Raw genomic sequence first — 47,569 nt, forward strand, 5'->3', positions numbered from 1 at the left:
CACAGATCTTCGTCCTCGTAGTAGGTCCGGAACCAGGTCGTCATGCCGCAATCCTGACCCACGACCTTGACCAAAGAGATAGGGGCACCCCCCCCCGCCGACCGGCCGGGACCACCCCGCCGACCGGCGGGCCGGCGCGGACGGGCTCAGAGGTGGCGGTCGATGGCGGGCAGGAGGTCTTGGAAGGTGGCCCCCAGAGGCGGGTTCGCCGATGGCGGTCAGCTGCCACGCCCCGTTGATGCGGGAGAGATCGAATCGCTGTACCGGGCGAACGCCAAGTACCGACCGGTTCTACTTGATGAGGGCGTTGGCCACCACGACCACAAGCCCGAGCAGCGCGTCCACCATGCCGATCCGCAGAGCAGAGGCCCAGGTGCGGCCGGCGGCGCGGGCCGCGAGCAGGCCCCAGGCGAACAGCAGGACCACGTTCACGGCGAGGACCACGTACTCGACGCCCTCCGAGGGCCACCATCCCCAGGCCGCGCCGAGCAGCAGGAGCAGCGTCGGTACCGTCGCCGCCACCAGCGGCCACTCGGACAGCAGCATCCGCACCCCGGCGCGTACGCCGTGGTGGGTCCGGTCGCCGCGCAGGGCGATCAGATGGGACGCGCGGCAAGGCGGCGCAGGGCACGGACGGACGGACGCAGGTATGAGCCGGGCATGGCGGGACGGTCCTCGAACGATACGGACATGGGCTGCGGCCCTCGGACTCGGCGCGGGGCCACGGACCGATCCCACGGTACGAGCACGACGGGCGCCATCCGCCGAGCCTCGCCCGCCGGCCTGCCGACCGGCCGGAGCGCACCCCCCGGCCGGCTGGAGCCGACCCGCCGGGTGTCCACAGTCCGTGGGTGATCACGTCACCGCGTACCCTGCCCGGCGTACGGTCGACGTCAGGCGAACCCGTACGAGCGCGCGGAGCACCGGGGTGGATGGGTCGCCGAGTAGCGGGACGCAGCAGAGCAGACGAGCGTGAGGCGGGACGCCGGTGATCCGGGTAGTAGTGGTGGACGACGAGGCCCTGGTGCGGTCCGGCTTCCAGATGATCCTGAACGCGTCCGACGGCATCGAGGTCGTAGCGACCGCCGAAGGCGCCCAGGCGGCCGACGTGATCCGGCGCGAGCTGCCGGACGTCGTACTCCTCGACATCCGCATGCCGGACGTGGACGGCCTGACCGTCCTGCGCCAGATCCAGGAACTGCGAGAACCGCCGCACGTGGCCATGCTGACCACCTTCGACACCGACGAGTACATCCTGACCGCACTGCGCTCAGGAGCCTCCGGCTTCCTCCTCAAGGACACCGAGCCCGAGCAGCTCGCGCAGCTGGTCCGCACCCTGGCCGCGGGAGGCGTCGTGATGTCCCCGAAGGCATCACGCGCGCTGCTCCGCAGCCACCCGGGGGCCGGCGCACCCCAGGACGCGGACGTCGCGCGCGTCGGCCTGCTCAGCGACCGGGAACGCGACGTCCTCGTCCTGGTCGCCGAAGGACTCTCCAACGCCGACATCGGCACCCGGATCCATCTGAGCGCGGGTACCGTCAAGGACCACGTCAGCTCGATCCTGACCAAACTGCGTGTCACCAGCCGCGTCCAGGCCGCACTCCTCGCCGAGCGGGCCGGACTGCTACTCGCTCACGAGGACGCCGACACGGCACGGGACAACGGGCGATGAGCTCGGGCCGGGCACCGTGGCGGCGGCTGCCGCCCTGGGCCGTCGACGCCGGCCTCGTGGTACTGGCCGCGCTCGACGCCTGGATCAACCTCCTGGGCGAGGGCACCCCTGTGATGTGGGCCTGCGCCGCCGCGGGCTCCGCCGGCCTGTTCCTCCGCCGGCGCTTCCCGCTGGCCGTCTACCTGCTGACCCTGCCCATGACCCTGTTCATGGATGTCGCGGTCGCGCCGATCGCCGCCCTGTACACACTCGCCGCGTCCACCCGCAACCGCCCTCTGCTCGCCGGCTGCGCCCTGCTGAACGCCACTGCGGCCACCCTCCTGTGGCCGCTGTCCGAGGCGTTCGACGGCGACCGGACGTGGACGCTCGTCCAGTTCGTCTACACACTGGCCACGGCTGTCGCCCCCGTCCTGTTCGGCCAACTCGTGCAGGCCAGGCACGACGTGGCCCGCCAGCTCGTCGAGGTCAAGGAGGCACGGGAACACGAACGCGCCCTCTACGCCCAGACCGTCCTCGCCCGGGAACGCGCCCAGCTGGCACGCGAGATGCACGACGTCGTCTCCCACCAGGTCAGCCTCATCGCCGTCCAGGCCGGAGCCCTGCAGGTCGCCGCGAAGGACCCCGACGCCCGCGAGGCCGCCCGCACCATCCGCACCCTGAGCGCCAACACCCTCGACGAACTCCGCCACATGGTCACCCTGCTCCGTGCCTCCGGCGGCAAGGCAACCGAACTCACCCCCCAACCCACCCTCGCCGACCTCCGGCAGCTCATCGCCAACAGCGGCATCGAGACCACCCTGACCGGAGAGCTTCCTCCCGGCATCAGCACCACCGCCCAGCGCACCATCTACCGCACGGTCCAGGAAGCCCTCACCAACGTGCGCAAACACGCACCCGGAGCCCGCGCCGACGTACGCCTGTGGCACGACGCGCACCACTTCGGCGTCACCGTCACCAACACCGCCCCCACCCGCCCGACCGTCGCCCTGCCCAGCGCCCGCCACGGCCTCATCGGCCTGAAAGAACGCGCCGAACTCCTCCACGGCACCCTCACCGCCGAGCCCACCCCTCAGGGCGGCTACACGATCGAACTGCGCGCCCCTGCCCGGACCGACTGACCGCGGCGTCTCGGCAAGCTCGCCGCCACTGCCACAAGCGCTCCTCGCCCGGGTGCTCTCGGGCGTGCCGCTGATCGCCCCGGCGGACCGTACCGACGGCAGCGTCCCGGCGAAGTTCACCGGTGGGCCGCGAATCCGGCCGCCTGCGACGATGCCGAAGGACCGGACATATCCGTCCGACTCCATCCGGCTGCGTCCCCCCTCGATCCCTCACGATCGAGGACCGTGCAGCGTTCGCTGCACCGCTGTCGCCGCGCTCCCCGCGCCCGCGGATCTCAGGTCGACTCCGCCCGCCCGCGGCCCGCCATCACTCTGTGGGCCTGCTGTAGGCCGTCCACACACCCGCCAGGCGTACTCGGCGGACGGTCACGCTACGTTCCCGGCCGCCAGCGGCGTGCTCGTCAGCGCGCGCCGGTCTCCGGTTCGGGTCGGGGCAGCTCGTCCAGGTCGAGCGTAAAGGTGCGGCCGAACGATTTGCAGTCCCCGAAGGTTCTCCGATACGGCACTGGCTTGGTCAGGCGGTGGTGAACGGGCCGTCGGCGGCGAAGGCCAGAGCGGCGAAGCGTGCGCCGATGCGGTGGTGGGCGGCGGCGTCCGGGTGGAGCTGGTCGGGCAACGGCAGCTCGGCGAAGTCGCCCTCGCCGTAGAGGCCGAGGCCGTCGAGGTGATGCAGGTGGGGGTCGGCGGCCGCCCGCTGCGCGACGATCCTGGACAGCTCGTCCCGGATGATGGTGAGTGTCAGCTTCCCGGCCGTGCGCTCGGCCGGGTCGCCGGTGGCCTGGAAGCGTAGTTCTCCGGCAACGAACGCGCTGACATCGACGGTCGTGGGGCCGGGCGTGTCCTCATGGATGGGGCAGTACAGCGGGGATACCACCAGGAGCGGCGTTGTGGGGTGGCCATCGCGGATGGTGTCGAGGAAGCCGTGGACGGCCGGAGCGAAGGCGCGCAGCCGCATCGCGTCGGTGTTCACCACATTGATGCCGACCTTGACACTGATCAGGTCAGCGGGGGTGTCGCGCATCGTGCGGGCGGTGAACGGGTCGAGCAGGGCGCTGCCGCCGAACCCGAGATTGACCAGGTCCACGCCACCGTGGGAGGCGGCCAGTGCCGGCCAGGTGGTCGTAGGGCTCGACGCGTCGGACCCGTGGCTGATCGAACTGCCGTGGTGCAGCCATGTCTTGCGGTTCCGGTCGGGCGTGGTTTCGACCGGAGCATCCGTGCGCAAGGCGACCAGTTCGGTGGTCTCGTTGTGCGGCAGCCAGATCTCGACGTCCTTGATGCCGTCGGGCAGCCCCGCGAAGGCGAGGGTGCCCACCGGGCCGGGCCGGTGCTCGGCGGTCCCGGTGGCCACGTCGATGGTCAAGGTGTTGCCGCCGGTCACGGTGGCCTGATGCGTGAGGCGGCCGTTGACGAGCAGGTCGTACACGCCGTCCGGGCGGGCCGGGGCCCCCGCGTAGACCCGCTTGGTGGGCAGCGTGTCCAGTTCGACAGCGGTCGCCCGGGTGCGGAAGACCAGCCGTACGCCGGACGGCTGGGCCTCAGCCATGGCCAGTTGGGCGTCGGAGCACTGGGCGCGCGCCCAGGCGGGCAGCCTGTGCGGCAGTACACCGTGCTGTGTCACCTCGAGATCGAGGGCACCGCGCAGGAGTTGTGCGGTGACGGGGGTGGTGATCCAGTGGTTCTGCGGGTGCATGTCGCCTACCTGGTCGTCGGAGTGTTTCGGGGCGCCCGGTGGGCGGGGCCGGCCGGAGCGGGGCGGGCAGCCCCGCAGGAGTGCGCCGAGGGCGTCCATGGCGACGGCGTCGCTGTGGGGAGGCCCGGCGGTCGGCCGTGATGGACCGGCCGCCGGGGCGCTGTTGTCAGGCCGAGGCAGTGGCTGCTTCGGCCGCCTTGAGGTACTCCTCCACCAGGGCATCCACCGCGTGCGTGTCGAAGGCCACGCCGAACGCGGCGATCTTGGCCAGCGGCATACCGCCGATGAGGGAGACGACGTCGCGGTCGGTGTCCATGGCCTTGATTCCCTCGTCGAGCAGCGGCCGGATGATCCCGGCGCCGATCGGGTGAGCGAGCCATTCGGCGAGGCTGGACATGCCGTCCAGCGGTCCGGGGATCTCGTCGCCGGGCAGGCCGACATCCTGCCGGGCCCGGATGTCGCGCGAGGAGAACCCCACGCGGATCTCCGCGTGGCCTGCCTCGATCTTCCAGCGGCGCTCGGCGGTCGACCAGAACGCGAAGGCGCGTTCGTCGAGGGTGACGGTCAGCGTGCGCGACTCGCCCGGGGCAAGGAACGCTTTGGCGAAGCCCTTGAGTTCCTGCACGGGGCGATCGACGGAGGACTCGGCGTCGTGCACGTAGACCTGCACGGTCTGGGCACCGGCGCGAACGCCGGTGTTGGTGACGGTGACCGCGACGTCGAAGGCGTTGGCGCGCACCGGCGTGACGGCCAGGCCGTCGATCTCGAAGGTGGTGTACGACAGGCCGTGGCCGAACGGGTAGGCCACCGGGGCGTCCAGGGTGTCGTAGTAGCGGTAGCCGACGTAGATGCCCTCGCTGTAGCGGACATGCTGTTCGCTGCCCGGGAATTGCAGGTACGCGGGGGTGTCCTGGAGCCGCAGCGGGATCGTCTCGGTGAGCCGTCCGGACGGCTCGGCTGCGCCGAAGAGCAGGTCGGCGGTCGCGGTGCCACCGGCCTGGCCCAGCAGCCAGCCCTCCAGCAGGGCGCGGGCCCTGTGCTGCCACGGGGCCGTCGCGACGGCGGATCCGTTGGAGAGCACGACGACGGTCTCGGGGTTCGCGGCGTGCACGGCCTCCAGCAGCGCCAGTTGATCGGCGGGCAGGTCGATGTGTGCGCGATCGTAGCCCTCGGATTCCGCGGTGGGCGGCAGGCCGAGGAAGACCACCGCAACGTCGGCGGCGCTGACGGCGCGGACGGCTTCGGCGACGAGCCCGGGGTCGGCGGCGCCGTCGAGGGTGAAGCCGGGGGCGAAGACGACGCGGTCGGCGCCGGCGAGTGCGGTGATCGCGTCCAGGGCGTTGTCGACGCGGTGTGGCACCACCTGTGAGCTGCCCGCGCCCTGGAACCGGGGGGTACGGGCGAACTCGCCTATGACGGCTATGTGTTCATTCCCATCGGGGTCGAGCGGCAGCATGGCGCCGTCGTTCTTGAGCAGTACCGCGCCGGCCAGTGCTGCGGTGCGGGCGAGTTCGTGGTGCGCGTCGGCGTCGTAGACGCCGCCATCGTTCCGAGCCTGGGCCGTCGCGTCCAGCAGCGCGAGGACCCGACGGGCCGCGGTGTCGACCTGCTCTTCCGTCAGCCGGCCGTCCGCGACGGCGTCGACGATGCGTTGGTCGCTGCGGGTGGGCGGCATTTCGATGTCAAGCCCGGCGGCCAGGGCCTCGACGCGGTCGGCGACCGCTCCCCAGTCGGATACGACGAGGCCCTCGAATCCCCATTCCCCGCGCAGGACTTCGCCAAGCAGCCACTGGTTCTCGCTGGCGTAGGTGCCGTTGACCTTGTTGTAGGAGCACATGACGGTGAGAGGCTTCGCGTGGGTGACGACGTGCTCGAAGGCGGGCAGGTAGATCTCCCGCAGGGTGCGCTCGTCGACATCGGCGCTCACCCGGAACCGGTCGGTCTCCTGGTTGTTGGCGGCGAAGTGCTTGAGCGACGCGCCGACGCCCTGCGACTGCACCCCGTGCACCCACGCGGCGCCGAACCGCCCTGACAGGAAGGGGTCTTCGGAAAAGTACTCGAAGTTGCGCCCGCACAGCGGGGTGCGCTTGATGTTGACGCCGGGGCCGAGCAGGACCGCGACGTTCCCGGCCCGGGTCTCCGCGCCGAGGGCTTCGCCGACGCGCCGGATCAGGTCGACGTCCCATGACGAGGCGAGCGCCACGGCGGGCGGGAAGCAGGTGGCGGGAAGGCTGGTGCCGAGGCCGACCGGGTCGGCGTCGGCAGGCTGCTTGCGCAGCCCGTGCGGACCGTCGGCGACCATCACCGAGGGGATGCCCGCGTCCTCGATGCCCTGAAGGTGCCAGAAATCCGCGCCCGACGTCAGAGAGGCTTTCTGCGCCAGAGTGAGATTGCGCGTACTGGCGGCAGGGGTGTCTTGCATGGCGGGGCTCCTTCGGATCACGACCGTACCCGGGCATGACGCGGCACGGCGGCAGGGCGGCAGGGCGGACAAAGGCCCGTGCCAGCCGTAATCGTTTACGATGCCATCGACCGGACGCAAGACCTCCCGACCGCGAGATTCCCCCTCAGACGAACCGGCAGGTGCTTTCCCGAACCACGAGTTCGGTGGGCAACAGCACGCGTGCGCCGCGCCTGTCGCGTCCGCCCAGGCACTCCAGCAGCAGCCGCGCGGCCGCCGCGCCGAGCCCCACGGACGGCTGCCGGACGGTGGTCAGCAGCGGCGCGACCAGCGACGCGAGTTCGTCGTCGTCGAATCCGATCACTGCCAATTGGCGCGGCACGTCCAGGCCCCGGGAGCGCGCGGCGGCGAGGACGCGGGCGGCCAGCCGGTCGTTGAGCGCGAAGATCGCGGTCGGCGGGTCAGGCGTGTCGACCAGCGACAGCGCCGCCTCGAAAGCACCAGCGGGGGCCGTGAAGGTGCAGTGGCGTACCAGCGTGGGATCCCAACCGATCCCGGTCTCGGCCAGAGCCGCGCGGACGCCTTCGAGCCGTTCGACGGTCGCCGGCAGGTCGGGCTCCCCGGCCACGATGCCGATGCGCCGGTGCCCCGATTCCAGCAGGTGTCGTGTGGCCGACGCGGCGCCGCCCACGTTGTCGCAGACGACGGTGGGCAGGTCGGACATCGCGGCGGGGTCGACCACGACGACCGGCTTGCCGGCGGTCGCGGACGCGGCGTACTCCTTGGGTGAGCCGGGCGGCAGCACCAGGATCGCGCCGTCGAACCCGTGTCGGCCGAGCTGCTCCAGGACCGGACGGACTCGCCCGCGGTGGCCGTGCGTGGTGCCGATGGCCAGGCTCTGTCCGTGCTCTTCGAGGACTTCCGCGATGCCCGAAAGGATGCGCGCGGTGTACTCGGTGGCGAGCCACGGGAGGGTGACCGCGATACGCCCGGTGCGCCCGGACTTCAGCGCCCTGGCCGTGGCGTTGCCGGTGAACCCGAGGCGGCGCGCTGCGTCCAGGACGGTCTCGCGGGTTGCCGCGGCGACGCCGGGTTTGCCGTTGAGCGCGCGTGAGACCGAGGCGATCGAGACGCCGGCGTCCTTCGCGATGTCCTGGATGGTCGGTTCGCGAACGGGCGGCACGGCCGGCGGCCCGGGTGGCAGCGGGACGTCCCGGGCGGTGGCCGTGAAGGCGGCCGCGGGTGTGGGTCCGGCCCCGCCGCCAGGCACCGCGTCCCCATCCGTGCTCGACGCGCCGCCTTCCTCCGTGTCCCTTGTGGGCGCCGGTCCGTCGGACGGCCCCCGCACGGCCTCCGTCCAGGCGTCTTCGGTCACCAGTGTCCGGAAGTACTTGGCGAGGTCGCCTGGCATGTCCACCGAGCCGGGGTCCAGCAGCCACTGGACCTGCAGGCCGTCCATCATGGCGATGGTCGAGCGCGTCGCGATGTGCGGCGTGACGCCGGGCCGCAGGCTGCCGGTCTGCGCCAGGAGTTCAAAGGCGCCGCCGAGGTACTCGCGGAACCATGCGTAGCGCTCCTGGAAATAGGCGTGCGCGGGATGTTCTGGCGAGGTCGCTTCGGCGGACAGCACGCTGAACAGTTCCACGACTCCACGCTGGGAGGCGTTGCGCTCGGCGAGCCGGACCAGCGACAGCAGCGCGCCCACGCCACGCAGTTCGTGCCCGGCCGAGAACTCCCGGTCGACCGCCTCGCGGTGCCGCAGGGCCTCGATGAGCAGCGCGCTCTTGGTGCCGAAGTGATGCAGCACGCCGGGTGCGGTGATACCCGCGAGCTTGGCGATCTCGCGCACGGAGCCGGACCGATAGCCGTCCCGTCCGAAGACCACGAGCGCGGCGTCCAGGATCTCGCGGCGCAGGATGACGCTCTTGCGGTAGGGGCCGCGCTTGTCCGAGGGGCGTTCCGGCTTGGTCATACCGTCATCCTTTCGCGTCCGGCCCGCTCATACCGTGGTGGGCCCTGCAAATGAAAGTCTATCGCTCGTTCAGATTTCGGTGTTAGCCTCACCGCCGCGCGGCCAGGCGACAGCCATACCGCGCCCAGGCGATCTCTGTGCGCCGAACCAGTGCGAGGAGCGAATCATGAAGCGATGGATCGGCCGCACCGCCGCCGCCACGGCGGTGCTGGCGCTGACGCTGTCCGGGTGTGGGGGCGGCGGAAACTCCGGCGGCGGTGCGCCCGGCGGCGGTACCGCACCGAAGCTGACAGTGGGCCTGCTGTCCGGACCGCAGAGCCTGTCGCCCACCGTGAGCATCACAGGTGGCGCGACGCTCTACTACACACCGGTCTACGACAGCCTCCTGCTACTCGGCCCGGACGGGACCCCCAAGCCGCTGCTGGCCACCGCATGGTCCTACAACCCCGAGCAGACGGTCCTCACCCTGACGCTGCGCGCGGGGGTGAAGTTCACCAACGGCGAAGCGTTCGACGCGGCCGCCGCCAAGGCGAACCTCGACCGTAACCTGAAGACGGGGGCCAACGCCCAGGTCATGACGGCCGTCCAGGACGTCGCCGCCCCCGAGCCCGGCAAGCTGGTGATCACCCTCGCTCAGAAGGACCCGGGGATCGTGGCGGCGCTGGCCTCCTCGGTGGCCTATATGCAGGCACCCGGCACGTTCGACGACCCCGGGTCCGCCACCAAGCCGGTCGGCACCGGGCCGTACACGCTGTCATCGTCCACGATCATCGGGTCGCAGTACTCCTACAAGCGCAACCGGAACTACTGGAACGCCGCCGCGGTCCGGTACGACGAACTGGACCTCAAGGTCTTCGCCGACCAGAACGCCATGCTGAACGCGGTCAAGTCCGGCCAGGTCAACGCCATCCAACTGCCCAACGGAATCAAGGACCAGGTCGCCGGCTCCGGCTGGAAGGTCAGCGCCCAGGAGCTGGACTTCGCAGGCCTGTTCCTCTTCGACCGCGACGGCCGCCTGAACCCCGCGCTCAAGGACAAGCGTGTCCGCCAAGCCATCAACCTGGCCGTCAACCGCGAGGCGCTGCTGAAGGCCGTGGTGTCCGGCATGGGCACACCGACCGCGCAGATATTCAACGACGGCAACGGCGGCTCGCTCGACCCGGCACTCGACACGCAGTGGGCCTACAACCCCGACCGGGCCAAGGCGCTCCTCGCCGAAGCCGGGCATGCCGACCTCAAGCTGGTGCTGCCGACTGTGGCGATCGCCAAGACCCTGATGGGTGCCGTGCAGCAGCAGCTCGGCGCGGTCGGCATCGAGGTCGAACTCAGGGACGCCGGGCCGAACTACATCACCGACATGCTGTCCGCCAAGTACTCCGCGTCGTACTTTCAGTTCCAGGCCGGTGACCCGTGGTTCATGATGCAGCTCCTGCTCCAGCCGCAGGGCGTCTTCAATCCCTTCCGGGTGAACGACCCGCGGTTGCTCGCGATGGTGGACCGGTACCGGACGAGCGACGCGGTGGCCCGACAGGCCGTACTCAAGGACATCAACGCGTACATGACCGACCAGGCATGGTTCGCGCCGTGGTATCGCGTGCAGACCGCCTGGGCCACCGACGCCAGGACCCGCGTCGAACTGGTCAAGGGCTGGGCCTCCCCGTACGTCCTGAACTTCGCGCCCCAATCCTGACCGCGCCGCGGGGCTGAACCATCCACCTCCCCGCCCGGGGCGCCGCGCGAAGCGCCCCGGGCGGACCGGCCGGAACGAGGAAAATCCAGTGCTCACCTACTTGTTGCGGCGACTGCTGTCCGGGCTCGTGATGCTCGGCGCGGTCACCGTGTCGACCTTCCTCCTGCTGTACGCCGGATCAGGCGACGTCGAACGGACGATCCTGGGCGAGAACGCGACTCCGGAGCAGGTCCGCCAGAAGGCCGCCGAACTCGGCGTGGACCGGCCAGTGGTCGCCCAGCTCACGGACTGGGTCTCGCACGCGGTACGGGGCGACCTCGGTCGCTCCTGGTTCAACGGCCAGGACGTCGCCGAGGGCATCACGAGCCGCTTCCCGGTCACCCTGTCGCTGATCGTCGGAACCACCGTCCTCACCGCGGTCGTCGCCGCCGTGCTCGGTGTCTGGGCCGGCACGCGGCGCGGTACCGCGGACCAGGTCGTGCAGACGCTCTCCGTCGCCGGCATCGCGCTGCCGCACTTCGTCATCGCGCTGCTGCTGGTGACCGTCTTCGCGATCCGCCTCGAGGTCTTCCCGGCCACCGGCTACACCCCGATCGCCGAATCTCCGCCCGGCTGGCTGGCGTCCATCGCTCTACCCGTCATCGCGTTGACCTTCGGCAGCGCGGTGATCGTCACCCAGCAGATCCGCGGCGCGGTGATCGATACCCTGCGCCAGGAGTGGGTACGCACGCTACGCACCCGCGGCCTCTCGTCCCGGCGCATCCTGTTCGTCCACGTCCTGCGCAACGCCGCCGGCCCCGCCCTGTCGGTGCTCGGGCTGCAATTCGTCGGCCTGATCGGCGGCGCGGTGATCATCGAGCAGGTGTTCACCCTCCCCGGCGTCAGCCAGTACACCATCACCGCCACCGTCGGCGGCGATCTGCCGGTGGTGATGGGCCTGGTCATCGTGTCCGCCGTCGTCGTCCTGATCGCCAATCTCGTCACCGACCTGGCCACCGGCTGGCTCAACCCGAAGGCACGGCGCGCATGAGCACGATCACCTCCCCGTCCGGACCGCCCGGGACTCCCGACACCGCCCCTCCCGCCCACGCGCCGCGCACCGGGCTCGCGCACCGTCTGCTGCGCAAGCCCCTTGCCGCGAGCACCATCCTGGTGCTCCTCGCCGCCGTCCTGTCCGCAGTGTTCGCGCCGTTGATCGCCCCGTACGGCAGGCGCGACGGCGACATCGCGCAGGCTCACCGGGACCCCGGCGGCGACCACCTGCTCGGCACCGACGCGCTCGGCACCGACGTCCTTTCGAACCTGCTGCACGCGGGTCGCTACAGTCTCTCCGGTGCCGCGCTCACCCTCGCGGTGGCCGCCGCGCTGGGTATCACCGCAGGTCTGGTCGCCGGCTACTTCCGAGGTTGGTTCGAGGCCGCCGCCACGTGGACGGTCAACCTGCTGCTGGCTTTGCCCGGCATGGTCATCCTGCTCGCGGCCCGCGCCGTGCTCGGCCCGGGGCTGTGGTCGTCGATGACCATCGTGGGCGTCCTGGCCTCGCCGGCGTTCTACTGGGTGGTCCACTCGTCGGTCCTGGCGGTGCGCCGAGAACCGTACGTCGACGCCGCACGAGTGTCCGGTCTCACCGACGCGCGGATCATCCGCCGCCACGTGCTGGCCGCGGTCCGGGCACCGATCATCATCCAGACCGCGGCGGTCGCCGGAGCGGCTATCGCGGTCCAGGCGGGCCTGGAGTTCATCGGCCTCGGCGACCCGAACATGGTGACGTGGGGCACGATGCTCAACGACGGCTTCAAGGGGCTGTACACGTACCCCTTGCTGCTCCTGTGGCCGAGCCTCATGGTCAGCACGGTCTGCGTCGCCCTCACCCTCCTCAGCGTGGCACTGCGCGACAGCGCCGGGGAGACCGCGTCGCCGCGCAAACGGTCCAAGAAGCCCGCGTTCCAGGGTGCTTCGTCGCCCCTGGAAGCCGCCGACGCCGACCCGGCGGGCGCCGCCGAGACTCTGCTCGCCGTACGCGGGCTCCGCATCGGGTACGCGCAGCCCGACGGCGGCGTCTCCGAAGTCGTGCGCGGCGTCGACCTGGACATGTGGCGCGGACGAATCCACGGCCTGGTCGGCGAGTCGGGTTCAGGCAAGACACAGACCGCGTTCGCGATCCTCGGCGTACTCCCGGACGGTGGCGAAGTCCTCGGCGGCTCCGTCATGTTCGCGGGCACACAGCTCGCCGGCGCCACGGAGCGCACGTACGCCCAGGTGCGCGGGCGCCGTATCGCGTACATCCCGCAGGAGCCGATGAGCAATCTCGATCCAGCGTTCACCGTCGGTTTCCAGCTCGTCGAGCCGATGCGCCGCATCCTCGGCCTCGGCCGTGCGGAGGCCCGCGACCGGGCGCTCGATCTGCTGAGCCGCGTGGGCATCACCGACCCCCGGCGTACGTACGCGTCCTACCCGCACCAGATCTCCGGCGGCATGGCGCAGCGCGTCCTGATCGCCGGTGCGGTCGCGTGCGACCCGGACCTGGTGATCGCGGACGAACCGACGACCGCGCTGGACGTCACCGTACAAGCCGAGGTCCTCGATCTGCTGCGCGACTTGCAGACGGAGCGAGGCATGGGACTGCTGCTGGTCACACACAACTTCGGCGTCGTGGCCGACCTGTGCGACCACGTGTCGGTGATGCGCCAGGGGCGGATCGTCGAGTCCGGACCGGTCGGCGACATCTTCCACCGTCCGACCCACGAGTACACGCGGTCGCTGCTCGCGGCCGGCGTTGACGGCGGGCCCGCCCGGGCCCCCCTGCGCGGGACCCGTACGGCCGCCTCCCTTCCTGCCCAAGCTCCGTCCGTGCCCACTGCACCCGTCCCGACCGAGGTGTCCGAGTGACCGCCGAACCCATCGAACCCGCCGAGCGCGGGGAACCGGCCCCCCTGACGACATCCGACGAGCCCGGCACGCCGCTCCTCGACGTCGCGTCGCTGCGCGTCGCCTATCCCGGGCGCGGGTTCAGGGCCCGACCCACCGAGGTGCTGCACGGCGTGAGCGTGTCCCTCGAAGCGGGCGAGACGCTCGGCGTCGTGGGCGAGTCGGGCTCCGGCAAGACCACGCTCGGGCGTGCGATCCTCGGGCTGGCGCCCGTCACCGGAGGGACCGTCACCTACGCGGGACGTGACATCACGCACGCGTCCCGGCGCGAGCGCCGGGACCTGGCCCGCGACCTCCAGGTCGTGTTCCAGGACCCCTACGGCTCGCTCAACCCGACCCACACCATCGGCGACATCCTCACCGAACCGCTCGTCGCGACCGGAGCCCTGACAGCTCGGGACGCCCGGGCGCGGGTCCGCGAGCTGCTGGATCGGGTGGCGCTGCCCGACGACGCCGCGCGACGCCTGCCTCCCGAGTTCTCCGGCGGACAACGCCAGCGCATCGCGATCGCCCGCGCGCTGGCGCTGCAACCACGCGTGATCGTCTGCGACGAGCCGGTCTCCGCGCTCGACCTGTCGACGCAGGCCACGATCCTCGAACTGTTCGTCCAGATCCAGGAGAGCACCGGGGTCGCCTACCTGTTCATCTCGCACGACCTGGACGTGATCCGGCACCTGTCGCACCGCGTGGCGGTGATGTACCAGGGCGAGATCGTCGAGACGGGCTCCTGCGACCGGACCACCAGCAACCCGCGGCACCCGTACACGCGGAAACTGCTGATGGCCTCGCCGATCCCCGACCCGGAACGCCAGGCCGAACGCCGCGCGGCCCGCAAGGCCCTCGCATCGCAGACGCCCTGACCTCGCCGCACGGCCGTGCGGCCGTGCGGCACCGGCAGCTTCACCTCGGCCCGCTTCAAGGCGCCCGTGAGGGTGGTCGGCGGCGGCTGGGGAAAACCCCAGGTCAAGAAGGTCAAGGCCCGGCCCCGGCGGGCCAGACCAGGGGTGCCCGATTCGCCGCACCGATGAGAGGCGAACGCTGCACGCGGAAACACTCTTCCAGGCGCGTTTCCGCAGGTCAGAACGCTTTCCTTGGTGGGGCGGGTGGGACTCGAACCCATTTCGGTGCCCCGTCTCACCTGCGACGATGCCAAACGACCGGACATATCCATCCGATTCCATCCGGCTGCGTCCCCCTCGATCCTGCTCGATCGGGAACCGTTAGGCGTTCGCCACACGGCTTTCCCTGCACCCCGTGGTCCTACCCGCAGCTGCGAAGCTTCGGAGGGCTCTGCTCCTCCAGCGCTCCCCCAATCACTGCGTAGACGGCAATGATCCCTCAGCTCTGATCCCGTGGCCGATCCCCGCGCTAGGTTACGCACCGTAGTGCACAGCCGGTGAGCTCGAACGTCTACGGTTTGACAGCGAGCGCCGTGATCCCCGCCGCTGCCGGCCGCCCAGGCCACTACGCGGAAGCCAGAGAAGCCTCGGCGACGCCCGGCTCTCGAAAGGACACAGTCGTCTTCTTCGCGACCAAGCAGTCACCGTCGTCGTCTGCCTCTGGCCGAGTGGCCGGCCGCCGAGCCGTTCGACTTCGTGGCCGGCCTGGCCGTACCGCTGCCGGTCGCCGTGATCTGCGCCGGGTCGGGTCCCGGCGTGGCTGGTGGCAGTGGATCTCGATCGAGTCCGTTGCGCTTATCTCATCCCTGCACGCTGTCCCCGCCCCGACACCCCGCTCGGTGACGACGGAGCGCATCCGCGAATAGGCCTTCGGCGTCGAGAGCCGGCGGGAGCGCCAGGACATCGGCGGCGGGCAGTCAGCCGTGGGCGGCGCGGCGGCCGCTGCCGGCAACCCCCAGCCCCGCTGCCTCTGAGCCCGAGGGCAGGAACGGCACGACGGCCGAGCCATCTGAGGGCCGCAGTGGGAACACCGAAGTATCACGGCCAGGTGTCTCAAGGAGGCCACCATGGACGTACTCGTTCTGATCGGACGCAGTCTCTTCGCGCTCCTCTTCCTCGTCTCGGCCGCCGCGCACCTGACCAAGACCAAGACCAAGGGTGGATACGCCGCTTCCCGAGGCGTACCCGCCGCCGTCCCGGCAACAGTTGCCAGCGGCCTGGTGATCCTTGCCGGAGGGCTGAGCATCGCCCTCGGCATCTGGGCAGACCTCGGCGCGCTTCTCATAGCCGCCTTCGCCTTCCCGACCGCAGTCCTGATGCACGGCTTCTGGCGGGAGAAGGAGGCCCAGGTACGCCAGATGGAGCAGACCCACTTCATGAAGGACACCGCCCTCGGCGGTGCGGCACTCATGCTGATCGCGTTCTTCTCCTACGCCGGAGACGACCTCGGCCTGACGATCACCGGCCCACTCTTCAACATCAGCTGAGCCTGCCAACGCCCGATGACGCTCCCTCTCCCCTTCGACGGAAGACGAAAGAAGAGGCCCCTGCCGGGGTTGCATACAGGCTGCACAACGTTCTCAAAGAACGCGGGGCGTGTACTTTCACGTGGCTATCGGGCGTAGAGCTGGGCGATCTGGGCACTTCGCTGCACAAGACAGAATCTCTCTATGAGACGTGCGAAAGAGAGTGATCAGCGATGCTGATGCGCACCGATCCCTTCCGTGAGCTCGACCGGATCACTCAGCAGATCCTCGGGACGGCCACGCATCCTGCGGCTATGCCGCTCGATGCTTACGAGCACGAGGGGGCCTTCCTGATCCACCTGGACCTGCCCGGCGTCGACCCCGCTTCCATCGACCTGGACATCGAACAGAACGTACTCACCATCAAGGCCGAACGTCCGGCGCCCGAGGTCAAGGACACCGACATGGTGGTCGCCGAACGGCCGCACGGGGTCTTCAGCCGACAGCTGTTCCTCGGAGAGACCCTGGACACCAGCAACATCGAGGCCAACTACGACGCCGGTGTTCTGACCATACGCATCCCTGTGGCCGAGCAGGCCAAGCCACGAAAAATCGAGATCATCCGCGGAAGCACCGGCGCCCAGGAGATCTCCGGCTGATCTCCACCGTCGCGGACCGGGCCATGCCGGCATAGCCGTTCCCGCTGCACGGGACATGGGCGGATGGCGGCGGGCCGGTGTGCGGTGGGAGTGTCGTTGTGGAGTGGTTCACCGACGCCGACTACTGGCTGGGCCGACTGGTGTTCCAGCGGGGGTTCGCGGCCCTCTACCTGGTTGCCTTCGTGAGCACCGCTCTCCAGTTCCGGGGGCTGATCGGTGAGCGCGGGCTGCTGCCGGTCCCGCGTTTCGTCAGCGCCGTTCCGTTCAGGCGGTCTCCCAGCGTCTTCCACCTCCACTACTCCGACCGCTTCTTCGCGCTCGTCGCGTGGACGGGAGCCGCACTGTCAGCCGCCGTGGCAGCGGGGATGGCCGACAGCGTGCCGCTGTGGGCCGCCATGCTGATGTGGGCGTTCCTGTGGGTGCTGTATCTGTCGATCGTCAACGTCGGGCAGGCCTGGTACGGCTTCATGTGGGAGTCGCTGCTGCTTGAGGCCGGCTTCCTGGCGATCTTCCTGGGCAACGAGCGCACCGCGCCACCGGTCCTGGTGCTGTGGATGCTGCTCTGGCTGCTGTTCCGCCTGGAGTTCGGCGCCGGGCTGATCAAACTGAAGGGCGATTCGTGCTGGCGGGATCTGACCTGCCTGTACTACCACCACGAGACCCAGCCGATGCCGGGACCCCTCAGCCGGCTCTTCCACCGCCTACCGCGCCCGGTGCACCGGGCGGAGGTCGCCGGAAATCATGTCGCCCAGCTCGTCGCGCCCATCGCGCTATTCACCCCGCAGCCGGCCGCGAGCGTGGCCGCCGGGTTCATCGTTCTCACGCAGCTCTGGCTCATCGCCTCGGGGAACTTCGCGTGGCTGAACTGGCTGACGATCACGCTCGCGCTGACCGCGATCGATGGTGTGTGGGCCTCCGAGGTCCTTGCCCTGCCCGAACCCCCGGCCTTCGCCGCCTCACCGGTCTGGTACGAGGCACTCGTGATCGCGGTGGCCGCCCTGGTGGCAGTCCTCAGCTACTGGCCGGTCCGCAATCTGCTCTCGCGGCACCAGGTGATGAACCGCTCCTTCAACCCGTTCCAGCTGGTCAACACCTACGGGGCCTTCGGCAGCGTCAGCCGGGTCCGCCACGAGGTGGTGATCGAAGGCACCGACGAACCCGAGATCACCGAGGACACCCGCTGGGAGGCGTACGAGTTCAAGGGGAAGCCGGGTGATGTCCGCCGGCTGCCCGCGCAGGTCGCCCCGTACCACCTGCGCCTCGACTGGATGATGTGGTTCGCCGCGCTCTCACCCGCCTACGCGGTGCCCTGGTTCGTGCCGTTCATCGGCAAGCTTCTGGACAACGACCCGGTCGTCCTCAGGCTCCTTCGCCGCAATCCGTTCCCGACCTCGCCACCCACGTACGTACGTGCGCGGCTCTACCGCTACCGCTTCACCGACCGGCGCGAGAAGCGGACAACGCACGCCCGCTGGCAGCGCACTCTCATCGACGACTACATCCCGCCGGTCACCAAGGCCCGCTGAGGCAGGCGGACCCTCACCTCCGCGCGAGCTGTCCTGCATCAGCGGTCACCGGGGGCGGGACCCGGCTGCGCGATGCTTCAGGTCGCAGCCCGGAACCCTGGCGGCGGGTTCGTGGAGCGGGTGGCCTCCAGCAGCACCCGGGCGACGAGCTCGGGTGCGTCGGCCATAGGAACGTGGCCGCATCCCGGCAGAAGTTCCAGTCGCGCGCCGGGGATCATGCTCTGAGCGCGCACCGACTGCCATGGCGGCAGGATCCGGTCCCGGCCGCCCCACGCGATGGTGACGGGTACATCGGGAATGTCCCCGGTGAACAGATCCAGTGCCCGCCCGGCCCGCAAGATCGCCTCGAAAGCCGCGGACTCGGGAAGGACCCGCAGCTCCGCAGCCAGCCCCTCGGGAAGCCGCAGGCCGATCAGGCTGTTCAGAGCGGCGGGCAGGCCCACCAGGCGCGTGGCCCTCGCCGCTCTCGCCACAGCCTCCGGCGATGCGGTGAGGATTCGTCCAGCGTGCCGGGCCAGGTTCAGGACGGCGTACGCGTAGCGGCGCTCTGCTTGCGTCCAGAAGCCCGCCGGGGCGACCGCGGTCACACTCCGGGCGAGCCCGGCCTGCGCCAGGCGCAGGGCGATCAGCCCGCCGAGTGAATGTCCCACCACATGCGGCCGCTCCAGCTCCAGGGCGGTGAACACCGCTCCCATCCACGTGACCGTCGTCTCCAGGTCGCGCGGCACGGCCGGGTCCAGGTCGGGCGACTGCCCGAAGCCCGGCAGGTCCAGGGCGATCGTCTCGCGTTCCTCATGCACCAGGGGGACCACGCCTTCCCACGCCCCCCGGTGGTGCCCAGCACCGTGCAGCAGGACCACCGGCTCCCCATTGCCCCGCCGCTCATAAGCCACGATGACGGGCGCAAGTCCCGGAGCACGTCCTTCCACGAACGACGACGGACGTACCTCGCTCAGCAACTCGTCTCTGCCGACCAGCCGGGCAGTCATACAAAGCGGGTACCCCTTACGGACAGCCGCCATCAGACAGGTGGCCATGAGATCACCTCTCGGACGCTCACGACTCCTTCACTCGACATTTGAAGTCGCCTCCGTTTGGGGCTCTTCCAAGATGCCGCAGCCAGACGCCGCATCGCTCCAGCAAGGCTGGCCCAAGGCCGTTTGCACGATTCCCAGAACCGGCACACCCTTGAATTATTGGATTCTCGCTAGGTCTGTACGGACATCCGGTGGTGCGAGATGGCTCCCAGGCAAGGCCGTGGACGTTCGCGTATCGCGGCTGTGGCCGTCGCGGCGACCCTTTCCCTCCCTCTTCTGCTTGCCGGCTGCGGGGACGACGGCGCGACGTCGAGTGAGACGACCCCCGTGCTTCCGCCCGTGCCGACTCAGATCGCGCCGACCCAGGGCGACCAGCCCGCCGACCCGGGCACGGCAAAGGCGGAGATCACCAAGAACTGGACCGCTTTCTTCGACCCGAAGACTCCTACGGCGGAGAAGGTGAAGCTCCTGGAGAACGGCGAGGAGATGCGGCCCGTCCTCGGCGCCTTCGCGGGCGACAAGAACGCGGCCACGAGCTCGGCAAAGGTCAAGGGGATCGAGTTCACCTCGCCGAACGACGCGGACGTGACCTACGACCTGCTGATCGGTGGCAGCCCCGCCCTGCCCGACTCCCTGGGTACCTCCGTCCTCCAGGACGGCACCTGGAAGGTGTCGGTGAAGACCCTCTGCGGCCTGGTCCAGCTCAGCGGCACGACCGTCCCCGGCTGCTGAGGCATCCCGCCGAGGTACGGAGGAGGGAGGCAGCCCGTGGCAGGCCTGCTGGTCCAGAACGATGCCGTGGTCGTACGGCTCTCATGGCGCGAGGCGCTGCTGGCCAGACGCAAAGGCGTCCGGGTTCCCCTCGTCGATGTGCAGGGGGCGAGGGTCGAGCCGGATTGGTGGCGAGGCCTGCGGGGTACCCCCGAGCGCGGTACGTGGCGGCCGGGCCGCTTCTGCATGGGCATCTGGCGCCACGCGGGCGGCGTCGACTTCGCCGCCGTGCGCGCACCCGGTCCGGTGGCTTTCGTGGATCTGTTTCCCGGCCGCCGTTTCGCCCGCCTCTCCGTTTCCACCGCCGACCCGGAGGGCGCCGCGAGAGCGGTGCGGCTCGCTGCTCGGCGGGCCCGAGAGACGACGGACACCCGTCGTGCCGCACCGCATGCCACAGCCCCCAACCTCGACGCCTCGACGGCGGAGACCTCTGAAGCGCGAGCAAGTCGAGGGCGCGATCGACACACATGAGGAGCGCCTGCGACATCCTCGACATCGAATTCGTGAATATCGATCGCAACATATTGACCGAAGGAGTTTCCCCATGACTGTCGGCACGGTGAAGTGGTTCAACGCGGAGAAGGGCTTTGGCTTCATTGCACAGGAAGGCGGCGGTCCGGACGTCTTTGTCCACTATTCCGCCATCGCATCGTCCGGATTCCGAGAGCTTCACGAGGGCCAGCGGGTGGAGTTCGACGTCGTCCAGGGGCCGAAGGGACCGCAGGCCGAGAACGTCACCCCGGCTTGACACCTCGGTCCGGACCTTCGCTGGTCAGCGCTACGCCTGAATCCATACCAGCGGTCCCGCACCCTGCACGGCCGGTACCCCGCAGCGCTCCCGCCGGGCTTCCGCCTCGGCGGCAGCGCTGCGCGGCCGTCTCCCTACAGCGCCGGGACGGCACTCTCCGCGTGCTTCGGCAGCTGAGCGCCGAGGCGGCCGAGCCGGCGTCGCCCGCACCGCGGGCACGCGGGTGCGCCGCTCGGAACGTAGGGCGACGGCACCTGCGCTCCGTTCCGGAAGTAGCGCTCGCCAGCGCGACTGCCCCGGTCGCCCTCGCCGTCGCCGCGCTCGGAGCGTTGCACCTCGTAGTCGAGCGTCCACTCGTGCCAGCAATGGCCACAGGTGAACGCCACCGTCTCCACGGCATGGGCGACAGCACCGAGGACGCCGCCTCCAGGGCTCACGCCAGCCGGCCAGGGATCGAGCACTGCTTGGACGAGGCTGTCGTACAGGGGCATGGTGCCGTCCAGCCGGGCGCCTTCGAGCAACCTCCGGAAGGACTTCTTCCGGCTCACCAGGCGAAGCTCGCCCGATCGCTGCCTGGCTTCACGGCGGGCGGCGACCAGGACGCTGAGGCCGGCCGCGTCGCAGAACTCCACGCCGCTCAGATCCACGACGACGTTCGCCGGACTGTGCGCGGCGATCACCTCATGCAGCCGCAGGCGCAGCTGGCCGCGGGTCGCGACGTCGAGTTCGCCGGACGCCTCGACGACGGGCCACCCGTCGTAGCGGTACGAAGAAACCGACAGATAGTCCATGGGAACGCCCGCCTCCCTTCCAGCCGGGCTGCCTCGGGCTCCTTTCAGGGAGGGCAGCCCACGTAAACGTACGTCAATGCCATAAATGTCACTGAATACGTGATTAGTACCCCCTGCTTCCCGTTGTCAAGAGGGACGCAGGGGTGTCGACCTGGGGCGGTCGCCCTCGTACCGTCCGGATTCGGCCGGCTACGGATCCGTTGCGTGAGGAGAGCCGATGAGGTGCTGTTCCGCAGCGGTGACGGCCTCGTGCAGCGTGCGTCTGGCCATGAGTACGCACAGCGTGTACGCGATGTCGTCCATGGCCCTGTGTGCGGCCACGTCTCCCGGGGCCTGACGGAGTCGTCCCTGACATTCCTGGAACTGCCTCAGTGCATTCGCCGTACTGCCTCGCTTGGGCAGGAGGGCACATCACACCTGGGCGGTGGGGGTGCGTACGCCCTCGATGGCGACGCGGAGAGCACGCTCGACACCGCTCGGCAGAGGTAGTCCGTGTGAGCGGTCCACGACGGCCCGGGCCATTTCGGCCACACTCACGTCGGCTCCGTACGCTGCGGCGGCCAGGACGTCCTCGGCAGCTGCGGCGGTGCATGGAGTGTTGGCCATCAGCACGCCGACCGCCACGTCCTGAGTGGACCATTCCATGACGTGAAGCGGGCGGGCGGTCTCTGCCGTGTGGCCCGCGGACAGACCGGGTACGGCCGGTCTTGAGGACTCGGCCGCAGGGGGAGGCATCGCCATGGAGGGGTCCCTTCGTCTCAGAGCCGAGCACGAGCACGGCAACGCGAGTACGAGAGATACGCCCAGTCTCGGGGACCGCCACGGGCCCTGCCACCGGGACGGCTCACAGAGGCGTCGGCTGTCCGAACAGCACGTCGTACCCAGGAGGGAGCTGCAACAGAATCCGGTGCGTGAGATAAGGGCCGGCGGCCTCCGCCGCCGTGCTGAGCACGGCGCCGATGTCCCACTGCGCGGTCGCGTCGGTCGCTCCCTCGATCCACGCGGCGGTGGCGCGTACGAAGCGTTCGGGCGAAAGGGGCTCGGCGGCCTGAAGCGGGTTGAGAAGGATCAAGGCGTACGTCTCCGGCAGCCGGGCGGCGAGTCCGGCGCGGTCGGCACCGACCAGATGGGCTCCGAGGAGCGCCAGGACCACGCGGGCGGCGCGGTCGGCCTCGTGGGTGGTGTCGTACTTTCCGCGTTCCCGTACTTCCTTGAGGAACACGTCCGTGAGCATCTGTGCCATCCCCTCGCGAGATGTGGAATATGTGCGCGAACGGTAAGGAGGGGTGGGAACCAGTTCTCCCGCCTCCGTCACGGAGGCGGCGGCTCGTGGCACCCGTCTCCCTTCTAGCACTTCACCCCAAAGCCCGACAAGAAGTAAGTCGCCGAGGCGAGGAACACCGGAGGCACGTGAGGACGGCGTGGCTTCCTACCTTTCGGTGAGCGCGGCGGCGTGGCCATTCGGCAGGTCCGCGTAGAGAGGCGGGATGGGGGGCATCGGCATAGAGAGGCGCCCCTACGCCCGCAAGCTGGGGGTCTTCGGACACGCACGGAGGGAGACTCCCGTGGTGCTGGTGGCAGCGGATGTGATCGGCGCTCCCTGCTGGCTGAGCCTGACGGCGCGCAATCGTCAGGCAGCGGAGCGCTTCTACGCGGCCGTGCTGGGCTGGACCTTTCATCAAGGCCGGTTCGGGCGGGCTTTCTCTGTGGCCGAGGCCGACGGAGTGCCGGTCGCCGGCGTGGGGGCCGTGGCGGGTGACTTCGCCGTACCGGTGGCCTGGACCCCGTACTTCGCCGTCGATGACGCGGACGCGGCCGTGGCGCGGATCCGGGAGCGGGGCGGCACGGTCGGGGTGGGCCCGGTCTCCTACCCGCCCAGCGGCCGTGCCGCTCTGGTGACCGACCGGGAGGGCGCGGTCTTCGGTGTCTGGGACGGAGAGGTTCTGGCCGAGTGGAGCGTCGGTGCCTCCAGGTCCCCGGCCTGGCTGGAGCTCCACACGGCCAACGCCTTCGACGCGGCGCTGTTCTACGGCGAGGTACTGGAGTGGGGCCAGGGCGACAGCGACGGCTGCTGCGACACCTCGTACGAGGAGGACCAGGTCGTACTTCGGCGGCGCGGGCAGCCCGTCGCCAGGCTGAACAGCGGGCCCGTCGAAGAGGCCGCCCCGAAACCCCAATTGCGGCCCCGCTGGCTGGTCCACTTCAAAGTTCCCGACCTGGACAGGGCGGTCGAAGTGGCCCTGGAACACGGTGGGGCCACGGTCGCCGGCCCGGAGTGGGGCGGTGGTCTGCAGATGACGCTCCGGGATCCCGATGGCGGACTGTTCACCCTCGACCAGTCCGACCATTCATCCTCGGCGGCATGACCCGTCCTGTCGAGGTATGCGGGTGGGGTCAGTCCGGGTCGCGTGCGATGTCCAGCGCGAGGGCCTGCAGGATCGCCTCGGTGGGCGTATCGGGCCCGGTCTGGTCATAGGCGTCGGCCACCTGCTCGAAGGCTAGGACGAATCCGTTGATCAAGGCACTCAGCGGCTCGGAGAGCTGGTCGAGCACAGCGGAACCGACCGCGGCAGGATCGTCGGTGTCGGGGACGAGGAATGCCGTCGGGATGACCTCGCCGAGAAGGTCGGAGACGTAGTCCGCTCCGACCCCGCCGCGCAGAGCGGTGAGTGCCGCGATGGCTTTGAGCTGGATCTCGTTCTCGGTCATGTGTCGAGCGTAGGGGGGGGAGAGGGAATGGCGGGAGCGGAGCCGTTGCGCAGGGGCCGTGAGTGATCAGCGGGTCGGTCGGCGCTGATCACTCACGGCCGGGAGGATGGCATTTGTCGAGCTTGGCGGCTTATGCTCGCAGCGAAGGCGGTTCCCCGCCACCCGCCCCGAAGAACCACGGTGTCCCCCAGTGAGCCAGCACATACACGTCCGTGTCCGTCAAGGCATCGCGGTGTCAGAGAGCGGCGACCTGATCGAGGAGTACAGCTGCCGATGCGGCACCTCCTGGAGCAGGACGTACAAGGAGCAGCCGGACCCGGAGCCAAGCTGACCACCGGGTCCGAGCACTGGTAGCAGAGACCGGCTACACGGGTACCGAGGACTGGCTAGGCGGTTTCGCCGGTGATCTGCTTGTGCTGTCCGATCTCGATCCTGCGACGCTTCGCCTCCGCTGCCTTCGGGATGCGTACGGTGAGGATGCCGTCGCTCAGGTCGGCGTCGATGCTGTCGCTGTCCACCGCCGACGGGAGCGTGGTGCGGTAGGAGAACTTTCCGCTGCGGCGACTCAGCACGGTGCCGCGGCTCTCCTCGGTGAGCTCGCCGCTGATGAGCAGCTCGTTGCCTTCCAGTTCGATGTCCACGTTCTCGGCGGGGACACCCGGCAGCTCGGCCCGTACGACGTACGTGTCGTCCTCTTCCTGCTCCTCGACCATCGGCATCCAGGCGCCGCCTGCAGCCGTTGGAATCGTGGACCGCTCCAGGAACCGGCCCATCTCGCTCCATGCGTTCTCGAAATCGCGGAACGGATCTTGGTCTCCCCATGGTGGACGGTGCCGCTGCAGGGCACTGCCACGGAAAATCGGCACAGCCATGACCCTCTCCCATCTACTCCGGTGAATCCTTCTGATCTGCGAGTAACCCGGAACGGGCTGGCCAAACGAGTGCGCGAAGAGCCGTGCTCGCCGATTCCTCCCGCACCGCGTACCACGCGGACACGACACGCCAATCCCCGCTCGCGAGGCCAGGCCCCATCCCAAGGTGGTCGTTCATGACCGGCGGCGGATCGACCCGGAACCCTCCAGCTCAGAGAGCCCGACGAGGAACGTTCCTGGCACGCCTTCAAGCCGCCTCGGCGACAGCCTGCGGGATCGCAGCGCCCAGGCCCACTCGACGGCCGCCACGACCTCGTCGTCCGAGGACTCCAGGAGGTGTCCGTACCGGTCGACGGTCGTCGTGATCGACTCGTGGCCGAGGCGGGCCTGGATCACGGGCAGCGGGACCTTGCCGGCGATGAGCCAGGAAGCATGGCTGTGGCGAAGGTCGTGGATGCGCGGACGCTTGGTGAGACCGGCGGCGTTGGCTCCGTCCAGGGCGGGCTTCCAGCGGTGCGCATGAAACACGCCTGAGTGCCAGGCCCCGCCGCCGCGCTGCTCACCGTCTACGGAACCGGGGACGCGGCCCTGCTGGACGTCCTGTTCGGCCGCGCCCGCCCCGAGGGCAAGCTGTCCGTTCCAACTGCCTCGGTCGATGCGGGAGGTGACGCAGGGCCGCCCGGACGTCCCCCAGGAGAGCCCGAACCCCCTCTTCCCCTTCGGGGCCGGCCTGCGGTACTGAACCCGGGTGTGCGGTGCCGGACGGGTCTTTCCGGCACCGCACCGTGCTGGTACGTGCGTACGCAGATCGAGCAGCGGGGCAGTTGAGGCCATCCCTGCCCCCGGATCGCTGTCACCGCCGTACGGCAGCCGCGGCCGTACGGCGGACGCAGCCGTGAACGAGGCACCGTACGCCAGGGCACACGCAGCACCGTGCGTGCCCTGGACGGCGGCGCCCGCTCTCCGTCTCAGGCCTGGGCGAGCCAGGCGCGGCATAGCCACCACGCGTCCACGGCGCCGAAGGTGGTGTGCGGGTCGATCCCGGTGACGTCGGCGAAGCGCTGCAGCCGGTTGCGCACTGTGTTCGGGTGGACGAAGAGCCGCTGCGCGGCCGGCGCCGCCTCCCGGTTCGCCTCCAGCCAGGCGCTGACCGCTTCGGCGACCGGTGCGGCACCAGGTCCGAGTTCACTCCAGGCCGACCGGTGACGGGCCAGGAGCACGGCGGCCAGGTCGGCCCGGTCCGCGACCGCGGCCAGGGTGGCGACGTCGGCGATGTGGATGACGCCGGTTCGCCCCCCGGACTGCGCTGCGGTCAGTGCGGCGACCGCGAGCCGCTGCGCGGCCGCGAGGCCCTCGGGATCGGCCGGACCGGCGACGCCCGCCGTGGTCCCGGTGGGGAATGGCAGGGCTGCCGGGGACTGAGCGAGGATCGCGGTGAGCAGACCGTCGTGGACCGCGGACAGCACCGGGGGATGGTCGGACAGGGAGCGCTGCAGGCCCAGGGCCGCCTCGGCGGGCCGCGAGACCAGGACCCACAGGCCGCGGGTGACCGGCAGGCCGGCTTCCGCGGCCGCCAGGACCGCCGCCGATCCGCCTGCGAGGAGGCGCCGCAACAACACGGTGGCCCGCTCGCTCTCACGCGGGGTCTGCTCGGCCCGGGCCGTTCGGTGGGCGGCGATCAGCCGGGCACGCACCGATTCCGCCCAGTCGCCGAAGAGCTCGCGCGCGTCGAGGAGCAACTCGGCTGGGACGCCGTCGGCCGCGGCTACCTCCCGTGCCCGGGACCAGATGGCACGTTCGGCCACGTGGATCGCCCGCAGCACCGCCTCGACCGGCACGCCCTGCCGGGCTCGCGCCACGGCGAGCTCCTCGACGAACGACATTTCCGCCGGTGTCGGGCCGCGTCGGGCTTCCAGCGCCCGGGTCGCCGCGACGAGCAGGGCGCGGGTGTGTCCGGCGATGTCGGCGGACGTGAGCTGCGCGATCTCCGGCACCGTCGCACGGACGCTCGCCACGGAGGAGGCCAGCAGGTCCTCCTCGCCGACGACCCGCTCGATGAGGTCGATCACAGTGGTCCAGTCGTGCCCTCGGCGCATCCCCCGATAGTGCCCACTCCTTGTGGTGCGGCACAACCGGCCCCTCGAAATCCGTGCCCGCCGCCATTCTGCCTGCCGCTCGCAGCATCTACGGTTGGCTCCCAGCACAACGCGGCACGGCGGCATGGCGGCATGGCCGATCGGCCGGGACAGGCCTTGGCGGGCGCCGCAGGACGCGCGGACCCGTCCCTGAACCGCACCGCGCCGTTCCGCATGGCTCCACAACGAGAATTCGGCACCCGGCTCCCGGTCGGCGGTGCCCGTCGAGCGGTGCGCCCGGAACTGCCGGGAGCCCCGTGAGAGCCCGCCCCAGAGAGCCCGAGAGAGGAACGTACATGACCGCAGTCACCGTCGTCACCGGTGCCGTGGGCGGAATCGGCAGTGCCCTGATGGGGAGGTTCGAGGAGGCGGGACACACCGTGGTGGGCCTGGACCTGCCCGGTGTGCTCCCGTCCGGCGACGACAGCCTCATCGGCTGCGACATCACCGACGAGGAGCAGGTGCGGGAAGCGTTCGCGCGGATCACCGCCCGCCACGGGCGGATCGACGTACTGGTCAACAATGCCGGCATCTCGGCGATCGGCGGGCTGCTCGACCACGACGCCGCCACCTACCGCCGGGTCATGGAGGTCAACTACCACGGGGCGCTGATCTGTACCCGGGCCGCACTGCCGGAACTCGTCCGCACCCGCGGGCGGATCGTGGTGATCGGCTCCGTGGCGGGCTTCGCCCCCGTCCTCGGCCGCCCGGCCTATGTGGGGGCCAAGCACGCCGTCACCGGCCTGTTCACCGCGTTGCGGCCGGAACTCGCCCCGCAAGGGATCTCGGTGACCCTGGTGCACCCGACCTTCGTGGCGGGCGGGATGACCGAGGCGCCGCGCGCCGCCGACGTGCGGCGCCCTACGACCGGCCTCGAGATCACGTCCGACACCGTCGCCCGCGAGGTCGTCCGGGCCGTGGCCACCGGCAAGGACCTGGTTCTGGTCGGTACGACGGCCAAGCTCGCGTGGTGGGCCAACCGCGTCTCGCCCCGGGGCTACGCACGCCTGATGGCCCGCCGCCTCGACCGCGCCGCCACGCTCTGACCCACCCGCCCCGCCCCCGGTTCCGCCGCACGGACGCCGGGTCGCCCGTCCCCGCCGGCTCCGAGAAGGAAGCACCATGACGCCGATTCTCCCCGCCCCGCCCGCCCGCGTCGCCGTGATCGGCGCCGGGGCGTCCGGCCTGGCAGCGGTCAAAGCCCTGCTCGACGCCGGGCTCACCGTCGTCGCCTACGAGAAGGGCGATCGCCCCGGCGGGCTGTGGGCCAGGGACAACTCCAGCGGCCTGTCACCGGCCTACGCCTCACTGCACCTCAACACGAGCAAGGGGCGCACGCAGTTCGCCGACTTCCCGATGCCCGGCACATGGCCGGACTACCCGTCGGCCGACCACGTGGCCGGTTACCTGTCCGACTACGCGGCCGCCTTCGGCCTCACCCCCCGCATCCGCTTCCGCAGCACCGTGGTCGGTGTCGAACGCGACCGCGCGGCGGGCACGTGGGCGGTGACCACCGAGACCGGTGAGACCGACAGGTACGACGCCGTCGTCATCGCCAACGGCCACAACTGGCAACCGCGTCGGCCCGAGCCCGGCTACCCGGGCCGCTTCGACGGCACCCAGCTCCATGCGCACGAGTACCGCACCGCCGACACCTTCCGCGACCGGCGGGTCCTGGTGGTCGGCATGGGCAACTCCGCGATGGACATCGCCGTCGACGCGTCGTACGTCGCGCGGGGCCCGGTCCTGCTCTCGGCCAGGCACGGCGTCCACATCGTGCCGAAGTACCTCTTCGGTCGGCCGTCGGACGCCACCGGCGGCGCCTTGGCGGTGCTGCCGTGGCGCCTGCGCCAGCGGATCGCCGAAGCCATGCTCCGTCTGGCCGTGGGCACCCCGCAGCGCTACGGACTCCCCGCCCCCAGCGGGGGGCTTCTGCAGAACCACCCCACCATCAGCGACACCGTCCTGCACCGCCTCACCCACGGCAAGGTGGTGGCACGGCCCGGCATCGAGCGCCTCGACGGTGATCGCGTGGTCTTCTCGGACGGCACCAGCGACGGCGTCGACGTGATCGTCTGGGCCACCGGCTATCGGGTGACCATCCCGTTCCTGGCACCCGCCTGGGTGGGCGACGACCCCGAGAGCCTGCCGTTGTACAAGCGCGTCTTCCACCTGGACGAGCCCAGCCTGGCCTTCGTGGGGCTCATGCAGTCCACAGGCGCCGCGCTGCCCGTGGTGGAGGCCCAGGCCAAACTGGCCGCCGCCTACCTCGGCGGGACATACGCCCTGCCCCCGGCCGAGGAGCGGCGCCGCGCGGTGGACCGTGCCCTGAGGGCCGCCACCGACCGCTGGGGCCACGACCGGCGGCCGATGATGCGCATCGACTTCGACGACTACCTCGCCGACCTGCCGCGCGAGATCAAGGCGGGGCGCGCCCGGCTCGCCCACGGTGACGCCCTTGCGTTCAGCCCGGCCAACGACGAACGGACCTCCGCATGACCGCCACGAAGCACACCGAGCACCGCACCGCCCCGGCCGCCCGGCGCCGCGGACTGCGTGACGCGGACGGACTGCGCGTCATCGTCACCGGCGCCTCGGGCACCATCGGCCGGGCGGTCTGCGCCCGCCTCAGCGACCTCGGCGCGCACGTCGTCGGACTCGATCTCCGCCCCGGTCCCGGCGACCCGGTGCAGGTCCTGGCGTGCGACATCACCGACGACCGCAGCGTCCGGTCCGCGGTGACCGCCGCGCTCGACACCCTCGGCGGCCTCGACCTCCTGATCAACAACGCCGGGATCGGCGGACCGGCCCCGGCCGAACTGGCCCCCGGTGCCGAGGTCCGCCGCCAGATCGAGATCAACCTGCTCGGCACCTGGCGGGTGACCGCCGCCTGTATGGACGCCCTGCTGGGCTCCCGCGGACGGGTCGTCATGCTCGCATCTCGCATGGCCGTCCTGCAGTTGCCGCTGGCCGCGGCCTACGGCGCGTCCAAGCGGGCGCTCGTGGCGTACGCCGATGCCCTGCGGCTCGAAGTCGGCACCCATGTCGGCGTCACCTGCGTCTACCCGTCCGCCGTGCGCAGCCCGATCCACGACTCCACCGCCGCCGCCGGGCTCTCCCTCGAGGGCATGAGCACCTACGAGCCTCTCGACGGCGTGGTCGAGGCGGTCCTGCGCGCGGCACTCGTCCGCCAGGCGCGCCGGGATGTGACGACCACACGCAAGGGGGCGGTCGAGTTCTTCCTCGCCCGCCACCTGCCGTGGCTGACCGACCGCATCGTCTCGCGCACGCTGGCCCGGCGCGTGCGCTCCGGTGCCTTCGACGGAGCGGAACTGGCCGCGGGCGTGACAGCGCGTCACAAGGCGGCCTCATGAAGGCGACACCCGACCCGCCCGTGGCCGTGCCCCCCGCGCAGCCCGACTCGTCCCCGCGAGCCGCGGCCGGTGACCTCACCCGGTATGCCGCCGGATCACTGGGCATGGGCGTGTGGGTCACGGTTCCAGGCCTGCTGCTGCTCTACTTCCTCACGAACACCCTCGGCGTCCCGCCCTTCCTGGCCGGATTGACCCTGCTCGTGCCGAAGATCCTCGACGTGATCGTCCACCCGCTGCTCGGCGCGCTCTCCGACCGCCAGGCACGTCGGGACGGGCATCGCCGAGGCCTGCTGCGCCTGGGCCTGCTGCTGGGGGCCGCCATGATCGCGATGTTCACGGTCCCCGACGGCCTCTCCGGCGCGCCGGCCGCGATCTGGGTCGGTGTCTGGTTCGTCACCGGCAACCTGCTCTTCGCCTCCTTCCAGGTGCCCTACCTCGCCACACCGTCCGATCTGCCGATCGGCTATCACGAGCGCACGCGCGTTCTGATGTTCCGGATGCTCTTCCTCACCCTCGGTCTGCTCGGCGCGGGCGTGGCCGCGCCCGCGCTGGTGTCGTCCGCCGCCGACCGCGACGGCTACTCGCGCATGGCCGTGGTACTGGCCGCATCCATGGCGCTGACCTGCGTCGTCGCCGTGGCAGGCGTGCGGCGGCTGACCGACCGTTGCGGTTTCCGCATCCCGGACGAGCGACCTCGCTCGGCAGCGACGGGAACCTCCATCGTGTGGCGGGATCGCGACTTCCGGGCCCTGGTGCTGTCGTACCTGTTCACCGGGACCACCACTCACCTCTTTCTCGCGGCCGTGCCCTTCTACACCGCGTACGTCCTCGGGAACGGCCGCCTCACCCCGGTGTTCATGGCAGGCTTCCTCGCCCCCGCCGTGGTCGCCGGCCCTGGCTGGATGTGGGTGTCACGCCGGATCGGCAAGCAGCGCGGGCTGCTGCTCTCGCAGGGCATCTTCATGGGCGGAGCGCTCGCGCTGCTCGCGGGACGCACCGTAGGCCCGTTCGCGACGCTGGGCCTGATCGTGGCGATGGGCGTCGCGTTCGCCGGGCTGCAACTGCTCGCCTTCTCGATGGTTCCGGACGCGGTGGCCGCCGCTGAAGCACGCGGCTCCGCCCATGCGGGCGCGTACACGGGTATGTGGACGGCGGCCGACGCGAGCGCGTCCGCCCTCGGTCCGTACGTGTATGCCGCGATCCTCTCTCTCGGCGGCTTCGTCGCCACGACCCAGGGGCACCCGACAGCACAGTCCCACTCCACGCTCACCGCCATGCTGCTGGGCTTCTGCGTCGTGCCCGCCGCTCTCATGGGCGTGGCGCTGGCCTTCCAGCGCCGCTGCGCGCTCGACCGGCAGGCGGTCCGATGACGCGGGACCTGCTCACCTCCCCGCACCTGCTCGCCCTGATCGGCGTCTTCGCCGGTGCGGTGGCCCAGAGCGCCACCGGAATGGGCTTCTCCCTGATCGCGGCACCCCTCATGGTGGTCTGCCTCGGGCCGCATGAGGGTGTCGCTTCCACCGTCGTACTTGCGGCACTGGCCTCGGTACTGCCGCTCGCGCGCGACAGACGCCACACCCGCGTCGTCGACGTGATCCGTCTCCTGGTGCCCACGGTGGTGTGCACACCGTTGTTCGCCTTCGCGTTCCGCGGCATGAGCACCCGCTGGCTGGCGGTGATCGCCGGCGCGGGCGTCCTCGCCGCCGTGGCGCTGCTGGCCTCCGGAGTGCGCTCACGTTGGATGAGCGGCCGTCACGGTGCGCTGGCCGCGGGCGCCGGCAGCGCTCTGCTCAATGTCGTCGGCGGCGTCGGCGGCCCACCGATCGGCCTTTACGCGGCGAACGCCGAGTGGGACGCGGCGACCACACGCGGGAGCCTCAGCGCCTTCTTCATCGTGCAGAACCTGGTGACGGCCCTGCTTCTGGGCTTCGTCGCGCCCGGAGCCGAGGAACTCTCCGCACTGGTCGCCGGAACGGCCTGCGGCGTGCTCATCGCACGGCGACTGCCGTCGGCGCTGCTCCGGACGGCCGTGCTCAGCGTCTCGACGGCGGGTGGCCTGGGCCTGATCACGGGAGCGCTCTGACCCAAGTCGGCAGGACCGGGCGATGGCTGTGTCCCGTCCGAAGTCGGAGGCCCTCGGCCCGGATCGGCCTCGCCCCGGCGGAGCACCCCGAACAGCTCGCCCTGATCGGTGAGCCGCCGACAGGTCAACGCCACCCAGACCGTCATCGCCGCCACCCGGCGCAGTCGGCTCAGGGGGTTGTTCTCCCGGGGCGTGGGCGAGACCGTCATCGACGGCTCGGGCGGTGACATCGAAGCCTACGTGGTGATCCACGCCGAAGCCGCGCACGGCCGGCTCCCGCACCGCCACACGGCTTCCCGCGAAACGCGCGACGCCCAGGCCGGAGGGCACGATGTGGACCTGCAACTGTGGGGACACACAGCAGCATCCGATGGGTGAGGACGGCTGCCCGGTCGGTGTCGTCAGCCCGGGCCATCTCCGGCGACGGAGCGGCGCCCGCTCACGCCCCCGGGGCCGGACCGGTTGAGGCTCGGATCACCAGTTCCGGGTCGAAGAGGAGCTCTCCGGTCGGTACGTCCCGGTTGCTGACGAGTTCCAGGATGCTCCGCCCGACCTCCAGTGCCAGGCGATCCGTGGGCTGCCGCACCGTCGTCAGGGGCGGGTCGAGGAACTCGGTGATCATCGTCCCGTCATAGCCGACGACCGAGACATCGCCAGGCACGGAGTACCCCTGGCGGCGGATTCCGCGAATCGCGCCGAGGGCCATGTAGTCACTCGCCGCCACGACCGCGGTGGCGCCCAGGCCAAGCAGGGACGCGGCGGCGGCCTGACCGCCCTCCACGGTGTACGACTGGCGGATCACCCACTGCTCGGCGTCCTCGACACCGCGCCTGCTCATCGCTTCCACGAAGCCGCGTACCCGCCGTTCGGCGGGCCGGTTGCCCGTCGGCCCCGAGGCCATGCCGATCCTGCGGTGGCCGAGCCGGTACAGATGGTCGACGGCCAGCTCCGCCGCGAGCGCGTCGTCCGTGGTGAAGACGGGGGCGGGCACCCCGTCGGCGAACTCGCCGTTGACGCCGATGTACGGAATACGGCGGGCACGGAGCAGTTCGTACGCGTCGGTGTCGGCGCCGTCCAGCGTGTTGGACGCGGAGAGGAAGACCACGGCCGCGATGCCCTTGTCGACGATGGACGTGATGAACTCGGGCTCCTGCACACCGCCGGGGAACGCCGGACAGAGCACGGTCTTCAGCCCGTGCGGGGCGAGCGAGGACTCGATGCGCTCGGCGACGTCGGCGAAGAACGGATTCGAGACGCGTTCGGTGACGACGGCGACCAGCTGGCCCTGTACCGGGCGTTCGTAACCGAGCTCGGCCATGGCGCTCTCGACCGCGTCCCGCGTCCTCTTCGCCACCCCCTGCCGCCGGTTGATCACCCGGCTGACCGTCGCCTCACTCACTCCCGCGCGAGCCGCGATGTCGACGATGCCGACCTTCACAGGTCCCCTTTCGACATGAGGTTCATCCGATGCTCCTGACCAGTGCCAACCCCATCCGCGGAACGGAAAGGCTCTGCAGCCCGGGGTGGAGGGTTGTCCGGCTCCGCTCGATCATACGGCCGTCACATGTATGGACCGCGATTTCCGTATACGCTGCGGCGCCCTCGACGTCCAGCACGAGACGGTCCACGTCCGAGGCATTGACCAGAACCGTTTCCCTGGACTCCGCAGGCCGGACACGCACCGCGCGCTCGCCGTGCACGGCCAGCACGCTCACCCCGTCCGCCTCGGCACGCACCAGGGTGTACAGGTCGTCGGGGCGGCCGGGCCGCACGGTTCCGTCGAGCAGCTGCGGGCGCAGCCGCCGCCACTGCGCCAGCCAGAAGCGCAGCGCCTCGATGTGGTCGGGCGGCAGCCTGTCGAGCCGGACGGAGATCTGCGGTACCGAATGCAGGGCCCCGACGAGCTGCCGCGCCGCGGCTTCCACGGGGCCTGCCGTGCTCCACAGCAGCGGGTCGGAGTGTACGGCTCCGCCCACGGCGAGCAAGGCCGTGTCGATCGTGCGCACCCGGTTGGCAGCGGCGTCGCCCGGGCAGTCGAACGACCGCAGCATGTTGCCGAACGGCACCATGCCGGGGCCGACGTACGGCTGCCGGAGTTCGAGCAGGAGCTCGGAACGTTCCGCTTCCAGCGCGGACCGCAGTTCGGTGAGCAGCAGGGTCAGGGTCTGCCCGATGTCGTCGCCCCCGCCGGCGTACACCATGGCCTCGTCCAGGAAGTCGATCTTGAGGCCGTCGAGCCCGTGGTCGCGAACGAGGGACACACATGTGTCGACCACGTGGGCCCGCACCTCGGGCCGGCGTGGATCGAGGACGTATGCCCCGGGTACGGTCGCCGCGACCGGTGCGCAGGTTGCCCACTGGTCGTAACAGTCCGCCTCGGGGCCGAGCAGCAGCGGGGCGATCCAGGCCATGTATCGCAGGCCGGTACGGCGCACGCGGTCGACGTGCCCGGTGAAGTCGGGGAACTTCGCGGGGTCGGCCTTCCAGTCACCGCAGCCGGCGTAGCCACGCCCGCTGCCCAGGTGCTGCCAGCCGTCGTCGAGGATGAGCACTCCGCAGCCCACGTCGGTGGCGAGTTCGGCCTGCCGCTCGACGGAGGCGGCGTCCACCTGCTGGTTGAAGGCGTACCAGGTGGAGTAGACGGGCAGTCGGGCCGATTCCGGGACGGGCATGGCCCGCGTCCCGGCCGCGAACCAGTCGCGCAGGGCTCCCAGCGCCGAGGCGACCGAGGGGCGGCGCGGCACGAACAGGATGCGGTGCGGGTCCGGGGCCGCAGGCAGTTCGAGGTGCACGACGTAGGTGTCGTTCTCCTCGGACACCCCGAAGCGAAGCCGGACCTCGGGCACCGGGTCGGTTGCCGCGAAGGTGAGCATGGTCGCACCGGAGTGGTCGTACAGGCATCCCGTGGCGAACCCGTCGACGAGACTGACGGTGGATCGCCCCGCCCAGTCGGGGACGATGGTGCGCGTCCAGCCGGCCTTGGGGTGCCAGTAACCGGTCGCGTCACCCAGGGGGAGGGACAACCGGATCTCGACGGGTGCGCCGCCGGCGTCGATGTGGAGCATCCGCAGGCCGTCCGGGAGCTCGGACAGCGTCCATGTCGGTTCGGTTCCGGGAGCGAGGACGGCCATCTCGACGGTGTCGAGCAGCGGCTCGTACGTAGTCGGCGCGAGTTCGGCGGTGGTGACGGCCTCGTGGGTCAGGGTGCTCACATCACTCCTTGACGGCTCCGGCGAGCAGGCCGGAGACGAAATGGCGTTGCAGGGCGAGGAATACGACGGCCATGGGGATCGCGGCGACGGCCGTTCCGGTGAGGATGGCGCCGTAGTCGGTGTCGTCCACTCCTTGCAGGGAGGCGAGTGCCACCGGGATGGTGTACGACGCTCCGTCGCGCAGCACGATCAGGGGCCAGATGAAGTCGTTCCACTGGTAGAGGAAGAGGAAGATGCCCAGGGCTGCCAGCGCCGGCTTCATCGGCGGGAGGACGACCTTGACGAAGAGCCGGAGCTCTCCGCAGCCGTCCATGCGGCCCGAGTCGAGGAGTTCGTCGGGGAGCGCCGCCATGGACTGCCGCATCAGGAAGATCCCGAAGGGCAGGGCGAGGTTGGGCATGATCACGGCCTGGTAGGTGTTGAGCCACTGCAGCTCGGCCATCAGCTTGAACAGCGGCACCAGGGTGACCTGGGCCGGGATGACAAGGCCCAGCATCAGCAGGCCGAACAGTGGATCGCGGCCCTTGAAGCGGTACGTGGCGAAGGCGTAGCCGGCCAGTGTGCACACCGCTCCCGCACTCAGCGTGTAAATGAGGGCGATGCCCAGCGAGTTCAGCACGACGCGGCCGAAGGACGCCGTCTCCTGCAGGTGGGAGAGGTTCTCCGCGAGGTGTCCGCCGGGGAGCAGCGGTGGCGGGGAGTCGAAGATCTCCTGGGAGCTGTGGGTGCTGGCGATGACGAGCCAGTAGAAGGGGATGACGACCACGGCGAGAGCGATCGCCAGGCCTGAGGTCAGCATGATGCTGCTGCCACGGCTGCGCCGTGGGCGTGTGTCGCGGCCCGTGGCTCTGACGGTTCCGGTCGTGTCGGTGGTCATTTCCTGTCTCCCAGGACGCGGAACTGGATCAGCCCGAGGATGCCGATCAGTACGGCGAGGGCGTAGGCGATGGCCGAGGCGTAGCCGAAGTCGAAGTACACGAAGGCGTTCTGGTACAGGTACACGCCGATGGTGAGGGTGGCGTTGTCCGGTCCGCCGCGGGTGAGGATGTAGGGCTCGTCGAAGATCTGCAGGGTGCCGATGGTGGACAGCACCGTGGTGAGCAGGATCGCCGGTCGCAGTCCCGGAAGCGTCACGTGCAGGAAGGACTTCCACGCACCGGCGCCGTCGACGGAGGCCGCGTCGTACAGCTCCGTGGGGATGGACTGCAGCCGTGCGAGCAGGATCACCGCGTTGTAGCCGGTGTAGTGCCAGGTGAGGGCCAGGCCCAGGGAGACCTTCGCCCACAGCGGGTCGACGAGCCATGGCACCTCGCCGATCTCCGCCAGTCCCAGCAGCCAGTTCACCAGCCCGTACTTCTCGTTGAGCAGGACCGAGAAGATGAGGCCGTACGCCACCAGGCCGGTGATCATCGGCAGGAAGAACCCGAGCCGGAACACCGAGCGGCCGCGCAGCAGCGCCGAGTCGAAGGCGACGGCCAGTCCGGTGGCGAGCACCAGCATCACCGGTACCTGGACGGCGAGGATCACTCCGGTGTTCCGCAGCGCGGTCCAGAACAGCGGGTCGTCGAGCAGCCGGGCGTAGTTGTCGGCGCCGACGAAGGTGTCGGCACCCCCGACCGTCTTGTAGAGGCTGAGGACGAAGGACTGGCCGATCGGGTAGATCTTGAACGCGGCGAAGAGCAGCAGCGCGGGCAGGACGAAGGCGTACGGGGCCAGGCGCCGGGCGGTGAACCGCGGCGGGCGCGTCCTCTCGGCCGCGCCCGTCCGCGGCTTCGTGCCGGCCGGCGAGGTGAGGGCGGTCATCATGCCTTCTTGCGGCCGGTCTGCCGGGCGAGCTGATCGGCGGCCTCGCGCAGCGCCTTGGCGGGGTCGGCGCCGTTGAGGAGCACCTTCGTCTGGGCGTCGGTGGTGGCCTTGAGGGCGCGGGCGTAGTCGGCGGTGTAGTTGAACGCCGGCGAGTCCGCCTTCAGCGCGTCGAGGAAGACCTCGCCCTTCTTCTGGCCGCTGAAGAACGTCGACTCGGCGTGGAAGACCGGGTCGTCGTAGGCCTTCATCAGGGCGGGCGCGATGCCCTTCTCCTTGTAGATCTTCACCTGGTTCTCCGGGCGGGTGAGGATGAACTCGGCGAATCTCCAGGCCGCGGCCTGGTGCTTGCTGGTGCCGGACACGGCGAGGTGGGTCGAGTTGACGGTGGCACTGGTGAGGCCGCCGCGGCGGACGGCCGGGGGCAGGCGCACACCCCATTTGCCGGCCTCGCCGGGGACGGTCTCCTCGATGATGCCGCCGAACCACGTGGGCATGGGCAGTACGGCGGCGGTGCCCTTCTTGATGGAGCTGATCAGCGCGTTCCATCCGCCGGAGACGTCGCTCACGAGACCGGCGTCGTTCATCCGCTTGATGATCGTCATCGCCTTGACGGCTTCGGGCGAGTCGAGCGTGATCTCGCCGTCCAGGTTGAAGTAGAAGGCGCCCTGCAGCTGCAGGAGCATCTGGAAGAAGTTCGCGGAGTCGGCTTGGGAGGCGGGCTTGTCGATCCCGAGAAGGTACTTCCCCGTCCTGGCCTTGATCTGCTTGCCGGCCTCGACGGCGTCGTCCCAGGTGTCGATCGCGTGGACGTCGACGTCCGCGTCCTCGAAGACGTCGGCCCGGTAGTAGAAGCCGGCGGAGTTGGCCTCCCAGGGCAGGGCGTTCACCCGGCCGCCCTTGGACGAGACGGTCTGCCACAGGCCCCTGGCGAAGGCGTCCTTGTAGGTGTCCGCGCCGAGCTTGCTCAGGTCGGCGAGGCCGCCCGGGAACTTCTCGACGTAGCCCGGCAGGTAGTCGACGCCGATGTGGAGCACGTCGGCGAGTCCGGCTCCGCCGGCCGCGAGTCCTGTGGTGATCTTGTCCCAGATGGCCGGGTTGCCGATGTCCTGGACGGTGACCTTGATGTCCGGGTACTGCTTGTTGAACGCCGGTACGAGCGCCTTCATCTCGGCGGCCGGGCCCGCCCAGCTCCAGACCTCGATGTCTCCCTTCGCCGGGTCGCCGGACGCGCCGCCCCCCTTGCCCGTGACACCCGTGCCGGAGCAGGCGGTGAGGCCTCCCAGGCCGGCACCGGCGGCGAGTATGCCGCCTGCCCGCAGAACATTGCGACGGTTCATGCCCATGACACAACCCCTTGCCTCGCGGATCGAAGGGCCAAGCCGGCGAGCGCCAGACTGACGAGTGGCGACGTTAACCATCCCCCCATCGAACTTGCAATACTTCATTGAAAATTTGCTGCTCGATCCAGCATGGAAACCTTGCAGGAGCCTTGCAGGGCCTTGAAGGGCACTGTTAGCGTCCGGCCACCCGTACCGGCCCGCTAGCCCGGAGAGCTCATGAGACGCACTCGACCCACACGCCTGGCCCTCGTCGCGGCCATGGCCCTGCTCGCCCCGCTCACCCCGTGGGCCTTGGGCGGCCAGGCCGCCGCGGCGGGCCAGCCCCTGCTGACCATCGCGAACCCCGGATTCGAGCAGGGATCCACCGGCTGGACCTTCACCCCGGGCACAGGCGTCGCCTCCAACTTCCCGCACGGCGGCACCAAGCTGGTCTACCTGGACGCGGGAGCGGGCAGACGGGTCTCGCAGACGGTCACCGCCAACGGCCCCGGCATGTACGACTTCTCCGCCTGGATCGCCACCGGCGGCCCCGGAGCGACGTTCGTCGTCCGGGTCAACGGCGCCACCGTCGGCGCGGTGAGCCTGCCGAGCCGCTCCACATATGCCCGCTACACGATCAGCCGGGTGGAGCTGAGGGCCGGCGACCAGCTCGAGACGGCCTTCGAATCCGGCGACGGCTGGGTCAACGCCGACGATGTCATGATCTCACCAGCCGCCCCCGCCGACCCGGTCGTGACCTCGTCCGATCCGAAGGTCGTCGAGATGTTCGGCTGGGCGAAGCGCAAGGCCAACAGCTGGGTCCAACTGCCGGGCACCGTGGGCCCACTGAACGTCGACGAGCGCTACCCCTCGGGCTCCGGCACCGCCACCTACGGCCCGTCCTACTGGGCGGGCTACGCCCACCGCAGCGCCTACTACTCGCGCGACATGGTCCACCAGCTCGGCGGCGCGGCCGTGCTCGGCCTGCACGCCGAGAACAAGAGCATGCTGCGGGCCTTCGCCGCCTCGTCCACGGCCAAGCACAAGTACTTCCCCGTGTGGGCCGTCAACTTCGACAACAAGACCTACCTGTCGATCGACTACCGCAACCCCAACAGCTACGTACGCGAGGTCCCCGCCCCCTTCGAGCTGGTGGAGAAGGCCCATGAGGCCTACCGCTGGAGCGGCGACCCCGCGTATCTGGACGACCCGGTCCTGTGGGACTTCTACCGGCACACGACCAAGGAGTTCATCGCGCTCCACGACGGCCAGAAGCCCAACGGCGTCGCCGAGGGCACGGGCGACGGCATCTTCGCCGGAGCCGCGAGCTACAACGAAGTCGGCGAGGAACGACTCGCCGAGTCGGGCGACGCCATCGCCTCCCAGTACCAGGCGTACCTGGCCATGGCGGCCCTCGCGGAAGGCAAGGGCGACAGCGCACTGGCCGCCGACTTCACCGAGAAGGCCGCCGATCTCAAGGAGTACTTCAACTCGACCTGGAGCGGCACCGGCTCCGGTGAGTCCATGGTCCGGGGCTACACCGTCGACGGCCAGGCGCTCACCGGCTGGGGCAAGGAGAACAGCTGGTTCATGCCCATGAAGCGGCTCATCGCCCCCGGAGCACGCAACGACGCCTACCTCGACTACGTCGACCAGCAGGCGAGCGGAAGCGGCAAGCCGGCCAACATAGAGGCGATCTCGTACCTGCCCGACACCTTCTTCGCCCACAACCGCAACGACACCGCGTGGAAGTGGATGAACCACGTCTACGACCAGCGCGACGTGCAGCACCCGGTGTCCCGGCAGGGACCCAACGGCGACTACCCGGAGGTCTCGTACACCCTGGTCGACCAGACGGTGAAGGGCCTCTTGGGCGTCGAGCCCGACGCCCCCCACCACCGACTCACCACGCAGTCCCGCCTGCCGGCAGGCATGGACTGGCTGAAGATCGACCAACTGGAGATCGGCGGCCAGACGTTCGCGCTGCGCCATGACGGATCCACGAAGTCGACCCTGACCAACAGCGGGCCCTCCGCGTACACGTGGGAAGCCCGCTTCCCCGGCCGACGCTCGTCGGTCACGGTGGACGGTACGGCCCGGCCGGTCAGGACCAAGGTCGTCGACGGAACGACGTACACCTTCGCCGACATCTCCGTGCAGCCGGGCCGGACGGTGACCGCCGAGGTCGGCTGAGGCCGGACAGCCTCCGCCTCCGCCCCCGCTCCTAGGCGGGGGCGGAGGCTCCCACCCGTCCCCTCACTCCCGCTCGCTGGCGCGGGACCATGCCCCGAGCACGGGAACGCAACGCTCGGCGAAGTACTCGAAATCGGCAGCCGTGTTGTACACGTGCGTCGAAAGGCGCAGATAGCCGACGCCTCCGAAGCTGGTGAAGGCCGCGGCGACACCCAGCTCCCGCCCGACCCGGTCGCGTAGCGCGTCGGCCTCGGCGCGGGTGGCGGCCAACGGCGCGGGCAGCCGCACCAACCGCATGGCACCGACCGGCATCCCCACATCCACGCGGCAGTCCTGACCGGTCAGGTCCGAGAACGCCACGGCGATGATCCGCTCCGCGTGGTCGGCCAGCTCGCACATGTACGTGCGGGCCTTCCCCCATCCCCAGGTGTCCTCGATGAAGCCGAGGGCGGCGGGCGCGGCGAGGTAGCTGGTGGCATCGACGGTCCCCTGGGTGTCGAACCGGTCGGGGAAGGGCTCGGGAGCGCCCCATGAGTCGATCAGCGGGTGAAGACGGTCACGCAGTTCGGTGCGCGCGACGAGCGCCGCCGTGCCCCGCGGGGCGCAGCCGAACTTGTGGAGATTGCCGACCCAGAAGTCGCACTGGAGGTCGGCGAGGGGGTCGTCGGCCAGTCCCGGCACATGCGCCCCGTCCACGAGGATCGGGATGCCCCGCCTGCGCGCTTCGGCGGCGATCCGCGCCACCGGCATCCAACGCGCCGTCGCCGAGGTGATGTGATCGAGGACGATGAGCCCGGTCTTCTCACTCAGCGTCCCGATGACCCGCGCGTAAGCCGTGTCGGCGTCGGCGTCGAGCGGTACCCGTGCCGTGCGGACCAGGCCGCCCCAGCGCCGGGCCAGGCGCTCGGCCCCCATGGTCACGGCGCCATAGCCGTGATCGGTGACCACGATGTCGCCACCGGGTCGTTCGGGGACACCGGCGTAGACGACGCTCGCACCGGCGCTGGCATTGGGCACGAGAGCGAGGTCGTCCACCGCCACCCGCAGAAAGCGGGCGATCGCGCTCCGTGCGGCTGCCACCTGCCGGGGTAGCGCGGGAAACCACTCCACAGGTGAGGCGTCCATCCGCCGGCGAAGCCGGCTCTGCTCTTCCTGAGCCAGCAGCGGCACCGCTCCGAACGACCCGTGGTTCAGGTGCCTGACCGACGGGTCGAGCGACCAGGCAGCGGCGGCGGGACGGCCGTCAGCCAGCTCCAGCGGAGGCGGTGCGGTGGTGTGGTCTGTCGAATTCACGAGACTCCCAAGGGTTCGGGCAGGAATCCGGATCGGGCGCGGGGCGCAACGCCCAAGCCGGCGGGTCGCCCGTGAGGCTCCCCGCCGGCTCAGGTGTCGGCGCTACCTCACCAGTGTGGCCCCGGCCCAGTCGGCGTGGTCGCTGTTGATGCCGTCGCCCGCGTCCGTCACCTTCAACACCAGCGACTTCACCCCGGCGACGCTGACGTCGATGGACTGGGTCGCGCTCGACGGCGTCATCACCGCCGGGCTCCCGTACAACTTGACCCCGTCACCCCACACCTCGAACCTGACCGTCGCGTTCGCACCGACCTCGTCATCCACACCCACATCCGACCGGAACCGCGCGTAAGCACCGTTCAAGGCGTACGTGACGGTGCTGTCGGCGTGCGTACCGATGCCCTTGGCGTACGTGGTGCCGTTCAACTTGATGGGGTTCGACCCGACGCTCCTGTCCTTCTGAACGGCACCCCACCCGATCGTGGGAGTACCCGTCCAGTCCAGTTCGCTGAGGGACGTCGGCGCCGGGGCGTTCCCGATGAGCTTGGCCCCGGCCCAGTCGGCGTGGTCGCTGTTGATGCCGTCGCCCGCGTCCGTCACCTTCAACACCAGCGACTTCACCCCGGCGACGCTGACGTCGATGGACTGGGTCGCGCTCGACGGCGTCATCACCGCCGGGCTCCCGTACAGCTTGACCCCGTCACCCCACACCTCGAACCTGACCGTCGCGTTCGCACCGACCTCGTCATCCACACCCACATCCGACCGGAACCGCGCGTAAGCACCGTTCAAGGCGTACGTGACGGTGCCGTTGGCGTGCGTACCGATGCCCTTGGCGTACGTGGTGCCGTTCAACTTGATGGGGTTCGACCCGACGCTCCTGTCCTTCTGAACGGTGCCGAAGTCGCTGCTGGCGTCGGTCCAGGTCAGATCGCTCAGGTCGACCGTCGGGCCGCCCGCGGTGGTGGTGACCGCGGCGGTGTCGCTGGCCGCGGAGTAGTTCTCCGCGGCGTCGACCGCCCTCACCGTGAACGTGTACGGCGTCGAGGGCGACAGCCCGGTCGCGGTGAAGGTCGTGCCCGTCGACGTGCCGACGAGCGTGGTGCCGCGGTAGATGTTGTAGCCGGTCACACCGACGTTGTCGGTCGACGCCTTCCAGTTCAGCTCCACGCTGCTCGACGTCACATTGCTCGCTGTGAGGTCGGCCGGCGCGGTGGGGGCCGTGACATCGCCCCCCGCGGTCCCGGCGGTCGCGGTCGCGGACGCGCCGCCTGCCAGCGGCACGGTCACGTAGGACACCGTCTGGCCGTACAGCGACTTGGTCCGTGCCGGGTGCTCGGTGCCGTTCACGTTGACCGTGGCGTGGGTTCCGTAGAACTGGGCCTCCCAGTTGACGGTAGCGCCGGAGTTGTTGGTCAGCGTCGAGCTCGTCGTGCCGGTGTGCTTGAGCTTCAGGTCGTTGCCTCCGACCTTGAGGTGGTCGATCTCCACCCACGGCGTCTCGGACGTCAGCCGCGGGACGGTGGCCAGTTTCCCGTTCGGAGCGTCCGGCTGCACCCCCATCATGCCGTCGATGGTGTTGCTGACCGCCAGGAACGAGATCTCCGGGTAACTGTTCTTGCCGGTCATGAGCTTCTTGAGCCACGACCAGCCCTCCGCGGACCGGTTGTACTGGTAGTACATCTCCGGCAGGTAGGAGGTGGCCTCGACGTTCAGGTCGTCATCGTTGGCGGCGATGAAGTCCAGATACCCGCTGGTTCTGGGGCCGTGGTCGCCCAGGCCCGTCAGCATCATCAGGAAGCTGGCCTCGTGGCCCCAGCTGCTGTAGCCCTTGCCCGTGGCGTCCTTGCCGCGGATGTACCGGTTGTTCGAGGCGTCCCACCACTTCGCCTCGAAGTGGTCGCGCACCCGCTGAGCGCGATCGGCCCACTTCGCGCTGTTGGCGTTGTCGCCCTTCGTCTTGAGGATCTCCGCGTACGCCAGCATCGACTGGTACTGGTACCCGAGCGAATCGGCGGCGGAGACGAGGTTCTCGTTCGCGAACTCGAAGAACGTCGCCGAGTACTCCCCGGACTGCTTCTTCGCCGCCGGCTGCTCGCTGGACGGGTCCGCGTCGTTCCACGTCACCTCGTGGTCGGTCAGGAACGAACCCATGGTCGAGTCGTAGTACGCGGAAAGGGCCGGGTCGTTGATCCAGTCCGAGTCGCCCGTCCACTGGTACTGCTTGTACGCCTTGGCCATCACGTTGAACGGCGAGGGCAGTTCCCGGAAGCCCGTGCCGTCGATGTAGTACATAGCGCCGTAGGAGCTGTGCGCCCACAGCGGCCAGCCCTTCTGGCCCGGATCGTCGGCATCGCCGGCGAACGTCTTCATCATGTGGAGCGTCTCGGCGTCGAGGCCGAGCGCGTGCGCGCCGTCCGACTGGTGGGAGATGTCCCGGTTGTAGTAGGACTCCCGGTTGGTGTAGGCGCCCCAGTAGCCCGGCTCCACCGTGGCGTGCGTGGCGTTCTTGAGGCGCCACCACTCGGCTTCGTGCCCCATCATCGGGTTTCCCGGGTAGAACGTCATCCCCAGGGCCCGGTTCTTGCCCCAGTTGAAACCGTTGTTCAGTGTGGCGTTCGGCGAATCGATGGTCAGCGTGCTGGTCGGCGGCCCCACGTGTTCCTGGACCGTGATGCTGTCGACGCGCGGCACCTCGCCGGCGGACACAGCCGTCAGCTCGATGGTGTCACCGGCCTTGAGCGTGACTTCGCTCGACGTACGGGTGTCGATGTTCATCGGATCGGTGTAGTCGCCGCCCCACCGCTGGGACGTCGCCCACGAATCCACGGAGGTGGAGTTGACGGAGAGCCTGTACGTCACTCCGTTCGCGGTCTTGCCGTTGTAGCGCGTGATGAGGTCGTAGGTTCCGTCGGGGCCGGTGAAGGTCGTTCTGGCCGTGCTCGTCTGGCCTGCCACGCCTTGGGCATAGGTGACGTTGTCGACCGGCGCACCGTTCCAGGTGTGGTTGACGGTGGATGTCGTGAAGTTGGTCAGCGCCATCCTCTCGACTTCGATCACGTACGGCTCCGCCGTCGCCACCGCCGCCGCGGGCGCGGGGGGAAGGGCGACGGCGGTGGCAACCGATGCCAGTACGGCGGAAAGTGCACAAGCAATGCGACGCATGTGCGGTCGATCCTTTCGTGTGGGGGTTTCCGTGTTCCGAGCGCGGTCGAGCGCGGTCGAGCTCGACCGTCCATCTGGTGAGGTGCGAGAGACGCCAGGACAAAGGGCTCCCGGCAGCCGTCGACGGCCCGGACGACCCGGGCAGGGCAGAGCCGGCCCAGGCGCGGCGGAGCGGATCCGGCCCTGCCGACGGGGGTGCGGTACGAGATCGCCGTGATCGCGTCGATGGCGAAGCACGGCCGGGGGTACCCCGGAGAGGTCACCCGAGCTCGCGACGGCGGGTCGCTCGGGCGGGCTTGCCGACGCTGTCTCACACGGCGGGCGGTGCGGGGTGGCGTCCTTTCATCGCCAGACCATGTTGGAAGACGTTGAACTGTGTCGCCTATTGAGTACTTCACCGAGGGCGCTGTCAATAGTTGCGTCCGGTTCGATCGCGCCGACCCCGGCCACCCACGGGCCGAGCACCCAAGCCCGAACACTCCGCCCCGACATGCCGGATCCCGTGACGCTTCGCAGGTCAGCGGCTCGGCATGACCGGTCGGCATCCGCCCGACGGGTGGCCGCGACAAGGCGGACCACCGGGAACGGCGCGAGCGAATCTACGCCGGATCCACGCACTTGCAATGCGTAACTGATGATCAGAATGAAAACTTTCATCGATGCCTTGCATGACCGCAGTGGACGCGAGTAGCGTTCCGGCACGCAGACCCATCTGCACAACTGTCCGGCTGCGGCGGGGAGGAGGAAACGGTGTCGGCGCCCACGCTCAGCCAGACCGCCCGGTCGGAGAGGGTCACTTCAGTTCCCGGCGGCACCCTCGTCCTCGACAGCGAAGGACTCGCCAAGGCACCACCACCCGGCCCTGGAGTGGAAACCCTCCCTCCTGGCCATCGAACCGATCACCGAGCCAACCGCCCGCCGCGCTCTCCCAGCTCCCCACCGCACGCGCCGTACGCCGCCTGTACATCGCATGGGCGGTACGGGAACGCGCCCGGTGACGGTGACCGACGCGGCCCGCACGACGCCAACGTCTTCAGGGCGCAGGAGCCGGTCAGGGTGTCATGAACCGGTACGCCACCGAGACCAAGCTCTGGACGTTCCTCGGCAAGACCAACGGAGCGTTCCAGGCCCCGTTCGCCACCTGGACCGGTCCGGTCACCTCCTGGCAGTGGGAACGCGCCGTGCCGCACTCCGGTGACGCCAACGGCGACGGACGCGACGACGTCATCGCCTGGTACGAGTACTCCGACACCAGCGACGCCCTGTTCACCTTCGTCGCCAACGCCCAAGGCGGCTTCGGCACCCCGGTCAAGAGCTGGACCTCCACCACCTGGACCCGCGCCATGGGCAAGACCGTGACCGGCGACTACAACGGTGACGGCCGCGACGACATCGCCGTGTTCTACGACTACGCCGGCGGCGCCATCAAGGTGTGGACGTTCCTCGCCCAGCCGAACGGCGGATACGCCGCCCCCTTCGCCGGATTCGTCCACGACACGTCGGGCGACTGGGCCGCCACCAACGTCCACTCCGGCGACTTCGACGCCGACGGCCGCGACGACATCCCCTTCTGGTTCGACTACGCCGACGGCCGCGACATCGCCTACGTCCTCTTCGTCGCACCGCGCGCCGCGCTCACCCTCGCCGCCGGCAGCATGACGTACACGTCCATGAAGACGGTCGTCGGCGACTACAACGGCGACGGCCGCGACGACATCGGCGCCATGTACGGCTACACCAACGGCACCGTGAAGATGTTCACCTGGCTCACCAAGCCCGACGCCACCTTCGACCCCGTCAAGGTCAGCTGGTCCACCACCACCGCCGGCGCCTGGTCCTACGACGCCACCCACTTCATCAACCGTCATAACGGCTGAGCCCCACCCAGCCAGGGCTGTTGCAAAGTCGCATGATCTTGTAGTTGCGCTGGTCAGGGCAGGCAGATGAGGTCGAGGGGCCGGACGTGTGGCTGGTAGGAGAGGTGCCGGAGGCCGGCGGCGATGTTCCGTCGCCCGGTCCGGCGCAGGGTGTTGATGG

At 69.9% G+C, this 47,569-nt stretch carries 41 protein-coding genes; 21 read left to right on the forward strand and 20 right to left on the reverse strand.

The window, feature by feature from the left end; all coding sequences use genetic code 11:
• Nucleotides 1–291: 291 nt before the first annotated feature.
• Nucleotides 292–546, reverse strand: a complete 255-nt coding sequence (locus tag ACWFR1_RS32220) for a hypothetical protein (protein ID WP_453557483.1) — start codon at nucleotides 544–546, stop codon at nucleotides 292–294.
• Between the two features lie 496 nt (nucleotides 547–1,042).
• Between ACWFR1_RS32220 and ACWFR1_RS32225 the strand changes: the two genes are divergently transcribed.
• Both ACWFR1_RS32225 and ACWFR1_RS32230 read left to right on the forward strand, forming a co-directional pair.
• Nucleotides 1,043–1,672 (forward strand): response regulator, encoded by a 630-nt coding sequence (locus tag ACWFR1_RS32225; protein ID WP_453557555.1) that lies wholly within the window; start codon nucleotides 1,043–1,045, stop codon nucleotides 1,670–1,672.
• Nucleotides 1,669–2,790: a sensor histidine kinase gene (locus ACWFR1_RS32230; RefSeq protein ID WP_453557485.1), complete on the forward strand. Its 1,122-nt coding sequence runs from the start codon at nucleotides 1,669–1,671 to the stop codon at nucleotides 2,788–2,790. The genes ACWFR1_RS32225 and ACWFR1_RS32230 overlap by 4 nt, the downstream gene beginning before the upstream one ends.
• A 514-nt stretch (nucleotides 2,791–3,304) precedes the next feature.
• Here ACWFR1_RS32230 and ACWFR1_RS32235 read toward each other — a convergent pair.
• The 3 genes from ACWFR1_RS32235 to ACWFR1_RS32245 form a co-directional block, all read right to left on the reverse strand.
• The gene (locus tag ACWFR1_RS32235; protein WP_453557487.1) at nucleotides 3,305–4,483 is read right to left on the reverse strand and encodes an SGNH/GDSL hydrolase family protein; all 1,179 of its coding nucleotides are present in this window, start codon (nucleotides 4,481–4,483) and stop codon (nucleotides 3,305–3,307) included.
• Between the two features lie 166 nt (nucleotides 4,484–4,649).
• Nucleotides 4,650–6,905, reverse strand: coding sequence for a glycoside hydrolase family 3 C-terminal domain-containing protein (locus tag ACWFR1_RS32240; RefSeq protein ID WP_453557489.1), 2,256 nt, complete (start codon nucleotides 6,903–6,905; stop codon nucleotides 4,650–4,652).
• Nucleotides 6,906–7,050: 145 nt separating this feature from the next.
• Nucleotides 7,051–8,856, reverse strand: coding sequence for a substrate-binding domain-containing protein (locus ACWFR1_RS32245; RefSeq protein ID WP_453557491.1), 1,806 nt, complete (start codon nucleotides 8,854–8,856; stop codon nucleotides 7,051–7,053).
• 166 nt (nucleotides 8,857–9,022) lie between these two features.
• On the opposite strand from ACWFR1_RS32245, the gene ACWFR1_RS32250 reads away from it, so the two are divergent.
• From ACWFR1_RS32250 to ACWFR1_RS32280, 7 genes are all read left to right on the forward strand, one after another.
• On the forward strand, nucleotides 9,023–10,546 hold the full coding sequence (locus ACWFR1_RS32250) for an ABC transporter substrate-binding protein (protein ID WP_453557493.1): 1,524 nt from the start codon (nucleotides 9,023–9,025) through the stop codon (nucleotides 10,544–10,546).
• A gap of 88 nt (nucleotides 10,547–10,634) precedes the next feature.
• A complete protein-coding gene (locus tag ACWFR1_RS32255; RefSeq protein WP_453557495.1) occupies nucleotides 10,635–11,576 on the forward strand; it encodes an ABC transporter permease in 942 nt (313 codons plus the stop codon).
• Nucleotides 11,573–13,435 (forward strand): ATP-binding cassette domain-containing protein, encoded by a 1,863-nt coding sequence (locus ACWFR1_RS32260; RefSeq protein ID WP_453557497.1) that lies wholly within the window; start codon nucleotides 11,573–11,575, stop codon nucleotides 13,433–13,435. The genes ACWFR1_RS32255 and ACWFR1_RS32260 overlap by 4 nt, the downstream gene beginning before the upstream one ends.
• A gap of 44 nt (nucleotides 13,436–13,479) precedes the next feature.
• Complete coding sequence (locus ACWFR1_RS32265; RefSeq protein ID WP_453557557.1) at nucleotides 13,480–14,334, forward strand: ATP-binding cassette domain-containing protein; 855 nt, start codon at nucleotides 13,480–13,482, stop codon at nucleotides 14,332–14,334.
• Nucleotides 14,335–15,440: 1,106 nt separating this feature from the next.
• Nucleotides 15,441–15,860, forward strand: a complete 420-nt coding sequence (locus tag ACWFR1_RS32270; protein WP_453557499.1) for a DoxX family protein — start codon at nucleotides 15,441–15,443, stop codon at nucleotides 15,858–15,860.
• Between the two features lie 212 nt (nucleotides 15,861–16,072).
• Complete coding sequence (locus tag ACWFR1_RS32275; RefSeq protein WP_453557501.1) at nucleotides 16,073–16,498, forward strand: Hsp20/alpha crystallin family protein; 426 nt, start codon at nucleotides 16,073–16,075, stop codon at nucleotides 16,496–16,498.
• Nucleotides 16,499–16,596: 98 nt separating this feature from the next.
• Nucleotides 16,597–18,024: a lipase maturation factor family protein gene (locus ACWFR1_RS32280; RefSeq protein WP_453557503.1), complete on the forward strand. Its 1,428-nt coding sequence runs from the start codon at nucleotides 16,597–16,599 to the stop codon at nucleotides 18,022–18,024.
• 77 nt (nucleotides 18,025–18,101) lie between these two features.
• Here the strand turns inward: ACWFR1_RS32280 and ACWFR1_RS32285 are convergent, their stop codons facing one another.
• On the reverse strand, nucleotides 18,102–19,013 hold the full coding sequence (locus tag ACWFR1_RS32285) for an alpha/beta fold hydrolase (protein WP_453557505.1): 912 nt from the start codon (nucleotides 19,011–19,013) through the stop codon (nucleotides 18,102–18,104).
• Between the two features lie 387 nt (nucleotides 19,014–19,400).
• Here ACWFR1_RS32285 and ACWFR1_RS32290 point away from each other — a divergent pair, with 387 nt between their 5' ends.
• The 3 genes from ACWFR1_RS32290 (at nucleotide 19,401) to ACWFR1_RS32300 (ending at nucleotide 20,580) form a co-directional block, all read left to right on the forward strand.
• Complete coding sequence (locus ACWFR1_RS32290; RefSeq protein WP_453557507.1) at nucleotides 19,401–19,793, forward strand: hypothetical protein; 393 nt, start codon at nucleotides 19,401–19,403, stop codon at nucleotides 19,791–19,793.
• Between the two features lie 36 nt (nucleotides 19,794–19,829).
• Nucleotides 19,830–20,303, forward strand: a complete 474-nt coding sequence (locus ACWFR1_RS32295) for a hypothetical protein (protein ID WP_453557509.1) — start codon at nucleotides 19,830–19,832, stop codon at nucleotides 20,301–20,303.
• Nucleotides 20,304–20,376: 73 nt separating this feature from the next.
• Nucleotides 20,377–20,580 (forward strand): cold-shock protein, encoded by a 204-nt coding sequence (locus ACWFR1_RS32300; protein WP_453557511.1) that lies wholly within the window; start codon nucleotides 20,377–20,379, stop codon nucleotides 20,578–20,580.
• A 134-nt stretch (nucleotides 20,581–20,714) separates the two neighbouring features.
• Here ACWFR1_RS32300 and ACWFR1_RS32305 read toward each other — a convergent pair whose 3' ends face one another.
• From ACWFR1_RS32305 to ACWFR1_RS32320, 4 genes are all read right to left on the reverse strand, one after another.
• Nucleotides 20,715–21,371, reverse strand: a complete 657-nt coding sequence (locus tag ACWFR1_RS32305) for an STAS domain-containing protein (RefSeq protein WP_453557513.1) — start codon at nucleotides 21,369–21,371, stop codon at nucleotides 20,715–20,717.
• Between the two features lie 189 nt (nucleotides 21,372–21,560).
• The gene (locus ACWFR1_RS32310; protein ID WP_453557559.1) at nucleotides 21,561–21,773 is read right to left on the reverse strand and encodes a DUF5133 domain-containing protein; all 213 of its coding nucleotides are present in this window, start codon (nucleotides 21,771–21,773) and stop codon (nucleotides 21,561–21,563) included.
• A gap of 9 nt (nucleotides 21,774–21,782) precedes the next feature.
• Nucleotides 21,783–22,016 (reverse strand): hypothetical protein, encoded by a 234-nt coding sequence (locus tag ACWFR1_RS32315; RefSeq protein WP_453557515.1) that lies wholly within the window; start codon nucleotides 22,014–22,016, stop codon nucleotides 21,783–21,785.
• A gap of 199 nt (nucleotides 22,017–22,215) precedes the next feature.
• Nucleotides 22,216–22,605: a DUF2267 domain-containing protein gene (locus ACWFR1_RS32320; protein ID WP_453557517.1), complete on the reverse strand. Its 390-nt coding sequence runs from the start codon at nucleotides 22,603–22,605 to the stop codon at nucleotides 22,216–22,218.
• 334 nt (nucleotides 22,606–22,939) lie between these two features.
• Between ACWFR1_RS32320 and ACWFR1_RS32325 the strand changes: the two genes are divergently transcribed.
• A complete protein-coding gene (locus ACWFR1_RS32325) occupies nucleotides 22,940–23,737 on the forward strand; it encodes a VOC family protein (protein WP_453557561.1) in 798 nt (265 codons plus the stop codon).
• 28 nt (nucleotides 23,738–23,765) lie between these two features.
• Here ACWFR1_RS32325 and ACWFR1_RS32330 read toward each other — a convergent pair whose 3' ends face one another.
• The 4 genes from ACWFR1_RS32330 to ACWFR1_RS32345 form a co-directional block, all read right to left on the reverse strand.
• Complete coding sequence (locus tag ACWFR1_RS32330) at nucleotides 23,766–24,080, reverse strand: hypothetical protein (RefSeq protein WP_453557519.1); 315 nt, start codon at nucleotides 24,078–24,080, stop codon at nucleotides 23,766–23,768.
• 386 nt (nucleotides 24,081–24,466) lie between these two features.
• Nucleotides 24,467–24,799: an Hsp20/alpha crystallin family protein gene (locus ACWFR1_RS32335; RefSeq protein ID WP_453557521.1), complete on the reverse strand. Its 333-nt coding sequence runs from the start codon at nucleotides 24,797–24,799 to the stop codon at nucleotides 24,467–24,469.
• A gap of 327 nt (nucleotides 24,800–25,126) precedes the next feature.
• Nucleotides 25,127–25,480, reverse strand: a complete 354-nt coding sequence (locus ACWFR1_RS32340; protein WP_453557523.1) for a tyrosine-type recombinase/integrase — start codon at nucleotides 25,478–25,480, stop codon at nucleotides 25,127–25,129.
• Between the two features lie 440 nt (nucleotides 25,481–25,920).
• Nucleotides 25,921–27,048 carry a helix-turn-helix domain-containing protein gene (locus tag ACWFR1_RS32345; RefSeq protein ID WP_453557525.1) on the reverse strand — a complete coding sequence of 376 codons (1,128 nt, stop codon included), beginning with the start codon at nucleotides 27,046–27,048 and terminating at the stop codon, nucleotides 25,921–25,923.
• A gap of 335 nt (nucleotides 27,049–27,383) precedes the next feature.
• On the opposite strand from ACWFR1_RS32345, the gene ACWFR1_RS32350 reads away from it, so the two are divergent.
• The 6 genes from ACWFR1_RS32350 (at nucleotide 27,384) to ACWFR1_RS32375 (ending at nucleotide 32,922) form a co-directional block, all read left to right on the forward strand.
• Nucleotides 27,384–28,133: an SDR family NAD(P)-dependent oxidoreductase gene (locus ACWFR1_RS32350; RefSeq protein ID WP_453557527.1), complete on the forward strand. Its 750-nt coding sequence runs from the start codon at nucleotides 27,384–27,386 to the stop codon at nucleotides 28,131–28,133.
• Nucleotides 28,134–28,209: 76 nt separating this feature from the next.
• Nucleotides 28,210–29,586, forward strand: a complete 1,377-nt coding sequence (locus ACWFR1_RS32355) for a flavin-containing monooxygenase (protein WP_453557529.1) — start codon at nucleotides 28,210–28,212, stop codon at nucleotides 29,584–29,586.
• Nucleotides 29,583–30,461 carry an SDR family NAD(P)-dependent oxidoreductase gene (locus ACWFR1_RS32360; protein WP_453557531.1) on the forward strand — a complete coding sequence of 293 codons (879 nt, stop codon included), beginning with the start codon at nucleotides 29,583–29,585 and terminating at the stop codon, nucleotides 30,459–30,461. Before ACWFR1_RS32355 ends, ACWFR1_RS32360 begins: the two co-directional genes overlap by 4 nt.
• On the forward strand, nucleotides 30,458–31,831 hold the full coding sequence (locus ACWFR1_RS32365; RefSeq protein ID WP_453557533.1) for an MFS transporter: 1,374 nt from the start codon (nucleotides 30,458–30,460) through the stop codon (nucleotides 31,829–31,831). Before ACWFR1_RS32360 ends, ACWFR1_RS32365 begins: the two co-directional genes overlap by 4 nt.
• Complete coding sequence (locus tag ACWFR1_RS32370) at nucleotides 31,828–32,544, forward strand: TSUP family transporter (protein WP_453557535.1); 717 nt, start codon at nucleotides 31,828–31,830, stop codon at nucleotides 32,542–32,544. The genes ACWFR1_RS32365 and ACWFR1_RS32370 overlap by 4 nt, the downstream gene beginning before the upstream one ends.
• A 108-nt stretch (nucleotides 32,545–32,652) precedes the next feature.
• Nucleotides 32,653–32,922, forward strand: coding sequence for a hypothetical protein (locus ACWFR1_RS32375; RefSeq protein WP_453557537.1), 270 nt, complete (start codon nucleotides 32,653–32,655; stop codon nucleotides 32,920–32,922).
• A gap of 61 nt (nucleotides 32,923–32,983) precedes the next feature.
• Here ACWFR1_RS32375 and ACWFR1_RS32380 read toward each other — a convergent pair whose 3' ends face one another.
• Genes ACWFR1_RS32380 through ACWFR1_RS32400 form a run of 5 tightly spaced genes read right to left on the reverse strand, consistent with a single transcriptional unit; the run spans nucleotide 32,984 to nucleotide 38,905 of the window.
• A complete protein-coding gene (locus tag ACWFR1_RS32380; RefSeq protein WP_453557539.1) occupies nucleotides 32,984–33,982 on the reverse strand; it encodes a LacI family DNA-binding transcriptional regulator in 999 nt (332 codons plus the stop codon).
• 22 nt (nucleotides 33,983–34,004) lie between these two features.
• The gene (locus ACWFR1_RS32385) at nucleotides 34,005–35,756 is read right to left on the reverse strand and encodes a glycoside hydrolase family 36 protein (RefSeq protein WP_453557541.1); all 1,752 of its coding nucleotides are present in this window, start codon (nucleotides 35,754–35,756) and stop codon (nucleotides 34,005–34,007) included.
• Between the two features lies 1 nt (nucleotide 35,757).
• A complete protein-coding gene (locus ACWFR1_RS32390) occupies nucleotides 35,758–36,633 on the reverse strand; it encodes a carbohydrate ABC transporter permease (protein WP_453557543.1) in 876 nt (291 codons plus the stop codon).
• A complete protein-coding gene (locus ACWFR1_RS32395; RefSeq protein ID WP_453557563.1) occupies nucleotides 36,630–37,559 on the reverse strand; it encodes a carbohydrate ABC transporter permease in 930 nt (309 codons plus the stop codon). Before ACWFR1_RS32395 ends, ACWFR1_RS32390 begins: the two co-directional genes overlap by 4 nt.
• Entirely contained in the window at nucleotides 37,559–38,905 is a 1,347-nt protein-coding gene (locus tag ACWFR1_RS32400) for an ABC transporter substrate-binding protein (RefSeq protein ID WP_453557545.1), read from the reverse strand. Before ACWFR1_RS32400 ends, ACWFR1_RS32395 begins: the two co-directional genes overlap by 1 nt.
• 213 nt (nucleotides 38,906–39,118) lie before the next feature.
• Here ACWFR1_RS32400 and ACWFR1_RS32405 point away from each other — a divergent pair, with 213 nt between their 5' ends.
• Complete coding sequence (locus tag ACWFR1_RS32405) at nucleotides 39,119–41,074, forward strand: hypothetical protein (RefSeq protein ID WP_453557547.1); 1,956 nt, start codon at nucleotides 39,119–39,121, stop codon at nucleotides 41,072–41,074.
• A gap of 63 nt (nucleotides 41,075–41,137) precedes the next feature.
• Here the strand turns inward: ACWFR1_RS32405 and ACWFR1_RS32410 are convergent, their stop codons facing one another.
• Together ACWFR1_RS32410 and ACWFR1_RS32415 are read right to left on the reverse strand one after the other, a co-directional pair.
• The gene (locus ACWFR1_RS32410; RefSeq protein ID WP_453557549.1) at nucleotides 41,138–42,367 is read right to left on the reverse strand and encodes an aminotransferase class V-fold PLP-dependent enzyme; all 1,230 of its coding nucleotides are present in this window, start codon (nucleotides 42,365–42,367) and stop codon (nucleotides 41,138–41,140) included.
• Between the two features lie 102 nt (nucleotides 42,368–42,469).
• Nucleotides 42,470–45,532, reverse strand: a complete 3,063-nt coding sequence (locus ACWFR1_RS32415; protein WP_453557551.1) for an NPCBM/NEW2 domain-containing protein — start codon at nucleotides 45,530–45,532, stop codon at nucleotides 42,470–42,472.
• 1,061 nt (nucleotides 45,533–46,593) lie between these two features.
• On the opposite strand from ACWFR1_RS32415, the gene ACWFR1_RS32420 reads away from it, so the two are divergent.
• Nucleotides 46,594–47,409, forward strand: coding sequence for an FG-GAP repeat domain-containing protein (locus tag ACWFR1_RS32420; RefSeq protein ID WP_453557553.1), 816 nt, complete (start codon nucleotides 46,594–46,596; stop codon nucleotides 47,407–47,409).
• The last annotated feature ends 160 nt before the right edge of the window (nucleotides 47,410–47,569 follow it).

The sequence above is a fragment of the Streptomyces sp. NPDC055103 genome (assembly GCF_053607625.1).

Coding starts and splice junctions, on each gene's coding strand:
- ACWFR1_RS32355 (WP_453557529.1), top strand. CDS start 28,210: ATGACGCCGATTCTCCCCGCCCCGCCCGCCCGCGTCGCCGTGATCGGC.
- ACWFR1_RS32285 (WP_453557505.1), bottom strand. CDS start 19,013: ATGACTGCCCGGCTGGTCGGCAGAGACGAGTTGCTGAGCGAGGTACGT.
- ACWFR1_RS32250 (WP_453557493.1), top strand. CDS start 9,023: ATGAAGCGATGGATCGGCCGCACCGCCGCCGCCACGGCGGTGCTGGCG.
- ACWFR1_RS32260 (WP_453557497.1), top strand. CDS start 11,573: ATGAGCACGATCACCTCCCCGTCCGGACCGCCCGGGACTCCCGACACC.
- ACWFR1_RS32300 (WP_453557511.1), top strand. CDS start 20,377: ATGACTGTCGGCACGGTGAAGTGGTTCAACGCGGAGAAGGGCTTTGGC.
- ACWFR1_RS32330 (WP_453557519.1), bottom strand. CDS start 24,080: ATGACCGAGAACGAGATCCAGCTCAAAGCCATCGCGGCACTCACCGCT.
- ACWFR1_RS32415 (WP_453557551.1), bottom strand. CDS start 45,532: ATGCGTCGCATTGCTTGTGCACTTTCCGCCGTACTGGCATCGGTTGCC.
- ACWFR1_RS32395 (WP_453557563.1), bottom strand. CDS start 37,559: ATGACCGCCCTCACCTCGCCGGCCGGCACGAAGCCGCGGACGGGCGCG.
- ACWFR1_RS32365 (WP_453557533.1), top strand. CDS start 30,458: ATGAAGGCGACACCCGACCCGCCCGTGGCCGTGCCCCCCGCGCAGCCC.
- ACWFR1_RS32390 (WP_453557543.1), bottom strand. CDS start 36,633: ATGACCACCGACACGACCGGAACCGTCAGAGCCACGGGCCGCGACACA.
- ACWFR1_RS32225 (WP_453557555.1), top strand. CDS start 1,043: ATGATCCTGAACGCGTCCGACGGCATCGAGGTCGTAGCGACCGCCGAA.
- ACWFR1_RS32400 (WP_453557545.1), bottom strand. CDS start 38,905: ATGGGCATGAACCGTCGCAATGTTCTGCGGGCAGGCGGCATACTCGCC.
- ACWFR1_RS32245 (WP_453557491.1), bottom strand. CDS start 8,856: ATGACCAAGCCGGAACGCCCCTCGGACAAGCGCGGCCCCTACCGCAAG.
- ACWFR1_RS32235 (WP_453557487.1), bottom strand. CDS start 4,483: ATGCACCCGCAGAACCACTGGATCACCACCCCCGTCACCGCACAACTC.
- ACWFR1_RS32345 (WP_453557525.1), bottom strand. CDS start 27,048: ATGCGCCGAGGGCACGACTGGACCACTGTGATCGACCTCATCGAGCGG.
- ACWFR1_RS32420 (WP_453557553.1), top strand. CDS start 46,594: ATGAACCGGTACGCCACCGAGACCAAGCTCTGGACGTTCCTCGGCAAG.
- ACWFR1_RS32335 (WP_453557521.1), bottom strand. CDS start 24,799: ATGCCGATGGTCGAGGAGCAGGAAGAGGACGACACGTACGTCGTACGG.
- ACWFR1_RS32360 (WP_453557531.1), top strand. CDS start 29,583: ATGACCGCCACGAAGCACACCGAGCACCGCACCGCCCCGGCCGCCCGG.
- ACWFR1_RS32230 (WP_453557485.1), top strand. CDS start 1,669: ATGAGCTCGGGCCGGGCACCGTGGCGGCGGCTGCCGCCCTGGGCCGTC.
- ACWFR1_RS32370 (WP_453557535.1), top strand. CDS start 31,828: ATGACGCGGGACCTGCTCACCTCCCCGCACCTGCTCGCCCTGATCGGC.
- ACWFR1_RS32405 (WP_453557547.1), top strand. CDS start 39,119: ATGAGACGCACTCGACCCACACGCCTGGCCCTCGTCGCGGCCATGGCC.
- ACWFR1_RS32270 (WP_453557499.1), top strand. CDS start 15,441: ATGGACGTACTCGTTCTGATCGGACGCAGTCTCTTCGCGCTCCTCTTC.
- ACWFR1_RS32220 (WP_453557483.1), bottom strand. CDS start 546: ATGCTGCTGTCCGAGTGGCCGCTGGTGGCGGCGACGGTACCGACGCTG.
- ACWFR1_RS32350 (WP_453557527.1), top strand. CDS start 27,384: ATGACCGCAGTCACCGTCGTCACCGGTGCCGTGGGCGGAATCGGCAGT.
- ACWFR1_RS32320 (WP_453557517.1), bottom strand. CDS start 22,605: ATGCTCACGGACGTGTTCCTCAAGGAAGTACGGGAACGCGGAAAGTAC.
- ACWFR1_RS32275 (WP_453557501.1), top strand. CDS start 16,073: ATGCTGATGCGCACCGATCCCTTCCGTGAGCTCGACCGGATCACTCAG.
- ACWFR1_RS32240 (WP_453557489.1), bottom strand. CDS start 6,905: ATGCAAGACACCCCTGCCGCCAGTACGCGCAATCTCACTCTGGCGCAG.
- ACWFR1_RS32305 (WP_453557513.1), bottom strand. CDS start 21,371: ATGGACTATCTGTCGGTTTCTTCGTACCGCTACGACGGGTGGCCCGTC.
- ACWFR1_RS32315 (WP_453557515.1), bottom strand. CDS start 22,016: ATGGAATGGTCCACTCAGGACGTGGCGGTCGGCGTGCTGATGGCCAAC.